Source organism: Bradyrhizobium sp. CCBAU 45394 (assembly GCF_028128655.1).
In the GTDB taxonomy this organism is placed as follows: domain Bacteria; phylum Pseudomonadota; class Alphaproteobacteria; order Rhizobiales; family Xanthobacteraceae; genus Bradyrhizobium; species Bradyrhizobium diazoefficiens.
Window position 1 is genome coordinate 1 of the sequence record NZ_LBIX01000168.1, and the last position, 54,898, is coordinate 54,898.

General features: G+C 65.7%; 57 protein-coding genes, 1 tRNA gene and 1 pseudogene (1 of these 59 cut by a window edge). 28 read left to right on the forward strand and 31 right to left on the reverse strand.

Annotated features, from left to right (window positions below; all coding sequences use genetic code 11):
* The first annotated feature begins 943 nt into the window (after positions 1–943).
* Positions 944–1,195 (forward strand): hypothetical protein, encoded by a 252-nt coding sequence (locus WN73_RS24965; protein ID WP_028171482.1) that lies wholly within the window; start codon positions 944–946, stop codon positions 1,193–1,195.
* Between the two features lie 12 nt (positions 1,196–1,207).
* On the opposite strand, the gene WN73_RS24970 is transcribed toward WN73_RS24965, so the two are convergent.
* The 4 genes from WN73_RS24970 to mgtE all read right to left on the reverse strand — a co-directional run bounded on the left by WN73_RS24970 (position 1,208) and on the right by mgtE (position 5,195).
* Positions 1,208–2,188: a hypothetical protein gene (locus WN73_RS24970; protein ID WP_028171481.1), complete on the reverse strand. Its 981-nt coding sequence runs from the start codon at positions 2,186–2,188 to the stop codon at positions 1,208–1,210.
* 149 nt (positions 2,189–2,337) lie between these two features.
* Positions 2,338–3,156, reverse strand: coding sequence for an aldo/keto reductase (locus WN73_RS24975; RefSeq protein WP_271555290.1), 819 nt, complete (start codon positions 3,154–3,156; stop codon positions 2,338–2,340).
* A 130-nt stretch (positions 3,157–3,286) separates the two neighbouring features.
* The gene (locus tag WN73_RS24980) at positions 3,287–3,589 is read right to left on the reverse strand and encodes a helix-turn-helix domain-containing protein (protein WP_011088006.1); all 303 of its coding nucleotides are present in this window, start codon (positions 3,587–3,589) and stop codon (positions 3,287–3,289) included.
* A 184-nt stretch (positions 3,590–3,773) separates the two neighbouring features.
* Positions 3,774–5,195, reverse strand: a complete 1,422-nt coding sequence (gene mgtE / locus WN73_RS24985) for a magnesium transporter (RefSeq protein ID WP_028171479.1) — start codon at positions 5,193–5,195, stop codon at positions 3,774–3,776.
* Positions 5,196–5,272: 77 nt separating this feature from the next.
* Here mgtE and WN73_RS24990 point away from each other — a divergent pair, with 77 nt between their 5' ends.
* Together WN73_RS24990 and WN73_RS24995 are read left to right on the forward strand one after the other, a co-directional pair.
* Positions 5,273–6,079 carry a polysaccharide deacetylase family protein gene (locus WN73_RS24990; RefSeq protein ID WP_370198465.1) on the forward strand — a complete coding sequence of 269 codons (807 nt, stop codon included), beginning with the start codon at positions 5,273–5,275 and terminating at the stop codon, positions 6,077–6,079.
* 179 nt (positions 6,080–6,258) lie between these two features.
* Positions 6,259–7,569, forward strand: a complete 1,311-nt coding sequence (locus WN73_RS24995) for a polysaccharide deacetylase family protein (protein ID WP_028171477.1) — start codon at positions 6,259–6,261, stop codon at positions 7,567–7,569.
* Between the two features lie 3 nt (positions 7,570–7,572).
* Here WN73_RS24995 and WN73_RS25000 read toward each other — a convergent pair whose 3' ends face one another.
* Positions 7,573–7,947, reverse strand: coding sequence for a hypothetical protein (locus WN73_RS25000; protein ID WP_011088010.1), 375 nt, complete (start codon positions 7,945–7,947; stop codon positions 7,573–7,575).
* 293 nt (positions 7,948–8,240) lie between these two features.
* On the opposite strand from WN73_RS25000, the gene WN73_RS25005 reads away from it, so the two are divergent.
* Entirely contained in the window at positions 8,241–8,498 is a 258-nt protein-coding gene (locus tag WN73_RS25005) for a hypothetical protein (protein WP_063194972.1), read from the forward strand.
* Between the two features lie 29 nt (positions 8,499–8,527).
* Here WN73_RS25005 and WN73_RS25010 read toward each other — a convergent pair.
* The 3 genes and pseudogenes from WN73_RS25010 to WN73_RS25020 all read right to left on the reverse strand — a co-directional run.
* A pseudogene (locus WN73_RS25010) lies at positions 8,528–8,641 on the reverse strand (isochorismatase family protein); the annotation flags it as partial.
* 329 nt (positions 8,642–8,970) lie between these two features.
* A tRNA-Leu gene (locus WN73_RS25015) sits at positions 8,971–9,055 on the reverse strand.
* A 164-nt stretch (positions 9,056–9,219) separates the two neighbouring features.
* A complete protein-coding gene (locus WN73_RS25020; RefSeq protein ID WP_011088012.1) occupies positions 9,220–9,462 on the reverse strand; it encodes a FliM/FliN family flagellar motor switch protein in 243 nt (80 codons plus the stop codon).
* 67 nt (positions 9,463–9,529) lie between these two features.
* On the opposite strand from WN73_RS25020, the gene lipB reads away from it, so the two are divergent.
* Entirely contained in the window at positions 9,530–10,279 is a 750-nt protein-coding gene (gene lipB, locus WN73_RS25025) for a lipoyl(octanoyl) transferase LipB (protein ID WP_028171475.1), read from the forward strand.
* Positions 10,280–10,478: 199 nt separating this feature from the next.
* On the forward strand, positions 10,479–11,192 hold the full coding sequence (locus WN73_RS25030) for a DNA helicase (protein ID WP_028171474.1): 714 nt from the start codon (positions 10,479–10,481) through the stop codon (positions 11,190–11,192).
* A 45-nt stretch (positions 11,193–11,237) separates the two neighbouring features.
* Here WN73_RS25030 and WN73_RS25035 read toward each other — a convergent pair whose 3' ends face one another.
* Positions 11,238–11,660, reverse strand: a complete 423-nt coding sequence (locus WN73_RS25035) for a tautomerase family protein (protein ID WP_028171473.1) — start codon at positions 11,658–11,660, stop codon at positions 11,238–11,240.
* Between the two features lie 113 nt (positions 11,661–11,773).
* On the opposite strand from WN73_RS25035, the gene WN73_RS25040 reads away from it, so the two are divergent.
* A complete protein-coding gene (locus tag WN73_RS25040; RefSeq protein WP_028171472.1) occupies positions 11,774–12,625 on the forward strand; it encodes a LysR family transcriptional regulator in 852 nt (283 codons plus the stop codon).
* Between the two features lie 11 nt (positions 12,626–12,636).
* On the opposite strand, the gene WN73_RS25045 is transcribed toward WN73_RS25040, so the two are convergent.
* From WN73_RS25045 to WN73_RS25055, 3 genes are read right to left on the reverse strand one after another with little or no spacing between them, the layout of a single operon-like run.
* On the reverse strand, positions 12,637–14,073 hold the full coding sequence (locus WN73_RS25045; RefSeq protein WP_028171471.1) for a TIGR01777 family oxidoreductase: 1,437 nt from the start codon (positions 14,071–14,073) through the stop codon (positions 12,637–12,639).
* A complete protein-coding gene (locus WN73_RS25050) occupies positions 14,070–14,735 on the reverse strand; it encodes a DUF4166 domain-containing protein (RefSeq protein WP_011088018.1) in 666 nt (221 codons plus the stop codon). Before WN73_RS25050 ends, WN73_RS25045 begins: the two co-directional genes overlap by 4 nt.
* 16 nt (positions 14,736–14,751) lie before the next feature.
* Complete coding sequence (locus tag WN73_RS25055; protein ID WP_038967978.1) at positions 14,752–15,309, reverse strand: GbsR/MarR family transcriptional regulator; 558 nt, start codon at positions 15,307–15,309, stop codon at positions 14,752–14,754.
* A 155-nt stretch (positions 15,310–15,464) separates the two neighbouring features.
* On the opposite strand from WN73_RS25055, the gene WN73_RS25060 reads away from it, so the two are divergent.
* Entirely contained in the window at positions 15,465–16,985 is a 1,521-nt protein-coding gene (locus WN73_RS25060) for a PAS domain-containing sensor histidine kinase (RefSeq protein ID WP_028171469.1), read from the forward strand.
* 176 nt (positions 16,986–17,161) lie between these two features.
* Here the strand turns inward: WN73_RS25060 and WN73_RS25065 are convergent, their stop codons facing one another.
* From WN73_RS25065 to WN73_RS25080, 4 genes are all read right to left on the reverse strand, one after another.
* Positions 17,162–17,461, reverse strand: a complete 300-nt coding sequence (locus WN73_RS25065) for an acylphosphatase (RefSeq protein WP_011088021.1) — start codon at positions 17,459–17,461, stop codon at positions 17,162–17,164.
* Positions 17,458–18,324 carry an isocitrate lyase/PEP mutase family protein gene (locus WN73_RS25070; protein WP_011088022.1) on the reverse strand — a complete coding sequence of 289 codons (867 nt, stop codon included), beginning with the start codon at positions 18,322–18,324 and terminating at the stop codon, positions 17,458–17,460. The genes WN73_RS25065 and WN73_RS25070 overlap by 4 nt, the downstream gene beginning before the upstream one ends.
* 148 nt (positions 18,325–18,472) lie before the next feature.
* A complete protein-coding gene (locus WN73_RS25075) occupies positions 18,473–20,488 on the reverse strand; it encodes an acetyl-CoA carboxylase biotin carboxylase subunit (protein ID WP_060912540.1) in 2,016 nt (671 codons plus the stop codon).
* 188 nt (positions 20,489–20,676) lie between these two features.
* Complete coding sequence (locus WN73_RS25080) at positions 20,677–21,759, reverse strand: zinc-binding metallopeptidase family protein (protein ID WP_271555291.1); 1,083 nt, start codon at positions 21,757–21,759, stop codon at positions 20,677–20,679.
* A gap of 221 nt (positions 21,760–21,980) precedes the next feature.
* Between WN73_RS25080 and WN73_RS25085 the strand changes: the two genes are divergently transcribed.
* The 5 genes from WN73_RS25085 (at position 21,981) to WN73_RS25105 (ending at position 28,015) form a co-directional block, all read left to right on the forward strand.
* Positions 21,981–24,458, forward strand: a complete 2,478-nt coding sequence (locus WN73_RS25085; RefSeq protein ID WP_271555292.1) for a hybrid sensor histidine kinase/response regulator — start codon at positions 21,981–21,983, stop codon at positions 24,456–24,458.
* Positions 24,459–24,609: 151 nt separating this feature from the next.
* A complete protein-coding gene (locus tag WN73_RS25090) occupies positions 24,610–25,050 on the forward strand; it encodes an EamA family transporter (RefSeq protein ID WP_271555293.1) in 441 nt (146 codons plus the stop codon).
* Between the two features lie 64 nt (positions 25,051–25,114).
* Positions 25,115–26,383, forward strand: coding sequence for an MFS transporter (locus WN73_RS25095; protein ID WP_271555294.1), 1,269 nt, complete (start codon positions 25,115–25,117; stop codon positions 26,381–26,383).
* Between the two features lie 25 nt (positions 26,384–26,408).
* Positions 26,409–27,659 carry an arsenic transporter gene (locus WN73_RS25100; RefSeq protein WP_038967094.1) on the forward strand — a complete coding sequence of 417 codons (1,251 nt, stop codon included), beginning with the start codon at positions 26,409–26,411 and terminating at the stop codon, positions 27,657–27,659.
* A gap of 119 nt (positions 27,660–27,778) precedes the next feature.
* Entirely contained in the window at positions 27,779–28,015 is a 237-nt protein-coding gene (locus WN73_RS25105; RefSeq protein WP_271555295.1) for a hypothetical protein, read from the forward strand.
* A 50-nt stretch (positions 28,016–28,065) separates the two neighbouring features.
* Here the strand turns inward: WN73_RS25105 and WN73_RS25110 are convergent, their stop codons facing one another.
* Complete coding sequence (locus WN73_RS25110) at positions 28,066–29,430, reverse strand: MFS transporter (RefSeq protein ID WP_011088030.1); 1,365 nt, start codon at positions 29,428–29,430, stop codon at positions 28,066–28,068.
* Positions 29,431–29,454: 24 nt separating this feature from the next.
* Entirely contained in the window at positions 29,455–30,222 is a 768-nt protein-coding gene (locus WN73_RS25115; protein WP_011088031.1) for a GntR family transcriptional regulator, read from the reverse strand.
* A 173-nt stretch (positions 30,223–30,395) separates the two neighbouring features.
* Between WN73_RS25115 and WN73_RS25120 the strand changes: the two genes are divergently transcribed.
* From WN73_RS25120 to WN73_RS25130, 3 genes are read left to right on the forward strand one after another with little or no spacing between them, the layout of a single operon-like run.
* Positions 30,396–31,595 (forward strand): mandelate racemase/muconate lactonizing enzyme family protein, encoded by a 1,200-nt coding sequence (locus tag WN73_RS25120; RefSeq protein WP_271555296.1) that lies wholly within the window; start codon positions 30,396–30,398, stop codon positions 31,593–31,595.
* 12 nt (positions 31,596–31,607) lie between these two features.
* Positions 31,608–32,375 carry an SDR family oxidoreductase gene (locus WN73_RS25125; protein WP_271555297.1) on the forward strand — a complete coding sequence of 256 codons (768 nt, stop codon included), beginning with the start codon at positions 31,608–31,610 and terminating at the stop codon, positions 32,373–32,375.
* Positions 32,376–32,401: 26 nt separating this feature from the next.
* Positions 32,402–33,433, forward strand: a complete 1,032-nt coding sequence (locus WN73_RS25130) for an L-idonate 5-dehydrogenase (protein WP_271555298.1) — start codon at positions 32,402–32,404, stop codon at positions 33,431–33,433.
* On the opposite strand, the gene WN73_RS25135 is transcribed toward WN73_RS25130, so the two are convergent.
* Positions 33,430–34,305 carry a DUF3280 domain-containing protein gene (locus tag WN73_RS25135; protein ID WP_271555299.1) on the reverse strand — a complete coding sequence of 292 codons (876 nt, stop codon included), beginning with the start codon at positions 34,303–34,305 and terminating at the stop codon, positions 33,430–33,432. The two genes, WN73_RS25130 and WN73_RS25135, sit on opposite strands and share 4 nt — an antisense overlap.
* A gap of 191 nt (positions 34,306–34,496) precedes the next feature.
* On the opposite strand from WN73_RS25135, the gene WN73_RS25140 reads away from it, so the two are divergent.
* Together WN73_RS25140 and WN73_RS25145 are read left to right on the forward strand one after the other, a co-directional pair.
* Entirely contained in the window at positions 34,497–35,879 is a 1,383-nt protein-coding gene (locus WN73_RS25140) for a sensor histidine kinase (protein ID WP_011088036.1), read from the forward strand.
* Positions 35,876–36,538 (forward strand): response regulator, encoded by a 663-nt coding sequence (locus WN73_RS25145; protein WP_011088037.1) that lies wholly within the window; start codon positions 35,876–35,878, stop codon positions 36,536–36,538. Before WN73_RS25140 ends, WN73_RS25145 begins: the two co-directional genes overlap by 4 nt.
* Before the next feature lie 32 nt (positions 36,539–36,570).
* Here the strand turns inward: WN73_RS25145 and WN73_RS25150 are convergent, their stop codons facing one another.
* Positions 36,571–37,554, reverse strand: a complete 984-nt coding sequence (locus WN73_RS25150) for a VOC family protein (RefSeq protein ID WP_271555300.1) — start codon at positions 37,552–37,554, stop codon at positions 36,571–36,573.
* Positions 37,555–37,700: 146 nt separating this feature from the next.
* Between WN73_RS25150 and WN73_RS25155 the strand changes: the two genes are divergently transcribed.
* The 4 genes from WN73_RS25155 to WN73_RS25170 all read left to right on the forward strand — a co-directional run bounded on the left by WN73_RS25155 (position 37,701) and on the right by WN73_RS25170 (position 42,214).
* On the forward strand, positions 37,701–38,492 hold the full coding sequence (locus tag WN73_RS25155) for a DNA-binding transcriptional regulator (protein WP_271555301.1): 792 nt from the start codon (positions 37,701–37,703) through the stop codon (positions 38,490–38,492).
* Positions 38,493–38,568: 76 nt separating this feature from the next.
* Positions 38,569–40,077 carry a bifunctional 3-(3-hydroxy-phenyl)propionate/3-hydroxycinnamic acid hydroxylase MhpA gene (mhpA, locus tag WN73_RS25160; RefSeq protein WP_271555302.1) on the forward strand — a complete coding sequence of 503 codons (1,509 nt, stop codon included), beginning with the start codon at positions 38,569–38,571 and terminating at the stop codon, positions 40,075–40,077.
* Positions 40,078–40,104: 27 nt separating this feature from the next.
* Positions 40,105–40,956 carry a fumarylacetoacetate hydrolase family protein gene (locus WN73_RS25165; protein WP_271555303.1) on the forward strand — a complete coding sequence of 284 codons (852 nt, stop codon included), beginning with the start codon at positions 40,105–40,107 and terminating at the stop codon, positions 40,954–40,956.
* 46 nt (positions 40,957–41,002) lie between these two features.
* Entirely contained in the window at positions 41,003–42,214 is a 1,212-nt protein-coding gene (locus tag WN73_RS25170; protein WP_011088042.1) for an ABC transporter substrate-binding protein, read from the forward strand.
* 65 nt (positions 42,215–42,279) lie between these two features.
* On the opposite strand, the gene WN73_RS25175 is transcribed toward WN73_RS25170, so the two are convergent.
* Positions 42,280–43,122 carry a hypothetical protein gene (locus tag WN73_RS25175; protein WP_028171453.1) on the reverse strand — a complete coding sequence of 281 codons (843 nt, stop codon included), beginning with the start codon at positions 43,120–43,122 and terminating at the stop codon, positions 42,280–42,282.
* Between the two features lie 192 nt (positions 43,123–43,314).
* Here WN73_RS25175 and WN73_RS25180 point away from each other — a divergent pair, with 192 nt between their 5' ends.
* Together WN73_RS25180 and WN73_RS25185 are read left to right on the forward strand one after the other, a co-directional pair.
* Positions 43,315–44,196 carry an IclR family transcriptional regulator gene (locus WN73_RS25180; RefSeq protein WP_271555304.1) on the forward strand — a complete coding sequence of 294 codons (882 nt, stop codon included), beginning with the start codon at positions 43,315–43,317 and terminating at the stop codon, positions 44,194–44,196.
* Positions 44,197–44,232: 36 nt separating this feature from the next.
* Positions 44,233–45,207 (forward strand): Bug family tripartite tricarboxylate transporter substrate binding protein, encoded by a 975-nt coding sequence (locus tag WN73_RS25185; RefSeq protein WP_271555305.1) that lies wholly within the window; start codon positions 44,233–44,235, stop codon positions 45,205–45,207.
* Between the two features lie 179 nt (positions 45,208–45,386).
* Here the strand turns inward: WN73_RS25185 and WN73_RS25190 are convergent, their stop codons facing one another.
* Positions 45,387–45,878, reverse strand: coding sequence for an SRPBCC family protein (locus WN73_RS25190; RefSeq protein ID WP_060912555.1), 492 nt, complete (start codon positions 45,876–45,878; stop codon positions 45,387–45,389).
* On the reverse strand, positions 45,878–46,267 hold the full coding sequence (locus tag WN73_RS25195; protein ID WP_161534596.1) for an ArsR/SmtB family transcription factor: 390 nt from the start codon (positions 46,265–46,267) through the stop codon (positions 45,878–45,880). Before WN73_RS25195 ends, WN73_RS25190 begins: the two co-directional genes overlap by 1 nt.
* A gap of 207 nt (positions 46,268–46,474) precedes the next feature.
* Here WN73_RS25195 and WN73_RS25200 point away from each other — a divergent pair, with 207 nt between their 5' ends.
* Positions 46,475–47,650: a serine hydrolase gene (locus tag WN73_RS25200; protein WP_442870128.1), complete on the forward strand. Its 1,176-nt coding sequence runs from the start codon at positions 46,475–46,477 to the stop codon at positions 47,648–47,650.
* A gap of 71 nt (positions 47,651–47,721) precedes the next feature.
* Here the strand turns inward: WN73_RS25200 and WN73_RS25205 are convergent, their stop codons facing one another.
* Positions 47,722–48,555, reverse strand: a complete 834-nt coding sequence (locus WN73_RS25205; RefSeq protein WP_011088049.1) for an outer membrane protein — start codon at positions 48,553–48,555, stop codon at positions 47,722–47,724.
* Positions 48,556–48,826: 271 nt separating this feature from the next.
* The gene (locus WN73_RS25210; protein ID WP_271555306.1) at positions 48,827–49,531 is read right to left on the reverse strand and encodes an SDR family oxidoreductase; all 705 of its coding nucleotides are present in this window, start codon (positions 49,529–49,531) and stop codon (positions 48,827–48,829) included.
* A gap of 100 nt (positions 49,532–49,631) precedes the next feature.
* Between WN73_RS25210 and WN73_RS25215 the strand changes: the two genes are divergently transcribed.
* On the forward strand, positions 49,632–50,471 hold the full coding sequence (locus WN73_RS25215) for a GNAT family N-acetyltransferase (RefSeq protein WP_271555322.1): 840 nt from the start codon (positions 49,632–49,634) through the stop codon (positions 50,469–50,471).
* Here the strand turns inward: WN73_RS25215 and WN73_RS25220 are convergent.
* The 5 genes from WN73_RS25220 to WN73_RS25240 form a co-directional block, all read right to left on the reverse strand.
* Entirely contained in the window at positions 50,468–50,914 is a 447-nt protein-coding gene (locus WN73_RS25220) for a hypothetical protein (RefSeq protein WP_028171445.1), read from the reverse strand. The two genes, WN73_RS25215 and WN73_RS25220, sit on opposite strands and share 4 nt — an antisense overlap.
* Positions 50,915–51,145: 231 nt before the next feature.
* Entirely contained in the window at positions 51,146–51,430 is a 285-nt protein-coding gene (locus tag WN73_RS25225; RefSeq protein ID WP_028171444.1) for a hypothetical protein, read from the reverse strand.
* A 12-nt stretch (positions 51,431–51,442) separates the two neighbouring features.
* On the reverse strand, positions 51,443–51,904 hold the full coding sequence (locus tag WN73_RS25230) for a curlin (RefSeq protein WP_271555307.1): 462 nt from the start codon (positions 51,902–51,904) through the stop codon (positions 51,443–51,445).
* A gap of 44 nt (positions 51,905–51,948) precedes the next feature.
* Entirely contained in the window at positions 51,949–52,371 is a 423-nt protein-coding gene (locus WN73_RS25235; RefSeq protein ID WP_271555308.1) for a curlin, read from the reverse strand.
* 26 nt (positions 52,372–52,397) lie between these two features.
* Positions 52,398–52,790: a curlin gene (locus WN73_RS25240; protein WP_011088055.1), complete on the reverse strand. Its 393-nt coding sequence runs from the start codon at positions 52,788–52,790 to the stop codon at positions 52,398–52,400.
* A 35-nt stretch (positions 52,791–52,825) separates the two neighbouring features.
* Between WN73_RS25240 and WN73_RS25245 the strand changes: the two genes are divergently transcribed.
* The gene (locus WN73_RS25245; protein ID WP_171901290.1) at positions 52,826–53,326 is read left to right on the forward strand and encodes a hypothetical protein; all 501 of its coding nucleotides are present in this window, start codon (positions 52,826–52,828) and stop codon (positions 53,324–53,326) included.
* A gap of 90 nt (positions 53,327–53,416) precedes the next feature.
* Here the strand turns inward: WN73_RS25245 and WN73_RS25250 are convergent, their stop codons facing one another.
* The gene (locus tag WN73_RS25250) at positions 53,417–54,076 is read right to left on the reverse strand and encodes a response regulator transcription factor (RefSeq protein ID WP_271555309.1); all 660 of its coding nucleotides are present in this window, start codon (positions 54,074–54,076) and stop codon (positions 53,417–53,419) included.
* A 599-nt stretch (positions 54,077–54,675) separates the two neighbouring features.
* On the opposite strand from WN73_RS25250, the gene WN73_RS25255 reads away from it, so the two are divergent.
* Positions 54,676–54,898, forward strand: partial view of an efflux RND transporter periplasmic adaptor subunit gene (locus tag WN73_RS25255; protein ID WP_110116331.1) — the start only. It continues 1,208 nt past the right edge of the window; 223 of the gene's 1,431 nt are visible here — the first part of the coding sequence; it begins with the start codon at positions 54,676–54,678; the stop codon falls past the right edge of the window.

Here is a 54,898-nt window from a genome sequence, read left to right on the forward strand (position 1 = left end):
ATCTCCCCGAACAGGTGTAAGCTATGTGCCCGGGCTGAACACTGCGCTCGCAATGACGGAGCAAGGGGCGGCATCGCCATTCTCCAATCCGCATCTCAATTTGCAGACACGCCTTCACATCTTCGCGGCGTAATTCGCCCGAGCTTTGCTTCGTCGCTCTGCTCTCTTGAGCCAAGAGGGCGCAGGGAAGGCCGGGTGCCGGCCGGCACCCGCGGTCCGCTGCGCAAAAGGCACACGCAGAAAACCGCACAGCAGCATACAGGTGTAGCCAATCACTCGGCCTTCCCTGCGCAGTGGTTGGACGGCTTATGCCGTGCTCTCCCGGGAGCCGAGTTCCTGCTGGCCTCCCTCACTCCGGCGAAATTCACCAGCACCGCGCCGGTTGACGCGACTGCCGCATCCGCAAGAGCTTGACCGTAGCAACGACGGCCAGGACCACACGGTTTTGCCGTACGCACGGCCCGCCATTTCGCCGCAGTTTTCCCGGCCCTGTCGACGGAGCCGGAAACTTACGGGCGAGACGAACCTGACAGCGCCGCTCATCCAGCACGAAGTCCTGGGCTCACGGAGAGCAATCCGCCCTGCCCACGCCTCTCGCGCCCGACGCTGCCGCGTCCACCGCAAGCCCGGCTCGCGAAACATGACGACCACACGATCGCCCCTCAAGGATGAGCCGGGATGGGCGACAAATACGATAAATCCGAATTTCGGTAAAGTGGCATATTTTCGGGAAAGAGGCTTGACTGCATTCGCGGTGTCTTGCCCGTCGGGTAATGGCTTGTTCTGGATGCCATTGAGAAACACAACGACGAGATCGTCGCCAGTGAACAGTCAGTGCGCGCTTCCATAGCGCCGCCGGCACTTCACCCAAGGTTGCAGGCAGCAGTTCGATGCGCTATAGGCGCAGCATTGAGAATACTCAAAGCATAATTCCGGGGGCGAAATGAACAAGCTGATGATCGCGGTTGCCGTAACCATTCTCGGAGCATCAACGGCCAAGGCGGCTCCACTTTACGAATGCGGCGGCGACCCGGCCTGCCAGGCCAAGCGCGACAGCATGTCTCGCGCCACATATGAGCGAAACATCAACCAGTGCCTCGCCTCGGCGGGCGCGACGCGCGAGCAGTGGCGAGCTCACGCAGTGCCGAAGCCCGCCGCCGACAAGGTCCGCGCCTGTCTCGCCGCGCGCGGATAGCTGCGAGGCAACTTATCCCCCGCCGAAATCCTGCGGCGTGAACGGCAGGTCCAACACCTTCCATTCCTCGTATTTGTCGGCCGGCAGCATCTTGTACGGCTGGCATGCCTGGAGCGCGCTCGTCGCCGACTTCACGATGGCCACGCCCTTCGCGGATGGCGGGGCTTCGATCAGGATCGGCGGGCGCGCCAGCGTGCCGTCGGTGGCGAACACCGCGCGCAGCTTGATGCGCACCGGGTCGGTCGGCGCGACACCGGCCGGCAGTTTTGCGCAGCTCCTGAGGCGCCGACGAAGCTCGGCAATGACCTCGGGCGGCAGCTTGGCTCCGATGGAATCCTTGGCATCGCCGCCGTCATCCCTCGGCGCGTCTTTCGGCTCGACCGGCAGTTCCGGCGGCAGGCCCAGCATCACGCCGTATTTGACGGTGACGTCGGGCTCGGGGGCCTGATAGGCCGGAGGCGCGGCCTGCCGCTGCGGCACCGCTTGCGAGGGCTGCGGCGCGGGCTGAGGTTGCGACTGCGGCAGCGGCTGTTGCGGCGGCAACTGCGACGGCTGTGGTTGCGGTTGCTGAGGCTGCTGCGGCTGCGCGGTGGCCTCACGTTGCTTCGGCGTCTGTGAGGGTTGCGGCTGCGGCTGTTTCTGCTGCGTCGGCTGCTCCGGTTCGGGCGACGCTTTCTGCTGCGATGATTGCGAGGCGGCCTGCTGCTTGGCGTCCGGCTTCGCCGCTGCATCCGCCTTGTCGGTGACGTCCAGCTTCGGCAGTCTCAGCTCGGGGGTCGGGGTCGGCTCCGGCGCTTTCTCCTTTGCGGCCTCCTCCGCCTTCGTCTCCTGCTCCTTGACCTGCTCCGGCGTGACGATGTCGACCGCAACAGCTTCGGGCGGCGCGGCATGGAACGGATGGACCTCGCTGATCACGATGATCAGCGCCACCAGCGTCAGATGCGCGATCGCCGACGCCGCAATGTCCGTCCGTATGATCTTCCGCAGTTCCATCGCCCGATCTTGGGTTGCCGCCCTGCTCCTAAAGCGCGATGAGGTTAGGATCAACCGTCATCCCGCTTTAGGCTCTTGTTCGAGCATGATCTTATCGGAAAACCGCTTCGCACTTTTCCGGATCATGCTGGGCATACGGCAGCCCGCCCTCAATCCCATTTTGGCGCGAAGCCAAAGTCGGTCAGGCGGCCCTTGGGATTGGCCAGCGCGGCGATCCGGGCCATCTCGTCGTCGGAGAGCTCGAAATCGAAGATCTCGATGTTCTCCGACAGACGCTCGATGCGCGAGGTGCGCGGGATCGCTGCGACGTTCTGCTGCACGAGCCAGCGCAGGCAGACCTGCGCCGGCGTCTTGCGATGCGCCCGCCCGATCCCGGCGAGCGTCTGGTCGGTCTTGATGCGCCCCCTGGCGATCGGGCTGTAGGCGACCAGCGCGAGCCCATGCTGGTCGGAGGCCGCCCTCACCTTGGCCTGGTCCAGATAAGGGTGAAATTCGACCTGGTTGCAGACGAGCGGCTCCGGCGACAGCGCGACCGCCTGCTCGATCAGCGCCACCGTGAAATTGGAGACGCCGATGTGACGCGTCAGGCCCATTTGCCTGGCATGCGACAGCGCGCCCAGCGTCTCCGCCAGCGGCACGTGCGAATTGGGCCAGTGCAGCAGCAACAGATCGACGGAGGGAAGTCGCAGCCGCGCAAGGCTCTCCTTCACCGACCGTTCGAGATCGTGGGGCGCGAAATGGTTGGTCCAGACTTTGGTGGTGAGGAAGACGTCGTCGCGGCGCACGCCGGAGGCGCGCACGCCATCGCCGACCTCGCGCTCATTGTCGTAGACCTGTGCGGTGTCGATGTGGCGATAGCCGAGCCGCAGCGCCTGCTCGACCACGCGCGCGCATGGCCGCCCGCTCAACTCCCAGGTCCCGAGCCCGATCGCCGGGATCCTTGCGCCATTGGCCTCGACGAACAGCATGAGGAATCCTCTCTGTTGCGGTCGCCCCAAATACCATCAGGCATCATTATGGACCGGGTCCGAGAGGCTGCCAACGGAAGCCGCTGCAACCGGGCCGGTTATTCAGCGCAATGCTAATGGGAGGTTCGCGTCATGCTTTGGCAAGCGCCTGGAACACGGTGTCGGGCGCATGCGCGATCACGGCAAGCAGCGCGCGGGCCGGTCCCCGCGGGGCGCGCTTGCCCTGCTCCCAGTTGCGGATGGTCTCGACGGGAACGCCGAGCTTGGCGGCGAACTCCATCTGGGTCAGGCAGGCGCGGCGGCGCAGGTCGCGCACCGCGAGCGAGCCGGTGTCGGCCGGCGCGGCATTGGCCGTGGGCTGGACCGGAAATTCCTGCCCGTCCCGCAACTCGACGATCCGTCCGTCCGCCTTCAGCCGCAACCGCATGTTCATTCCCCCAGGCCCGGGCGATGATGCGTCAGGTCGCTTAAGTTCGGATTAAAGATGATGGCGGGCCGTCATTCCGGGGCGCGCGGAGCGCGAGCCGGGAATCCATCGTGCACCGGAGCACGCCGACAAATGGATTCCGGGCTCGCGCCAAGTGGCGCGCCCCGGAATGACGGAGCGGAGGCGACAGCTACCTCAACCCGAACCACAAGGTCGCAATCCCGAGGAAGGAGAAGAAGCCGACGACGTCGGTCACGGTGGTGACGAAGGTGCCGGAGGCCACCGCCGGATCGGCCCGGACACGTTCGAGCGCCATCGGGATCAGGATGCCGCCGAGCGCGCCGGCGACGAGGTTGCAGATGATCGCAAGCCCGATGACGATGCCGAGGCCGGGGATCTTGAACCAGGCCACCGCGGCAATGCCCGTGATCACGGCGAAGGCCAGGCCGTTGACGAGGCCTACCAGGCCTTCGCGCATCACCACGCGCCAGGCATTGGAGGAGCCGAGCTCGCGGGTCGCGAGCGCCCTCACCGCGACCGTCATGGTCTGGGTCGCGGCGTTGCCGCCCTGGCTCGCCACGATCGGTGCGAGCACCGCAAGCGCCACCATCTTTTCCAGCTGGCCCTCGAACAGGCCGAGCACGGAGGACGCCAGGAAGGCGGTGGCGAGATTGACCAGCAGCCAATTGAACCGCGCCCGGGCAATGGTGAACACGGTGTCCGACAGCTCTTCGTCGCTGGTGACGCCGCCGAGCGCCTTGAGGTCTTCGTCCGCCTCTTCCTCGATGACGTCGACGACGTCGTCCACGGTGATGACGCCGACCAGGCGATCCTGGGTGTCGAGCACGGGAGCTGCGACGAGATTGTACTTGCCGAACATGCGCGCCACCTCCTCCTGGTCCTCCAGGACGGAGACGCGACGGCGATTCTCGTCGGTCAGCTCGGCAAGCGCCACCGGGCGGCGGGCGCGGAGCAGCACGTCGAGCGAGATCGCGCCCTGCCAGTGCTGGTCCTTGTCGACGACATAGATCTCGTAGAAGCGGTCGGGCAGATCCGGCGTCTCGCGCATGTAGTCGATCGCCTGCCCCACGGTGAAATCCTGGGGCACGGCGATGAACTCGGTCTGCATCCGGCGGCCAGCGGAATTTTCCGGATACAGCAGGCTGCGCTCGAGCGCGACGCGCTCCCGCATGGGCAGCTTCTCGAGGATCTCCTCCTGCTCGGCCTCGTCGAGGGTCTCCAGCAGCTCGACCGCGTCGTCGGATTCGAGCTCGCGGACGCCTTCCGCGACCGTCTCCGGCGGCAGCTCATCGAGGATCTCCTCGCGGACGCTCTCGTCGACTTCGTTCAGCGCCGAAAAGTCGAAGTCGCGGCCCGTGAGCTCGACCAGGCGGACGCGGTCGTCGGGCTCCAATGCGCCGATGAGATCGCCGAGATCGGCCTCGTGCAGCTCGGCAACGCAGGCGCGCAGCGCGGCGCTGTCGCCGGCCTCGATCGCACGGGCAATTTCCTCGACGAATTCATGACGAATTTCGCCGTCTTCATTGCGCATCGGCACGTGGTCGAGTACCGAGGCCGCAGCGGATGGAGCACCGTCCATATGTTCATCCATGGTGCGCCTCGCCGTTTGACAGGTTGGTGGTCTGAGCTGATGGTTCAGGCAATACCCACAAGGCAACTCCGAGCGCAATGGCAAAGATGCTTCGGCTGAAATGGACCTCGATGTCGCTGGGCGCGGTGCTCGCGGCCCTCGCCGGCATCGCCTCGACCGAAGCCGCCGAGTGCCCGCGCAAGGATGCGCTCGGCACCTCGCGCATTCTGAGCGTCGACGCCAGGACCACGCCGCGCGTGGGCTTGAAGAGCTTTCCGCAGACGCTGCCGCTCGCCGATCACGAGGTCGTGCTGACCTTCGACGACGGCCCGTATCCGCCGACGACGTCAAAGGTGTTGGCGGCGCTGGCGCAGGAATGCGCGCGCGCGACCTTCTTCCTGATCGGCCTGCACGCCTCCGAACATCCCGAGATGGTCAAGCGCATCGCGCGCGAGGGCCACACCATCGGCCATCACACCTGGTCGCACCCGTTCATGGCGCGGATCCCGCTCGACAAGGCCAAGGCCGAGATCGACCGCGGCATCGCCGCCGACGAGATGGCGCTGCACGGGACCTCGACCACGACGCCCTCGACGCCGTTCTTCCGCTTCCCCTATTTCGAGGCGACGCAAGCCGAGCTCGACCTGCTCCAGTCGCGCGGCATCGTCGTGTTCGGGGCCGACCTCTGGGCCAGCGACTGGAACGAGATGACGCCGGAGCAGGAACTGAAGCTGATCACCGAGCGGCTCGCCGCGGCCGGCAAGGGTATCATCCTTTTCCACGATCCCAAGGCGCGCACGGCCGCGATCATGCCGGCCTTCCTGCGGTATCTGAGGGAGAACGGCTACCGGGTGGTTCACATCGTCCCGGCGGGCGCAGCGCAGAAGAATGCCGATACGCGCTGATGCCGGAATGTCACGCCGTCGCAAAATGGGGTGATTTAGGGCCTATTAACACTCTGTTCATGCTACGCCGTGCAAGTATCGAGGCGGACTCGTCGTGGGGAAGGTTCTTGTGCCTGAACCGTTTCCTGATGTCTCCGACCTACTTATGGCGACAATCGCGTATGAGGCAGACGGGATTCATGATCGGAAGTAGCGTTGTTGTTCGGACGCGATCGTGGATCGTCCTTTGTTTGGGCTTGCTGACCGTTGGAACACCGGCGGCCCTTGCATCCGACTGTCCCGGCCACCCGGACGCGCTCGGGACCTCCCGCACCCTCGTGGTCGATCCGCACGAGCATCCGCGCATCGGCACGATGCAGTACCGCGAGACGCTGCCGCTGAAGGATCACGAGGTCGTCCTGACCTTCGACGACGGTCCGCTGCCGAAATATTCCAACCAGGTGCTCCAGATCCTCGCCGACGAGTGCATCAAGGCGACCTTCTTCATCATCGGCGGCCAGGCCAAGGCGAATCCGGAAGGGGTGCGCAAGCTTGTCGCGGCGGGCCACACCGTCGGCACGCACAGCATGAACCATCCGCTGACGTTCGACCGGATGGGAATCGAAAAATTCGAGCCCGAGATCAACGGCGGCATCGAATGGACCTCGGCCGCGATGACCGATCCGTCCAAGCTCGCACCGTTCTTCCGCATTCCCGGCCTGATGCGCGCCGAGGGCGTCGAGAACTATCTGATCTCGCGCGGCATCCAGGTCTGGAGCGCCGATTTCCCCGCCGACGACTGGCGGCACGTGTCGTCCGACCGTGTCTACCAACTCGCGATCCAGCGGCTGGAGGCCAAGGGCAAGGGCATCCTGCTGCTGCACGACATCCAGGCCCGCACGGTGGCGGCGCTGCCCAAGATCATCCGCGATCTCAAGGCGCGCGGCTATCGCATCGTGCATGTGGTGCCCGCGACCGCGGACCGCCCGGCGACGCCGACCACGCCGGTAGAATGGCTGCTGCATCCGCCGACCGAGACCGTGCCGATCGCGCGCTGGCCGGCCGTGCCGAACTTCGTGTTCACGCAGACCCAGACGCTTCCGGCGCCCTCGCTTGCCGATCTCAATGCGCAGACCGGGCATCAGCCGCTGCTGCCGCGCCGGACCATGGCGCAGGCGAATGTCGCCGCCACCCTGCCCGTGCCCGACCGCGAGCTCTTCGCGATTCCCGAGGGCTCGATCGAGGTCTTGCTGTCCACGACGCTGTCGCGGCGGGCTGCGACACGGCTGGCGATGGCGGCCGAGACGCCCCGTGCAGCCACGAGCAAGGCTGCCAAGTCGCAGGCGCGCCGCACCGCCCACGCGGCGCACGGCGCACCGAAGCATGCCGCGCAGGCCAAGGGCACGGCCCCCAGGAGCGCTGCCCCCAAGAACGCTGCTCCAAAGAGCACTGCGCAGAACGCCGCGCCGCATCCAACCCGCGTGGCCAGCCTGAAGAAGCGCGCGCAGTAAGCTCTACTGCCGCATGATGTTGGCGACGCAGAGCAGCACGATCAGCGCCAGGAAGAACAGGTCCATATAGGACTTGAGCTCGCCGTCGCGGCGCAGCCGCGCTACGTCGGTCACGATCTGCTTACGCGTCGAGGTTCCGCCGGCGCCATCGTTGATCGGGGCCTGAAGGCGCTTGGTCTCGGCTTCCAGCTTCTCGATCTTCTGGAAGAAGTAGAACGCACGCAGCGTCGAGGCCGCGCGCATGCCGGTGTAGACCAGCACCAGGATCGCGACGATCGCCCGGTTTTGATATTTCTCCAGGAAGTTGAGGCTGAAATAGACCATCGCCATGAACGCGAAATTGGTCACGAAGCGGTAGACGAAGCTTAGAAAGACCATGCTGGCTCCAGCCCAGAGAAGATGCGCGCAACCGGATCGTGCTGCGCGTTCAGCGATTATGGGACACAGGCCGGAACAGCCGGCCCGAATGCCGCGCGGGCCCGTCTACGCCAACTTCGTTTCAACAAAGATACCATCGCCCTCAACTCGCCGCCTTTTAGCCACGCGCGGCCATAATGCAAGCCGGGCCACGACGGCCGGTCCGTTCCGCACACGGGTGTCCGCAACGCTTAATGGCGATCTGGCGGAAGTCGCGATAGACTGGGACTCGCCGCCACATGTGGGGTCTGCCGATGCCGAAGAAGGGAATCACGGGCCACGACGACTGGGTTCTGACCGAAGCTCTCGCGACGGCGCTGGTCGCGCTGGAGCAGCTTGAGCCGAAGCACCAGCCGAACGCGCATATGGACGACATCCGCAAGATGCTTGCGAACGGCAAGGAGCCGGCGGCGGTGAGCCTGCACCTCGCCCAGGCCAAATGCCGCCTGTTTCCCGATCTCGACCCGCTGGAGATCTACCGCGAATACGGCATCGGCGAGGAATATGGCTGAGGGGGGCGGATCATCACCCTACTCCCGCCCGCATCGTGCGCGACATCGGACGAACTGCACAGCGCGTCCTCGACGATGACGACCCTGAAGCCGAGATCGACAGCGCTCAGGACCGTCGACAGGACGCAGACGCCCGTCTCCGCCCTGGATGTCGGCAACTTCCGACGCGCTGTCCCTCGTCGTCCTCCACCTTCAAACGCATGGCCGCGCGACGGCACGCGGCGAGCACATCGGCTGTCATGCGCGTCCGACAGCCGTCGTTCCGCGGTCATCCGCGGTGGGCGAAGCCCCGCGCCATCAGCGCGCTCCATCACGCCGGCGAATCGCGGGATCGATTGACGGTGTCAGCGATCGGACCGGTCACGCGACGGCCCGACCGACGCAAGCGGCGCGCGGAAGAGGACCGGCGTGATGCCAGTCCCGGGTCTACATCAGAAAAACTTCAGGGATTTCAAAGCCAAGTTCGGCCTTGTGGTGCGCTCGGAGGGACTCGAACCCCCACGATTTTACTCACTGCCACCTCAAGGCAGCGCGTCTACCAGTTCCGCCACGAGCGCTTTGGGGATGCCGGCCTGAGGCTTGAGGGCCGGCCGGATCAACGGCGCCGATCTAACAAATCCATCAGAGGGGTACAAGCCTGCAAAGGCCCAGAATTCCACAAGCTTGGCAGGAAAGTTCCGGCCCTCCCCGCAGGATCGGCATTTACCGCATGCCCAGGCCGCTACCGCGTGCCCGGCGTGCGTGGCAGCATCTGCTTGACCTCGACCGCGATCCGGTTGCGGTCGACCAGCACGACGCCGGAGGCGACCGGCAGGTTGTTGGCCAAAACCTTGACCTCGTCGGCCTCGGTTGCATCCAGCTCGATGATGGCGCCGCGGGAAAGACGTAATACCTGATGGATCGGCATGGTGGTCGTCCCGAGGACGACCATGAGATCCACGGTGACTTTATCGAGAGTGGGCACTGTCGGGACCGCCGCAACTTGAGACTGGCATTTGCGCCTGCAATCATCACCACGTTATGGTTAGCCAATGGTTAATTCGCCTCAAAACCCCCGCCAAGATCAGCGTCAAGACCTCGATTTGACGTCGTTTTCCGCCTCTGCGGGCCCCCCCGTGGAATGGCGGATCTCGGACGCGCCGGTGCCCTATCCGGAGGCCGTGGCCGCCATGGAGGCGCGGGTTGCCGCGATCGCGGCCGGCGAGGCCCCCGAGCTGGTCTGGCTGCTCGAACACCCCCCGCTCTACACCTCCGGCACCTCGGGCAAGGATTCGGACCTGCTCGATCCCCGATTCCCGACCTTCGCCACCGGGCGCGGCGGGCAGCTCACCTATCACGGGCCCGGCCAGCGGGTGGCCTACATCATGCTCGACCTCAAGCGCCGCCGGCCTGATGTCCGGGCCTATGTCGCGAGCCTGGAGGAGCTGATCCTGAAGACGCTCGCCGCCTTCAACGTCCGCGGCGAACGGCGCGAGGACCGGGTCGGCGTCTGGGTGAAACGGCCCGACAAGGGGTCGGAACACGAGGACAAGATCGCCGCGATCGGCGTGCGGCTGAAGCGCTGGGTCGCGTTCCACGGCATCGCCATCAATGTCGAGCCGGAGCTGTCGCATTTCGCAGGGATCGTGCCCTGCGGCGTCGCCGATCCCCGCTACGGCGTCACCTCGCTGGTCGATCTCGGCCAGCTCGTGACGATGGCCGATGTCGACGTCGCGCTTCGGCAGGCGTTCGAAGAGCTGTTCGGACCGACCCGCGCGCTGGTGCCGGAAGCGGCCGCCTGACATTTTCCTGTTCGAGCCTGACCGCGCGAGTTCTCCGCTCGTAATGGAATCGGCTATGCTTGTTTCAGGTGCCGCCCACGCCTCCCCCCTCCGCCGGGAAAGCAGACCTCATGCCGGGCGAGTTGATCATCGGCCGACTGTTCGAGCGCCAGGCATAAGGAGGGGTTGCGATCCATGCTCGCAATGGGAGGTTTTGACGATGAGACTCTCTGCACCCATCTATCATCTGAAGCGCAAGGCGAAGCGCCTGTCCCGCGAGGAAGGCATTCCGCTCCACCACGCGCTTGACCGCATCGCCACGACGGAAGGGTTTTCCGCCTGGAGCATGCTTGCGGCAAAAGCCGCCGCGATGACGCCGGCCAATCGGCTGTTCCCGCAATTCCGGCCGGGTGACCTGGTGCTGGTCGGGGCGCGCCCCGGTCAGGGCAAGACGCTGATGAGCCTCGAGCTTGCCGTGGAGGCGATGAAGTCGGGCCATCGCGCCGCGTTCTTCTCGCTCGAATATACCGAGAAAGACGTGTTGGAACGCCTTCGGGCGATCGGCGTGGACCCCGCGCAATTCGCTGACATGTTCGAGGTCGATTGCTCCGACGCGATCAGCGCCGATTACGTCGTCCAGCAGATGGCCGCAGCCCCCCGCGGCACGGTCGTGGTGATCGACTATCTGCAACTGCTCGACCAGCGACGGGAAAACCCCGACCTGACCGTTCAGGTGCGCGCACTGAAATCGTTCGCGCGCGACAAGGGGCTGATCGTCGTCTTCATCTCGCAGATCGACCGGTCCTATGATCCCTCACTCAAGCCATGCCCCGACCTCGACGATGTCCGCTTGCCGAACCCGCTGGACCTCAAGCTGTTCGACAAGACGTGCTTCATCAACAACGCCGAAGTGCAGTTCCGCGCGGCGAGCTGATGGCTTCGGGCCGCGGGTGAGATGGTTCACCCGCGGCCCGCAACGTCATGCCGCCTTCAGCGCAACCTCGAGCTTGCCGGCGATGTAGCGCCGCTCCTGCGTCAGTCCGCCAAAGCCGTAGGCGTCGCCCTTGACCTCGTCGACATGCAGATAGGTCTCGGGATGAAGCGGGCCCAAAATCTCGGCCATGCGCTTGAACATCGCGGCGAGATAGGCCGCCTTCTCGTCCTTGGTGTTGGTGCCTTCGGTGACATGGATGTCGATCCAGTAGCTGGCGAGCCTCTGCTCGGCGAGTGACTTGCCGCCTGCGAACCAGTCGCCGGCATCGACGGACTTCACGATGATGGCGGTGACCTTGGGATCCTTGTGCAGGATTTTTGCCGTGAGTTCGGACACGGCGCTGGCGATGTCGGCCTTCAGCGAAGGCGATTGGCGCGAGGCGGTGTAGGACACGGTGATCAGGGGCATGGTCGTTCTCCTCAAGATGCCGCACTGGCGTTGCGCGGTGGTGATGAAAAGCTAGACCTCCCCTCGTCATTTTGGTATCTTATCTCTGTTGATACCAGTGATAACCGACTATAATGACAGCCACACTCGACATCGCCACCATCAAGGCCTTCCTGCTGGTCGCCGATCTCCAGAGCTTTACCCGCGCCGCCGAAGCGCTCGGCACCACCCAGGCCGCCGTCAGCCTCAAGCTACAGCGGCTGGAGACGTTGCTCGGCAAACGCCTCGTCGAGCGCTCGCCGCGCGCGGTCCGGCTCACCGCCGACGGCGCCGCATTCCTCGATCGCGCCCGTGCGCTGATGGAAGCGCATGACCGCGCGCTGTCCGGCGATACATCGACTGCACAATCCCTCTCGCTCGGCATCTCCGACCATGCCGCGGGCCCCGAACTGGTGCCACTGCTCGAACGGCTGCACGCGATGTCCGCGAACCTCACGCTCGCCGTCACCATCGGCTTCTCGCGCGAGATGCAGGACGCCTATGACGCGGGCGAGCTGGATGCGGTGATCGTCCGCCAGGAAGGCAGCCGCCGCGGCGGCGAGAAGCTCGCCGAGGACGAGTTTTGCTGGTTCGCGTCACGACGCTTCACGCTGCCGAAGGGTGAGCCGCTGCCGCTCGCGACGCTCGCCCCGCCCTGCGGCGTTCGCGCCATTGCGGTCCGCGCGCTCGACAGGGCCGGCCTCGCCTGGCGCGAACGTTTTGTCGGAGGCGGCGTCACCGCAGTGGTCGCTGCCGCGCTTGCCGGACTTGCCATCGCGCCGCTGGCGCGGCGGATCGCGCCTCCCGGGCTGATCGACATCGGGCCCGCGCACAAGCTGCCGAAACTCGGCAGCTCGAAGGTGATGCTGCATTCGAAGGTCAGCGATCCCGCGAAGCTGGCGGCGCTGCGGGCGGTGGCGGCGACGTTCAAGAGCGTTGCCGCCTGACGTCCATCACCTCACAAGATCGCCTCGAACGCGCTGCGCAGCGTCTCGTGCCGGAACACAAAACCGCGGCTCAGCGCCTTGTTCGGCAGCACGCGCTGGCCACCGAGCAGAAGCTCGTCGGCAAAGCCGCCGCCGATCCGGCGCAGTAGGCCGCCGGGGATGCGGAACACGGCGGGCCGATGCAGGCGGCGGCCGAGCTCCTCGGTGAACTTTGCGTTGGTGACCGGGATCGGCGCGGTGGCGTTGACGGGCCCAGTGAGATCGGGCGTCGCGATCACATAGGCGATCAGCCGGATCAGATCGTCGCGCTCGATCCAGGACATCCACTGCCGCCCGGTGCCGAGCGGCCCGCCAAGGCCGAACTCGAACGGCGTCAGCATGCGCGTGATGAAGCCTCCTTCCGTGCCGAGCACGAGGCCGATGCGCAGATAGACCACGCGCACGCCAAGCTCCTCCGCCGGCCGCGCCGCCTGCTCCCACGCCGCGCACAGTTCGTGGCTGAAGCAGGCATGCGACTTCGCCGACTCCGTCAGCACCTGGTCGGCCCACAGGCCGTACCAGCCGATCGCGGAGCCGCTGACGAGCACGTCGGGCTTGTGGTCGAGCCGCGCGATCAGCTTGACGACCTCGCCGGTCATGTCGATGCGAGACTTCAGTATCTCTGCGCGTTTCGCCTCGGTCCAAAGGCCGTTGCCGATCGGCTCGCCGGCGAGATTGACGATGGCGTCGATACGCATGTCCGAGGCGAGCTGATCGAGGCTGGTGATCAGCGTCACCGGCGGCGGCAGCAGCTCGGCCTTCGCCGGGTTGCGAATGAGCGCGACGACGTGATGCCCTGCCGCGCTGAGGCTCGCCGCGAGGCGGCTGCCGATGAAGCCGGTGGCACCTGTGATCAGCACGGTCTTGCGCCCGGGGAGCTTTTCGACGAGCCCGTACGCCGGCACGCTCGTCATGCGGCCGAGCCGGCGCACCGCCGCAAAATCCCTGATCCCGCAGAGCGCTGCGCCGACCGCACAGGCGGTCGCTGCGATGCTGAGCAGACCTTGATACACGACGGTCACGCCGAACGGCCGCATCGCCCAGTCGATCAGGACCGGCAGCAGCAGGACGAGAATGGCGCCGTAGTTGATCGCAAGCAGCGTGTGATTGATGCGCTCGCTCGGCGGCAATTTCCGGCTCAGATCCTCCTCGACGAAATCCATCAGCGTGATGACGACCTCGGCGACCAGCACCGCGACGATCGAGAGCGCCAGCAGGCCATGAACCTCGAGCCAGCCGAGCACGAGGAACAACAGCGCGTAGAGCATGTTGCGGACGCCGTGCAGCTTCAGCTCGAAGCGCTGCGACGGACGCCAGGCCAGGCGCTCGGTGAATTCGTGGTGATAGAAGGTGTCGAACACGCCCATCGCGATCTGGACGGCGATGAGGATCCACAACAGCGGCGTCATGATACGGCCTCCCTGAAGGTGGCGGACTGGTGGATCAGCGCACCGTAACGCGGGTGACTGAGATCGAGGGTGAAGCGGAAGGCGCCCTCGCCGAGATCGCGATGCGTCACCGTGAGGTCGCCCGGCGTCAGCCATCGCGGCAACGGAATCCACAGGCTTCCGAGCTGGAGCCCGTAAGCGGCGCTGCGGAAGGTCAGCACCTGGTCCTCGACCGCGATGCGCAGCGCCATCGAGAGGCCGAAGCCGACATATTCCTCGAGCCCGGTCGGACCGGCGAAGCGCTTTGCGGAATGGATCACCTGCGGAAAGCCGCGCTTGCGCGCGCAGATGCGCGTCCAGGTCTGGCCGCCGCTGGCGCCGTCCTCGGTGACGGTGACGATCATCGGCACGCCGGTGTCGCGGCCGGTCGGCAATGGCCCGCCGATCAGGCGTACGAGCTGCGCGAGCCACCAGCCGATGTCGCTGAAAGCGACCTCGTCGACGACGCCGACATAAACGACGCTGTCGCCGTCAGCGACGCGCTTGGAAAAGCGCCGCCAGGTCGCGAGCGGCAGGCGGCCCCAATCCTCGTCCGACAGCAACGCACGGAAGCGGCGGTCGTCGAGCAATTTGGCGTGAGTGGGAAGAGATGCGCTGGAACCTGATAATCGAGCCGACGTCATCGCACCCTCCCCGACGCTATTTGACCTTGCCCAGCGGCAGCAGGTTGACGACCTTCTCGCCAAGCCGCATCAGGGCGACCAGCCGCGGCCGCGGCACCTTCAGCATCTGCATGAACCAGTGGTCGGCGAGCTCGGTGAAGGCGAGCATCTCCTTCAGCCGTTTGCTCGCGACCGGATTGATGGTCGGATCGTCGGCGGCATCGGACACGCAGGCCCGGAGCGCTACGATCGCTGGATCGAGCTCCCGCTCCTTGCGCCGCGCCGCGATCCGGGCCGCAACCTCCCAGATGTCGGTCTCGGCTTCGAAATGATCGCGGCGGTCGCCGAGGATCGGCACCCGCCGGATCAGGCTCCAGGCCAGCAGCTCCTTGATCGAGTTGGAGACGTTGGAGCGCGCCATGCCGAGCGTGTCGGCGATGTCCTCGGCGGTCATCGGCGCTTCCGCCAGATAGAGCAGCCCGTGGATCTGGCTGACCGAGCGGTTGACGCCCCATTCGTCGCCCATGTCGCCCCAATGCAGGATGAAGCGCTCGACGGCGGCAGGGAGTTTCTTCTTTCCGGTTGCTTCTGTCATAACAGAAATATCTGACGGATGAGATTGACTGTCAAGTGCTCCCCGGCGGCCTGTCCCCCTGCATACCGTCCGCTGCATTTGCCTAAAAACTTCCCAGAGGCCAGGAACCAAACGACTTATTCAGCGTTTGCACGGGTCGAGGCAGGGTGTCCGAAATGGTTAGAAAGTCCAATCAGCAGAGAGACTTGTTCGAGAGCGAACGCAGTTTCCGGCTGTTGGTCGAAGGGGTTGCCGACTACGCCCTGTACATGCTCGATCCCAAGGGGATCATCACGAGCTGGAATATCGGTGGCGAGCGCATCAAGGGCTATTCGCCCCAGGAGATCGTCGGCCAGCATTTTTCGCGTTTCTACACCGAGACCGACCGGGCCAACGGCAAGCCCGCCCGCGCCCTCGGCATCGCCCGCGACAAGGGCCGCTACGAGGAGGAAGGCTGGCGCGTCCGCAAGGACGGTACCTTCTTCTGGGCGAGCGTCGTGATCGACCCGATCTACGAGGACGGCGAGCTCATCGGCTTCGCGAAGATCACGCGCGACATCACCGAGCGACGCAACACGGAGCTCAAGCTCGAGGCGATGCAGAAGCAGCTTGCCGAATCCCAGAAGTTCGACGCGCTCGGCCAGCTCACCGGCGGCGTCGCCCACGATTTCAACAATCTCCTGATGATCATCAGCGGCAGCCTTCACACCCTGAAGCGGGGCGCCGACGACGGTGCCAAGCTCCAGCGCGCGATCTCGGCGATCGAGACTGCGACCCGGCGCGGCGCCGCGCTGACCAACCAGCTCCTCACCTTCGCGCGGCGACAGAGCGTCAACCCGCAGGCGATCGATCTTGCCGAGCGCATCGGGGCGATCCGCGAGGTGCTCGAGGCCGGCGTCGGCAGCGCCGTGCGCCTCGCCTTCGACATCGCCCGCGAGGTCTGGCCGATCAGAACCGACGTCTCGGAGTTCGAGACCGCGCTGCTCAATCTCGTCATCAATGCCCGCGATGCGATGCCCGACGGCGGCACGGTGACGATCCGCGCCCGCAACGTCGTGCTGGACGAAGCTCCGCTCGCCGGCGAGTTCGTGGCGATCGACGTCGCCGACACCGGGCTCGGCATTCCCGCCGACGTCGTCGACAAGATTTTCGAGCCGTTCTTCACCACCAAGCCGATCGGCAAGGGCACCGGTCTCGGCCTGTCCCAGGTGCACGGCTTTGCGCACCAGGCCGACGGCACGGTGAAGGTCGCAAGCGAGCTCGGCAAGGGCACGACTTTCAGCATCCTGCTGCCGCGCGGACGGGATGTGCCGGCGCGGGAAACGGCGGAAGCGGTGCCGTTCCGCGGCGCCGGCACGGTGCTGCTGGTCGAGGACAATCCGGATGTCGCCATCGTCAGCATCGGTCTGCTGGAGCAGCTCGGCTACCGCGTTCGCCGCGTCCCCGACGCGGAATCCGCGCTGCGCGAGCTCGAGCAAAACGGCGTCGATTTCGTCTTTTCGGACATCGTGATGCCCGGCAAGATGGACGGCCTCACCCTCGCCCATCATCTGCGCCTGATCCGCCCCGGCCTGCCGATCCTGCTCGCCACCGGCTACAGCGAGGCCGCCGCCGACGTGCGCGGCGATTTCCCGATCCTGCGCAAGCCCTACGAGATCCACGAGCTGAGCGAAGCAATCGCGAAGCTGCCGAGGTGATCTTCACCTCTCCCCGCTTGCGGGGAGAGGTCGAATTCGATCGCAGATCGAATTCGGGTGAGGGGGTACAGGTCACTCGACGACCACTCGTGTTGAGAGAGGCTCCTCACCCCAACCCTCTCCCCGTAAGAACGGGGTGAGGGAGCACACCATCTGTGTGGAACGAGGTGTAGCTCTCAAACCGTCGGCAACACCGAGAACTTCTCCCCTGCCCTGCGCAGGTTCAGCTCATCCGCACCGGCCGTCTCGCTGGTGACACTGTCGACGCGCGAGGATGGCGGACCATGGCGGCATAGCGCGACCATGTCGGCGACGTGGTTCGGCGCGCCCGCGAACAACGCTTCGACGCTGCCGTCGCGGCGGTTGCGGACCCAGCCTTCGAGGCCGCTCGCGGTGGCCTGGTATTCGACCCAGGCACGATAGCCGACGCCCTGCACGCGGCCGCGGATCATGACCTGGAGGATCGCCCGGCTCATTTCTTGAATCCGAGCACATCGGCGCCGCGCGCCTTCGTCTCGGCCTCGCGCATGACACGGCTGGTCAATTCCGCGGACGCCAATCCCTTGAGCGCTTTGGGCGGCGCGCCTTCGCGCAGCGCCTTCAGCGTATCGTGGACGGCCTGCGTCGCGGCCGCGATCGGCGCATGGCCCTGGAGCGCGATGCGCACGCGCTGGCCGGCGAGATAATCGGGCGCATTCAATTCTTCCGGCGCGCCGCCGAGCACGATCGGCAGATGCGTCGCGGCTGCGACTGCTTCAAGCTCGGCACGCGACTTGATGCCGGTGAAGAACAGCGCATCCACGCCGGTCGCCTCGTACGCCTGCGCGCGGCGGATCGTATCGTCGAGCGAGGTGATCGCGGCAGCTCCAGTGCGGCCCATGATGACGAGCGTGGGATCGCTGCGGCCACTGAGCGCCGCCTTCATCTTGCCGACGCCCTCCTCCAGCGAGATCAATTGCGTCTTCGCTTCACCGAAGGCGGCCGGCAGCAGCGTGTCCTCGATGGTGAGACCGGCCGCACCCGCCGTCTCCAGCTCCTGCACGGTGCGGCGCACGTTGAGCGCATTGCCATAGCCGTGATCGGCATCGACCAGCACCGGCAGCGCGGACGCGCGCGACATCCGCCGCATCTGCTCGGCGAGCTCGGTGAGCGTGATCAGCGTGATATCGGGGTCGCCGAGCACGGCGAGCGAGGCCACCGAACCGCCGAACATGCCGAGCGGAAAGCCGAGATCCTCGGCGATGCGGATCGAGATGGCGTCGTAGACCGAGCCGGGATGGATGCAGCCCGGACCCGACAGGATCGATCGCAGTTTTTCGCGGCGGGAACGAAAGGCCATGGTCGCCTCACTCTCAATTCCTCATCCTGAGGAGCGCGCTCTTGCGCGCGTCTCGAAGGATGAAGGCCCGGCTGGTGGCCTCGCCCTTCGAGACGCCGCGCAAGCGCGGCTCCTCAGGGTGAGGGTCGACTGTTGTGCTCCGGAGTGCTTACGCAAACTCCAAAATCAGTGCGTCCACCGCGAGCGTCGCACCGGCGCTGGCGTGGATCTTCTTCACGGTGCCGTCCTGCTCGGCGCGGAGCACGTTCTGCATCTTCATGGCTTCGACCACCGCGAGCGTCTCGCCGGCCTTGACCTCCTGCCCTTCCGTCACCGCGATCGAGACGATGAGCCCGGGCATCGGGCAGAGCAGCTTCTTGCCGGTGTCGGAGGCCGTATTCACAGGCATCAGCCGCGCCGAGGCGGCCTCCGCCTCGGTCCAGACATAGACCGGCACCTCGACGCCCTGATGCGCGAGGCGGATGCCGTTGGCGATCGGCCGGGCCTGCACCGCGACGAAATGGCCGTCGATGGTGCCCTGCCAGACCGGATCGCCCGGCTTCCACGGCGACTGCAATAGATGCACGTGGCCGGCCTTGCCCTCGGCATCGACGAAGCGCACCGCGATCGCCTCGCCCTCGCGACCGACCTCGAGCGAAATCTCCTGGCGGTCGAGCCAGACCGCGCGGCGGCGCTCACGCTGCACGACGCGGCCACCAAGCTGACCGGAAATCTGACGCTTGCGTTCACCCAGCACGTGGTCGATGGCGGCGCCGACCGCGGCGATCCGCCGGGCGACCTCGCCTTCGGGCACGCGCACCGCAAAGCCCTTGGGGAATTCCTCGGCGATGAAGCCGGTCGAGAGCCGGCCCTCGCGCCAGCGCGGATGATGCATCAGCGCCGACAGGAACGGGATGTTGTGACGGATGCCGTCGACATAGAACGAGTCCAGCGCGGTCGCCTGTGCCTCGATCGCGGCCGCGCGCGACGGCGCGTGGGTGACGAGCTTGGCGATCATCGGATCGTAATGGATCGAGATCTCGCCGCCTTCCTGCACGCCGGTGTCGTTGCGGATGGTGATGCCGTCCTGGCTCGCTTCCGCCGGCGGACGATATTTCACCAGGCGCCCGATCGAGGGCAGGAAGTTGCGGAACGGGTCTTCGGCGTAGAGGCGGGATTCCACGGCCCACCCGGTCAGCGTGACGTCCTTCTGCGCAAGGCCGAGCTTCTCGCCTGCGGCGACGCGGATCATCTGCTCGACGAGGTCGATGCCGGTGACGAGCTCGGTGACGGGATGCTCGACCTGGAGGCGCGTGTTCATCTCCAGGAAGTAGAAGCTCTTGTCCTGGCCTGCGACGAACTCGACGGTGCCGGCGGAATCATAGTTCACGGCCTTGGCCAGCGCGACCGCCTGCTCGCCCATCTTGCGGCGGGTGGCCTCGTCGAGCAGCGGCGACGGCGCTTCCTCGATGACCTTCTGGTTGCGGCGCTGGATCGAGCATTCGCGCTCGCCGAGATAGATGACGTTGCCGTGCTTGTCGCCCAGCACCTGGATCTCGATGTGGCGGGGATCGACGATGAACTTCTCGACGAAGACGCGGTCGTCGCCGAACGAGGCCTTGGCCTCGGCCTTGGCGAGGTTGAAGCCTTCGGCGACCTCGCTCTTCGAATTCGCGATGCGCATGCCCTTGCCGCCGCCGCCGGCGGAGGCCTTGATCATCACGGGGTAGCCGATCTCGTCGGCGATGCGGACCGCGTGCTTGTCGTCCTCGATGACGCCGAGATGGCCCGGCACGGTCGAGACCTTGGCCTTGGCGGCCGCCTTCTTGGATTCGATCTTGTCGCCCATCGCGGCGATCGCGCCCGGGTTCGGGCCGATGAAGACGAGGCCGGCCGCCTCCAGTGCGCGTGGGAACGCCTCGCGCTCGGACAGGAAGCCGTAGCCGGGATGCACGGCCTGTGCGCCCGTCTTGCGGCAGGCCTCCACGATCTTCTCGATCACCAGATAGCTCTCGGCCGCAGCCGGCGGGCCGATCAGCACGGCCTCGTCGGCCATCTCGACATGGAGGGCATCGCGGTCGGCCTCGGAATAGACCGCGACCGTTTCAATTCCCATCCGGCGGGCAGTCTTGATGACCCGGCAGGCGATTTCGCCGCGATTGGCGATCAGGATGCGTTTGAACATGCTTTTCTTGAGTCTCGACCTTGGGCGGGACCCTTCCCCGACCGTTGGGGCCTCTGGGATGGGCCGTGTGACCCCCGTGGTACATTAAAATAGGCCGGAGGCAACGGTCTAAATCCGGCCCCTCTGGTGTACCAGCGCAAGACCGAAACGGGCTTGGGCAACGGGCTTGGCGCGCCCCCGGGATGGGCCTACGGCTTCCCGGCCCTGGCCGCGTCCCGCAACAGGGCGTGAATGAAGTCGAGTTTGGCGACCACCGCCTGCGACAGGATGAACGGATAGAGGTCGCGCATGCCCATGGCGCGGTTGACGCTGTTCATGGCGAAGGTGAAGGGCAGCCATGCGTCGACCAGCGTCTGGACGCCACGTGCCTCGTAGGGGTTGAACCGGAGCCGCGTCGACAACTCTCCGTCACGATCGACCCGCGGCCGCACCTCCATACCGAACTCGGAGGCCATCTCCAGGGTGTCGACGATGTGGAGGTAGTGCGCCCAGGTTTCGGCGAAATCCTCCCAAGGATGCGTCGTGGCGTAGGTCGAGACATAGCTCTGCTGCCAGTCCGGCGGCGCGCCTTCGGCATAATGGCGCTGCAAGGCCTGGCCGTAATCGGCCGAATCGTCGCCGAAGACGGCGCGGCATGCGTCGAGCTTGCCACCCTCGCGGACCAGCACATCCCAGAAATAATGTCCGACCTCGTGGCGGAAATGCCCTAGCAGCGTCCGATAGGGCTCGCCCATCTCCAGCCTGCGCCGCTCGCGCTCGATGCCGTCGGTTTCGGTGAGCGCGATCGTGATGAGGCCGTTGTCATGGCCGGTCATGATCCTCTGTCCGCTGTTCGGATCGTCGGCGAGGAAGTTGAAGATCAGGCCGCGCTCGGGATTGTCCTGCCGGTTCTGGAGCGGCAGCTTCCAGCGGATCAGGGAATAGAACAGCCGGTGTTTCGCCACCTCCAGCTCGCGCCAGCCGGCGAGCTGAGCCGGATCGGAGAGATCGGGCACCATGCCGTTGTGACGGCAGGCGCGACAATATCCGTTGGTATCGCCCGGATCCGTCAGCCAGTTGCAGGCATCGTACTCGGCATTGCGGCACAGCATCCGTCCCCTGCCCTTGTCGGCCAGCGTCGTCCAGGACACCGCCTGAGCCTCGCCGTCCGGCTCGAGCGCCGACATCGTCTCCTTCTCCGGGAGGAAGGCGACGCGGTGACCGCAACGTCCGCAGGCGCGGTTCTCGAAATAGAGGACGTTGCCGCAGGACTGGCAGACAAAGAGCTTCAAGATTTAGCCTCTTCGAAAACGGAGTTTTATGAATGAGCGTTATGGCGCCTCGCAAAGACGCGTCCGCAGACGCATCGTTCCAATCTTCGGAACAAATAGCCAGCCCCGCCGTTAGCTGACCGGACTTTTCCGCGTTCAGGCTGGCCGCGGGCCTTTCCGACAATCTATCCCCTTTGAGCAATGGCTATCACGCTTTGTCTGTGTGAATATTGGTCCGGCACGTGCGCACACGCATCACAACGGCCGACGCCTTGAACGATCCTTTGCCAGAGACAATCGCCGCCGAAAGGCTGCGCCAGCACCTCGAAGATGTCGCGCGCGAGCGCGACAATGCCTATCGCGCGCTCCAGGAGCGCGAGGCCGAGCTCGCGCGCATCCAGCGCATCGGCAAGGTCGGCGGCCTCGAGGTCGACTTCCGCGAGGGCTTCAAGAACCGCCGCTCGCCGGAATATCTGATGATCCACGGCCTGCCCCCCGAAGCCGCCGACGAATCGCACGAGGACTGGGTCAACCGCATCCATCCCGATGATCGCGACGCCGCGGTGAAACACTTCTTCGATGTGCTGGCTGAGACCAGCGAGGATTATACCGCCGAATACCGCATCATCCGTCCGAGCGACGGCGAGACCCGCTGGATCCGCGTCGTCGCCAAGATCGAGCGTGACAGCAACGGGCGCGCCATCCGTCTCGTCGGCGCCCATATCGACATCACCGACCAGATGCTCGCTCGTGAGACGCTGCGCGAAAGCGAGGACCGGTTTCGGCTGATCGCCGACAGCGCGCCAGTGCCGATCTGGGTCACAAAACTCGACCGCAAGCGCTCCTTCGCCAACCAGGCCTATGTCGACTTCGTCGGCCTGCCCTACGAGGAGGCCATCGATTTCGACTGGCGCAAGGTGCTGCATCCGGACGACCTGCCGCATGTGCTCCAGCAATCCGTCCAGGGTGAAGCGTCGCTAAAACCCTTCGTGCTGGAAGCGCGTTACAAGAACGCCAGCGGCGAATGGCGCTGGCTGCGCTCCGAATCCCAGCCGCGCTGGGATCCGACCGGCAAGCATATCGGCTTCATCGGCGTCGCCCACGATATCACCGCCGCCAAACAGGCCGAGATCGAGCTGCGGCGGCTCAACGAGACGCTGGAAGAGCGCATCGTCGAGCGTACCGCCGAGCTCGAATCCAACGAGGCCCGCCTGCGCGCAATCCTGGAGACCAGCAACCAGTATCAGGGGCTGGTCAACCTCGAGGGCGAATTGCTCTACGCCAACAAGACCGCGCTCGCCGGCATTCACACCGAGGCGCGGGATGTCATCGGCCAGCCGTTCTGGGACACGCCGTGGTTCACGGAGACGCCGGGCATGAGCGACGTCGCGCGCGAGGCCTTCGAGACCGTGCTGAGGGGCGAAGCGGTGCGGATGGAGATGCGGCTGCGCCTGCCGATCGGCGAGCGCGATTTCGAGTTCGGCATGCGCCCCGTGCTCGACCGCCATGGCAACATCACGGGCGCGGTGCCGGAACTGGTCGACATCACCGAGCGCCGCCGCGGCGAAGAAGCGCTGCGGCAGTCGCAGAAGATGGAGGCGATCGGCCAGCTCACCGGCGGCGTCGCCCACGACTTCAACAACCTCCTGACCATCATCCGCTCGGCGACCGACTTCCTGCGCCGGCGCGAACTGCCGGAGGAGCGGCGCCGCCGCTATGTCGACGCCATCTCCGACACCGTCGAGCGCGCCTCGAAGCTGACCGCGCAGCTTCTGGCCTTCGCGCGACGGCAGCCGCTGAAGCCGCAGATCTTCAATGTCGGCAGCCAGGTCGAGGGCGTGGCGCAACTGGTCCGCCCGCTGGTCGGCGGCCGCATCGAGATCAGCGTCGAGGTTCAGGATACGGATTGCTTCACCGTCGCCGACGTCGCGCAGTTCGAGGCCGCTTTGATCAACCTCGCCATCAACGCCCGCGACGCCATGGACGACGAGGGCCGCCTCACCATCGCGGTGCGCAAGGTGCAGGGCATCCCGAGCCTGCGCGCGCAATCGGCGCGTGGCGGCGACTATGTCGCGATCTCGGTCGCGGATACCGGCAGCGGCATCGCGCCGGAAAACATCGACGCCATCTTCGAGCCGTTCTTCACGACCAAGGAGGTCGGCAAGGGCACCGGCCTCGGCCTCAGCCAGGCGTTCGGCTTCGCCAAGCAGTCCGAAGGCGACATCGCGGTGATGAGCACGCCTGGCAAAGGCGCGACCTTCACGATCTACCTTCCGCAGGCGCAGAGCCCGGCCGCCGACGACGAAGCCGCAGCGCGGACCAGCGAGGCCGCGACCACCGGGCGCGGCTACCGCGTGCTCGTGGTCGAGGACAATGACGACGTCGGCCAGTTCTCGACCGAGCTGCTGGAGGATCTCGGCTATGTCGTCCGCCGTGTTGCCAACGCCAGTGCGGCGCTCGCGATCCTCGGCGAGAACGAATTCGCCGTCGACCTCGTCTTCTCCGACGTCATCATGCCCGGCATGAACGGCGTCGAGCTCGCCGGCATCATCCGCGAGCGCTATCCGGGCCTGCCCGTCGTGCTCACCAGCGGCTACAGCAACGTGCTCGCCGAAAACGCTCATCGCGGCTTCGAACTGATCCAGAAACCATATTCGGTGGAATCGCTGTCGCGCATCCTGCGCAAGGCGATCACCGAAAGGCTGTCGGTGGCGCGGTGAATGTTATAGTTGCACAAAGCTCCCACAGACTCCGTCGTTGCGAGCGCAGCGAAGCAATCCAGGCTGCCTCCGCGGAAAGACGCTGGATTGCTTCGCTGCGCTCGCAATGACGGCGCTGGCGCCCCGTCCTAAAGCAACGGAACTTGACGACATGAAACCCGCCCTCCTCTCCGCCTGGCAGACCTGGGCGCTGCTGTCCGCTTGCTTCGCCGCACTGACCGCGATCTTCGCCAAGGTCGGCGTCGAGAACATCAATCCGGATCTGGCGACCTTCATCCGCACCATCGTGGTGCTGCTCGCCTTTTCGGTACTGCTGTTCTTCACCGGGCAATTCGCCGTGCCCTCGGCGATCTCGTCCAGGACCTGGCTGTTCCTGGTGCTGTCGGGGCTCGCGACCGGCGCATCCTGGCTGTGCTATTTTCGCGCGCTGAAGCTTGGCCCCGCCACGCTGGTGGCGCCGATCGACAAGCTCAGCGTCGTTCTGGTTGCTCTCTTCGCGTTCGCCTTCCTCGGCGAGCGTCCGGCAGCGCAGGGCTGGACCGGCATCGCCATGATCGGCGCCGGCGCGGTGCTGCTCGCGGTGAAGTTTTGAGGCGGAACAAAAGTGCCGTGACATCCGTTCCTGCCGGGGCGCTCTCGCCTCGATCGAGAGACCGATGTCGAGCCAAGACCCCGATCGGGCAAGGCGCGCCGGCCGTGCGCTGGATGCGGCCAACTTCTTTCTCGCCGACGTCCGCGACGGGCTTGGGCCCTATCTTGCCGTCTATCTCCTCACCGAGCAGCACTGGGACGAGGCGCGCATCGGCCTCGTGATGTCGATTGCCACAGTCGCGGGTATCGTGGCGCAGACACCGGCCGGCGCGCTGGTCGATGCGACCCGGGCGAAGCGGCTGGTGATGGTTGTCGCCGCCATCATGGTGACGCTTGCATCGCTTTCGCTGCCGTTGTTCCCCGGCTTCGTGCCGGTCGCAATCTCGCAAGGCATCGCGCAGGCCGCCGCCGTGGTCTTTCCACCGGCGATCGCCGCCGTCTCGCTCGGCATCTTCGGCCATGCCGCTTTCACCCGGCGGATCGGCCGCAACGAAACTTTCAATCATGCCGGCAACGCGGTCGCGGCGGGTCTTGCCGGCCTCTCCGCCTATTGGTTTGGCCCGACCGTGGTGTTCTACCTTCTCAGCGCCATGGCGATCGCAAGCCTTGTCAGCATCCTTGCGATCCCCGAACGGGCCATCGACCACGACCTCGCCCGCGGGCTGCACGACGCCGATACACGGAGCGAACGGCCGTCAGGCCTCGCGGTGCTCCTCACCTGTCGCCCTTTGCTCGTCTTCGCGATCTGTGTCCTGCTCTTCCATCTCTCCAACGCGGCAATGCTGCCGCTGGTCGGCCAGAAGCTCGCGCTCCAGGACAAGAACATGGGCACCAGCCTGATGTCGGCCTGCATCGTCGCAGCCCAAGTGGTGATGGTGCCGTTCGCGATGCTGGTCGGCGCCAGGGCCGACCGCTGGGGCCACAAGCGCTTCTTCCTCGCTGCGCTGCTGATACTGCCCATTCGAGGAGCGCTCTACACGCTCTCCGACAATCCGTTCTGGCTGGTCGGCGTGCAGCTTCTCGACGGCGTCGGCGCCGGCATCTTCGGGGCGATCTTCCCCGTCATTGTCGCCGACCTCATGCGCAACACCGGACGTTTCAACGTCGCGCAGGGCGCGGTCATCACCGCCCAGAGCATCGGCGCGGCGCTGTCGACGACGCTTGCGGGCCTCGTCGTGGTCGGTGCGGGCTACAGCGCGGCGTTCATCACGCTCGGCGCGGTCGCTGCGATCGGCGCGATCGTCTGCCTTGTCGCCTTGCCCGAGACGCGGCATGGAACCTTGCCGCCGCAGGGGAAGACAGCGCCGCCGACATCAGCTATCGCAGCCGAATGAGCCGACCAAACCTCAAGGACTGAACGTGCCGTCTGACGCCATCTGGGCCTGGAGCATCATCGTCGCCGCGACCGCCGGCGTCATCATCCGTCCCTTCCGCCTCCCCGAAGCGATCTGGGCCGTGATCGGCGCTGGCGCCCTCGTGCTGCTCGGCTTGCTGCCGTGGCAGGATGCGCTTCTCGGCATCGGGAAGGGCGTCGATGTCTATCTCTTCCTGATCGGCATGATGCTGATCGCCGAACTGGCGCGGCTCGAGGGCCTGTTCGACTATCTCGCCGCGCTCGCGGTGGAATATGCAGACGGATCGCCGCAGCGGCTGTTTTTGCTGATCTATCTCGTCGGCACCCTTGTCACCGTGCTGCTCTCCAACGATGCCACCGCGATCGTGCTGACACCCGCCGTCTATGCCGCGACCCGCGCGGCCGGCGCCAAGCCGCTGCCCTATCTGTTCGTCTGCGCCTTCATCGCGAATGCCGCAAGCTTCGTGCTACCGATCTCCAACCCGGCCAACCTCGTCGTGTTCGGCGCACGCATGCCGCATTTGACCGAATGGCTGCGCCTGTTCGCCCTGCCCTCGGCAGCCTCGATCCTGCTCACCTATGTCGTGCTGCGCCTGACCCAGCACCGCGCGCTGAAGGAAGAGACCATCGCGCGCAGCGTGCCGCATCCGAAGCTCAGCCGCGGCGGCAAGCTCACAGCCGTGGGCATCATCGCGATCGGAATCGTGCTGGTCACGGCCTCCGCGCTCGACAGGCAACTCGGCTTGCCGACCTTCATCTGCGGCGTGGCGACGTCCGCGATCGTGCTGCTGATCAGCCAGCAGTCACCTTTGCCTGTGCTGCGCGGCGTGTCCTGGAGCGTGCTGCCGCTGGTCGGCGGGCTCTTCGTCCTGGTGGAAGCGCTGGTGAAGACCGGCGTGATCGGGCAGCTCAGCGCGCTGCTGCACCAAGCGGTCGCGCAATCGATCCCGAAAGCTGCCTGGAGCGTCGGCATCGCGACCGCATTCGCCACCAATGTCGCCAACAATCTTCCGGTCGGCCTCGTCGCCGGCTCGGTCGCCGCTAGCGATCATTTGCCCGCGCCCGTCGTCAGCGCCATCCTGATCGGCGTCGACCTCGGCCCCAATCTGTCGGTAACAGGGTCGCTCGCCACCATCCTCTGGCTGGTCGCGCTGCGGCGGGAGAAGATCGAGGTTGGCGCCTGGCCGTTCCTCAAGCTGGGTCTGCTGGTGACGCCGCCCGCTTTGGTCGCCGCGCTGGCTGCCGCGATCAGGTAGTCGCGGCCGAACCGCCGACCAATCAAGTGCAATTGTTTGCGGTGCATCAATGCCGGCGGGGCTACCGCGGCTAGAGTTCACTTGTCGCGCAAGACATGCCGCGGCAAGGAAGGTTCATCATGCAGATTCAATCAAAGGCGCTGCCGCAGAGCTTTTCCCTGCGTCGCGAAATCCGGAGCTTCATTGCGCCCGCTGAAGGCCGAGGGGAGACATCCCATCCCCTGCTCGTCTTCTCCGTCGTGGCGCTGCTGGCCGTGTTCGCCATCGTGGAAATCGACCTGCACGCCGCCCAGCTTCAGGCGATCGGCCTGCTCAGCCATGGGACCGGGATCGATCCCGTCTTCCTGAGCCCGTAGCTGGAAAAGCCCGATCGCGGCCATAACGGCCGCGACCGGGCAGCGCATCCTCAGTCGTTCTCGTAGCCGTACACTTCCGGCAGGATGAAGATTGCGGCGAGCAATCCGATCAGCGGAAAGATCGCGACCATCAGCGTGGCATTCGCCTGCCCGATCGCAGCGAATACCGTCGGGAACAGGAAGATCGCCAGGAACGACGGCAGCTTCACGAACATGTAGGCGAAGCCGCTGGCGGTGCCGCGGTACTTCGGCTTGGCGACCATGGTCGGGATCGTCATGCAGTTCGACGCATCCCAATAATGGCCCCACAGCATCGCGGCGGCCGCGAACGGCAGCAGGATCTTGTTGTCGGTGTAAAGCGCGAAGGCCGCGACCAGCAACGAGGCCATCACGATCGAGAAGCCGGCGATTGCGATGCCGCGGTGGCCGATCTTCGGCGTCAACAGCGGCCCGACCCACCCGGACAGAGCGGCGAAGGAGAACAGCGCCATCGTCACCAGATTGATGCCGAGCACACTCGACACACCGACCATCACGAACAGCACGGGCAGGTAGAATGCAAAGGTCGAGAACTCGCTCGCCTGGGTGAAACAAGCGATCCAGCCGTAGACCGTGGCGCGCCAGCGGATCGGATCCTTCTTGAGGTCGGCGAGGAACGCACGCGTGCTGGTCTTCGGAACCACCACATCCTGGTCCGGCAGCATGTCGAGATTGTCGTTGAACATCTCGCGCGCGACCTGCTTGGCCTCGCGGTAGCGTCCCTTCTGCACCAGCCACACCGCCGTCTCCGGCACGTCATGACGCATGATCAGGATGATCAGCGCCGGCACCGCGCCAAGGCCGAGCGTCACGCGCCACAGCATCTCGTGCTGCATGTCGATCAGCAGGAAGATCACGATGACGCCGATGGTGAGCACTTCACCGACTGCGAACATGAACTGCCAGCGGTTGCCCATGACCTCGCGCTCACCCTTGGCCATGGATTCCATGATGTAGGTGTAGCCGGTCGAGATATCGGAGCCGAGCGGAATGCCGAGCAGGAAGCGAATCACGACGAGCCAACCGACGGTCGGCACGAAAGCCTGCGCCAGCGCCAGCACGATGAACAGCACCATCGTCACCAGGAACATGACGCGGCGGCCGATCTTGTCGGAGAGCCAGCCGCCGAGCAGCGCGCCGATCAACGCGCCGCCCTGCGTACCGGCGGCGGCAAGACCCAGCATCAGCGGATCTGGATTGTACTGCTCCTTGATGAAGATCAGCACGAAGGCGATCGAATAGAGATCCCAGGCCTCGACGAGGATCGAGGCCATCATCAGCCAGCCGACCTTGTTACCCTTGGGACTGTAGTTCGTGATCAGGTAGCGGACCGCGGCTTCGCTCGCGGTCGGTTGTGGCATGGCCATCGTCGACATTCTTCTTCCTTTCTCCAGAACTCTTTACGCGCCGAGCAGCGGCTCGATGCTGCAGTCGAGCAGGCGCGGGTCGATCCCCGCCTCCATGCCCGTGAACATCTCGCCCATGTAGTCGATCAGCGCATCGCTCGCCTTCACGGCGTCATCGACGCGGCGGCTGGCGACGGCTGCGAGAATGGCGAGATGATGGTCGATCGTGCCGGAAAGATCGGCCTGGCCCGGCATGAAGCGGTGGTGGATGTAGCCGATGCGGCGGTACAGCGTGTGCAGCGGCCGCAGCGTGTGCACCAGGAACGGCTCGCCGGCCGCCTCCAGCACCAGCGCATCGATGCGGCGGTCGATGTGATTGAATTCGTCGAGGGTCAGGGTGGCGCGGCGCTCGCGCAGCAGGCGCTCGATGTGCAGCGCCTGATTACGGTGCGACAGGCTGGCGCGATCGGCCGCGAGCCGGACGACAAAGCGCTCCATGTCACGGCGCAAGGCGAGCAGCATCCGCTCGCGCGCAAGATCGATCGGCGCGATGTGCAGGCCGTGGCGCGGACGGATGATGATGAGCGTGTCGGCGGACAGACGATTGACGGCGTGATGCACCGGTGTGCGACCGAAGCCGGTGATGTGCTGCAATTCCAGCATCGTCATGAATTGTCCGGGCTTGAGCTCGCAGTGGACGAGGAGCTCTTCGATCCTCTGGTAAGCCAGCTCGAAGAAGTTGAGCCGGTTGCGCCGGGAGGGCTTGCCCTCGCCGTCGTCCTCGTTTCTCACCACCTCGAGCGCGCGCTTGCGCCGTGCCATGTCGTCCTCCTGTCAGCCGCGCTCTCATTGCTGGGTGGCGCCTATTTGTGGCACCCTTAAAACATGTTGTGATATATTACAAGCAGGCGTAAGACTTCGGCGCGACCTGCAGCATGTTGCAGCGCGAAATGAGACTTCAGGCGCGAGGCGCCTGTGATGGGAGGATTGTTGCCGTGAAGATCACGTCGATCGAGACGCTGCGCACCGAGGAATTTTCCAACGTCATCTGGGTGCGCGTCCACACCGACACGGGCATGATCGGTCTCGGCGAAACCTTCTATGGCGCGGGCGCGGTCGAAGCGCAGATCCACGATACGTTTGCCGGCCGCCTGCTCGGCCGCAATCCCCTGCACATCGAAGCGATCCACCGCGACATGCTGAACCTGCCGATGGCGCAATCCTCGACCGGTGTCGAGTATCGCGCCGCTTCAGCGATCGACATCGCGCTGTGGGACCTGTTCGGCAAGGTCTGCAATCAGCCGGTACACCAGATGCTCGGCGGCCTCTGCCGCGACAAGCAGCGCATCTACAACACCTGCGCCGGCACGCAATATGTCCGCTCCACCAATATCAGCCCGGTCGCGAACTGGAATCTCGGTGCCTCCAAGGGTCCCTATGAGGACCTCGACGGCTTCATGCACCACGCCGACGCGCTCGCCGAAAGCCTTCTGGAGAACGGCATCTCCGCAATGAAGATCTGGCCGTTCGATCCGGCGGCCCAGGAGAACAAGGGGCTCTACATCACCGCTGCGCAGATGAAACGGGCGATCGAGCCGTTCGAGAAGATCCGCAAGGCGGTCGGCGACAGGATGGAGATCATGGTCGAGCTCCATTCGCTGTGGAACCTGCCGACCGCCAAGCAGATCGCGCGCGCGCTTGAGCCCTACAAGCCGACCTGGTACGAAGACCCGATCCGCATGAACTCGCCGCAGGCGCTCGCCGAATATGCGCGTTCGACCGACGTCTGGGTCTGCGCCAGCGAGACGCTGGGCTCGCGCTTCCCCTACAAGGACATGCTCGACCGCGACGCCATGCATGTGGTGATGGCGGATCTGTGCTGGACCGGCGGCCTCACCGAAGGCCGCAAGATCGCCGCGATGGCCGAGACCTATCACCGGCCTTTTGCTCCTCATGATTGCATCGGCCCGATCGGCTTCATCGCCGCCATCCACATGTCGTTCAGCCAGCCCAACACACTGATCCAGGAATCGGTGCGCGCCTTCTACAAGGGCTGGTACAACGAGCTCGTCACCACGATGCCTGTTATCAAGGACGGCTATGTCTTCCCGATGGAAGGCCCCGGCCTTGGCGTCGACCTGCTGCCTTCGGTATTCGACCGCAGCGATCTCACCGTGCGCCGCTCCAACGTTTGAGGATTTCTTGAGATGAGCACCGCCCTTTTCGACCTTTCCGGCCGCACCGCACTCGTGACCGGCTCCTCCCGCGGCCTCGGCCGCGCCATCGCCGAGGGCATGGCCAAGGCCGGCGCCAAGATCATTATCAACGGCGTCGATCCCAAGCGCGTCGAGCAGGCCGTCGCCGAATTTCGTACCGCCGGCCACCAGGCGGAAGGTGCTGCGTTCAACGTCACCGACGAGCCGGCGATCGTCGCGGCGTTCAATGACTTCGACAAGAAGGGCATCGCCGTCGATATCCTCGTCAACAATGCCGGCATCCAGCATCGCAAGCCGCTGGTCGAGTTCACCACCGACGAATGGCGCAAGGTGATCGAGACTGACCTGACCAGCGCCTTCGTGATCGGCCGCGAGGCCGGCAAGCGCATGATCCCGCGCAAGCACGGCAAGATCATCAATATCGGCTCGCTCGGCAGCGAGCTCGCACGTCCCACCATCGCGCCCTACACGGCAGCGAAGGGCGGCATCAAGAACCTGACCCGCTCGATGGCGGTGGAATGGGCCCAGCACGGCATCCAGGCCAATGCGATCGGCCCCGGCTACATGCTGACCGACATGAACGAGGCGCTGGTCAACAACACCGATTTCAACAACTGGCTGATGGGCCGCATCCCCTCCAAGCGCTGGGGCAGACCGGACGAGCTGGTCGGCGCGGCGATCTTCCTGGCGTCGGACGCCTCCACTTACGTCAACGGCCAGATCATCTATGTCGATGGCGGCATGATCGCCGCGATGTGATCGCGAAACGCTAAGGGAAAGAGACCATGCGCGCCGTCGTCATTCACGCCCCGAAAGACCTGCGGATCGACAGCTATCCCGATCCGGCACCCGGCTCGGGCGAGGTCCGCGTCAAGATCGCCAATGGCGGCATCTGCGGCTCGGACCTGCACTACTACCACCACGGCGGCTTCGGCGTCGTGCGCATCCAGCAGCCGATGGCACTGGGACATGAGATCGCCGGTGTCGTCGCCGCCGTCGGTGACGGCGTCACCAGCGTGAAGCCGGGCACGCGCGTCGCCGTCAATCCGAGCAAGCCGTGCGGCCAGTGCCTGCATTGCCAGGAGGGGATGCGCAACCAGTGCCTCGACATGCGCTTCCTCGGCAGCGCGATGCGCTTTCCCCATGTGCAGGGCGGCTTTCGCGAGTTCCTCACGATCGATGCGACGCAGGCCGTGCCGATCGCGGATAAGCTGTCGCTGGCCGAGGCCGCGGTCGCCGAGCCGCTCGCGGTTTGCCTGCATGCCGGCAAGCAGGCCGGCCCCCTCCTCGGCAAGCGCGTGCTGATCACCGGCTGCGGCCCGATCGGTGCACTGATGATCCTGGTCTCGCGTTTCGGCGGGGCGTCCGAGATCGTGGTGACCGATGTCGCCGACGCGCCGCTGGCGGTCGCCAGAAAGCTCGGCGCCACTCACGCCATCAACGTCGCGACCAATGCCACCGCGCTCGATCCCTGGCGCGCCGGCAAGGGCGTGTTCGACACGCTGTTCGAGGCCTCCGGCAACCAGGCTGCGCTCCGCACCGCGCTCGACGTGCTCAGGCCCGGCGCCACGCTGGTGCAGCTCGGCCTCGGCGGCGAGATGACGCTGCCGATCAACGCCATCGTCGCCAAGGAATTGCAGCTCCGCGGCACCTTCCGCTTCGATCCCGAGTTCGAGCTCGCGGTGCGCCTGATGGGCGAAGGCCTGATCGACGTCAAGCCGCTGATCACGGCCACCATGCCGTTCGAGAACGCGGTCGCCGCCTTCGAGCTTGCCAGCGACCGCGCGCAGTCGATGAAAGTGCAGTTGACGTTCTAGGGCTTTGCGTGGCCCTCGATCAGCCGGTCGCTGACCAGCCGTACGGCGCCGCGCTTCCAGGAATAGTCCGCGCCCATGCGCAGGCCGCTGTCGCCGCGCGCCAGCACCGCCCCGGTCCTGGCATCGCGGACCTGGAAGCCGAGCGTGTATTCGGTGCGGCTGACCCGCCGCACCACGCCGATTAGCGATTGGTCCGCGCCGAGCTTTTGCGCAATCGCGGCCTCGCAGCCGCCACAGTCCCGCAAGGCACGCGCCTTCACCGCCTCGCCGCTGATATCGACGATACGGTAGCGGCCGGACTGGCCCAGGGCCTCACGCACGCTGCCGGTGACCTCGGCCAGGTATGACGCATCCGAAGCGGCCGAGGCGCCCGCCGAAGCTGCGGTCGTGTCCTCGAGCTCGAACTCGAACACCGCCAGCGCGACCGGCGCTTGTGTGCCGAGCGCGGCGATGACCTCACGCGACACGAAGACCTCGGCGCGCTCCCAGGATTCATCATTGTCGCCGCGGAAGGTGTAGAGCTTGTCCATCACGAGCCTCTTCGCGCCGACGTCGATCACGGCGACCTTGGCCCATTGCACCAGCGTGCTCGTCTTCTGGATGCCGCCGATGACCTTGAAGGCCGCGCCGTCCTGCGCCGACGGCACTGGCCGGTAACGGCCGTCCGCACTGATGTCCCGCCTGAGCGCGGCCATGAACGCCGACAGCCGCCGCTCATGGGCGGCGGTCTGGTTGGCCGGCTCGGCCGACGTATCGGTATAGCTGAAATCGTCCATGGCAACGCCGATGGCCGCCCCGGCACCGGCTGGCGAATAGGCCGCCGGGAGGACGACAAGGAGAAAAGCAGAGCAGATCAACCGGGACAGGTGCATGAGCGGGCCTCGTGTGACGGAGCGGCGCGAAAATCTGGATGGCCGCCTCTCGCCATGCAACCGTGCCCGTCCCGGCGAACGCCGGGAAATTTTCACGACGTTGCACTGCGGTAGAGCACAGCGCTTTCCGCCGCTTGCGTTCTGCCGTTTAATGCGGTGGCGACAAACCCGTTCGCGCCAGGTGCCTGCCGATGTGGAACCGCCCGAGATTCGATCTCAAGGTCCGTCTGACGTTGCGCGTGGCCGCAATATCGGCCGCCTGCTTCGCCGCGATCTCCGCCTATTTCCTTGTAACGGCTGATCGCGAGGCGCATGCGCGCATCGACGGTATCGCCGCCATCGTGGCGAAGTCGCTGGAGCTGCAACAGGGCAAGGTCCAGTGGGTGGCGAACCCGCGCTCGGACTTCCCCAACCTTGACCCCGTATCGGCCTATGTGATGACGCCCGGCCTGTGCCTGGCATTCCGTGGCGCGAACGGCGAGATACTCCAGCGGTTCTGCAGTGGCGCGCCTACTCCGGCAAACCCGCCGCCGCAGGTCTTCGCGGCCTTCTATCGCAGCCTGTTCGACCCCGGCCGTGAGGCAGCGCGGCCAGTGATCGTGCGCGGAGCGAAGCTCGGCGAGACCGTGGTCTCGGTCGATCCGGCCGTGCAGACGGCGGAGGCATGGCACGAGGCCGGCCGCCTGATGATTGCGCTTGCGATCGCACTGCCGCTGCTCTGCGCACTGGTCTATGCGGCACTGGCGCGGGCGCTGCGCCCCACCCGCATGATCCGCACCGGCCTCGAACGAATCGCCGCCAATGACCTCACCGCGCGGCTGCCGCCGTTCGACCTCGCCGAGCTCTCCGCCATCCGCGACGTCTTCAACCATCTCGCCGAGAGCCTCGACACCGCGCTTGCCGAGCGCAGCGAGCTGACGCGAAAGCTGATCGCGCTCCAGGACGAGGAGCGCCGCCATCTCGCGCGCGAGCTGCACGACGAGTTCGGCCAGTCACTGGCCGCCATCCGCGCGCTCGCCGCATCCGCCCGCCAGACCGCCGTGCAGGACTGCCCTTCCCTGCTGTCCGAGTGCGACGGCATCGCACGGACCGCAACCGGCATGATGGAGATGCTGCGCGGCACGCTGTTCAGACTGCGTCCGCCCGATGTCGAAGAGCTCGGGCTGGTCGCCAGCCTCGAAGGCCTGGTCGCCGGCTGGAACGGTCGCAGCCGCGGCGAGACGCGGTTTGCGATCCGCTTCGACGGCGCCTTCGAGACCCTGCCGGCCGCGATCAGCGCCAGCCTCTATCGCATCGTGCAGGAGGCTCTCACCAACGCCGCCAAGCATGCCGGCGCAACCAAGGTGAGTCTGGAACTGACGATGCGTGCCGACGAGATCGCGCTTGCGATCGACGACGACGGACGGTCGAGCGATCCCGCCGCGAAATCCGGAATGGGCCTGCTCGGCATGCGCGAGCGCGTCGCGGCCCTGCGTGGCAAATTGAGCTTCGAGGCCGGACCGCATGGCGGCACTGCGCTGCGCGTCACCATCCCTGTCGCGGCCGATCGGCCGGTGCTGGAGCGGGCGGCATGAGCGCGGGCGATGCGACCATCCTGTTGGTCGACGACCATTCCGTCGTCCGCGAAGGCTATCGCTCGGTGCTCCAGAAGCAGCCGGGCCTGCGCGTCGTCGCCGAAGCCGCCGACGGCGCGGAGGCCTACCGTCTCTTCAAATCCGTGGCGCCCGACCTCGTCATCATGGATCTGAGCATGCCCGGCATCGGCGGCATCGAGGCTGTCAGGCGGATCAGGCAGTGGGACAAGGGCGCGAGAATCCTCGTCTTCACAATGCACCAGAATGCGGGCTTTGCCGTGCAGGCGATCCGCGCCGGCGCGAGGGGCTATGTCACCAAGACCAGTCCGCCCGAAACGCTGGTGCGCGCGGTGATGGACGTGCTCGCGGGCCGGATCGCCATCAGCCCCGACATCGACCACGAACTCGCACTGAGCCGCATCAGCGGCGAGAGCTCGGCTGCCGACGTCCTCACGCCGCGCGAGTTCGAGGTGCTGCGGCTGCTGCTGGCCGAGGAGTCGACGGAGGAGATCGCCGAGACGCTCCACGTCAGCCCGAAGACGGTGGCAAACCTGCATTCGCTGATCAAGGACAAGCTCGGCGTCGACTCCGACATCGAGCTGGTCCGCCTGGCGCTGCGTCAGGGACTGTTGACCCAGGTCGATCTCGGCAAGGCCTGATCGCCGCTTGCGCTCTCCCGCCTGGCGGCGGATCATTCGCGCGCGACCACCGCGTCCAGCCATGCGCAGTTCAGCGGCGGCACACGCGGGTCGGCGACGCGCACGCCACGGGCCGCGGCGTCCAGCCTCATGTCGCGCAGGCGCTTGCGCTGCTCCTCCGGCATGTTGAGCCGCTCGTGGCCCCATAGCGACGGGCCGTCAAAGGTCTCGTGCGGCTGCCAGGTCTCGGGATCGATGACGCGGCCGCCCCAGCCATATTCGATGAAGAAGCCCGAGGGCGTATTCACGTAGAACGAGGTCATGTGGTCGTTGGTGTGCCGCCCCAGCGTATAGGCAATACGGCCGTCATCCAGCTGCGCGAGGTCGTAGCCCTGCCCGACATCGTCGAGGCTGCCGAGCTCGACCATGAAATGATGCAGCGCCTTCCGTCCGGAGCCTACCATCGCAAAGCTGTGGTGGCGGCCGTTGACGTGGAAGAAATAGAGCCCATAGGGCTTGAGCCCGAAATCGGAGACGTGGAAGCCGAGCACGTCGCGGTAGAACGGCAACAGCGGCTCGACGTCCTCGACGTTCAGCACCACGTGCCCCATGCCGAGCGCGCCGGTGCGAAAGCCCGAGATCGGCCGCCCCGGCTTGAACGGCTCGGTTGCAAGCTCCGGCTTGCAGAAGGCCTCAAGCCGGTTGCCGGTGGGATCGGCGAACGTGATCAGCTCGGCCACATGGCGTTCGTCGGCGAGCGCGCGCGAGCCGCGCGTCACCTTCACGCTGTGGCTTTCCAGCCGCCCGGCTAACTGATCGAGCTCGGCGGTTGAGGGAACTTCCCATCCCATCACCGCCAGCCCGGCATCGCTGCTGCCGTCGACGATCAGCCGCTGTTTGCGATCGTCCATGCGGAAGGCGCGCATCTTGCCGCCGCGATCGACCTGCTGCATGCCGAGCAGCCGGGTTGCCATTTGGCCCCACTGATCGAGCTGGGATGAATTGATCCGGACATAGCCGAGCGCGGTGATTTCCATCGACGTCCTCCCGAGGGCATCGCACCCGCCGCACTGCGGCGAACTTGATACCGGCCGCGCACGCTCCTACGGTGGCGTCCGCAATCGCTTCTCGTTTGCGATGACGATAGTCGCGGAGCGAAACGGCACAAGGGAGGAAATGCGAAGTGTCCAAGGAGCGGACGCGGACCGGAGCGCCGCGGCAGTCGGAGGGCGTCCGCGCCTTCAAGCGTGGGCTGGACGTGCTGCACGAGATCAACCGGTCCGGCGGCATCCGCGCGGGCGACGTCGCCCGCGCACTCGACCTGCCTCGCCCGACCGTCTATCGCCTGCTCGAGACGTTGGAGGAACTTGGCTATGTCGCCCGCAGCGCCAGCGACGACCGCTTTCGCGTGACCCGGCGCGCGCTCAGTCTCGGCGACGGCTACGATCCCGGCGTGGTGATCTGCCAGGCGGCGGCGCCTTATCTCGCCGAGCTCAGCAAGAACCTCGTCTGGCCGGTCGATCTCTCGACTTACGAGAACGCCGCGATGGTGGTGCAGGAAACCACGCACTCCCGCAGCCCGCTCTCGATCGACCGCGGCATGATCGGCAAGCGCCTGCCGATGTTGCGGACGTCCGCGGGCCGCGCTTATCTCGCCGCTTGTCCTGCGCGCGAGCGCAACCTGATCGTCAATCATCTGCGACGCATCGACGAGGCCGACGATCGCCCCTTCCTCGACGAAGGCCGCCTCGACCGCATGATCGCCGAGACGCAAGCCCGCGGCTACGCCATCCGCAGCGAGGGCGAGTACAATCCCAAGACGGCCTCGATCGCGGTCCCCATCGTGCGCAACGGCGCCGTGTTCGGCTGCATCTCCATCATCTGGATCCGCTCGGCCCTCGGAATTGAAGAAGCGGTGGCGCAATTTGCAGGACAGCTTCAGGAAACGGCATCGGCCATCCCGGTCGAGGTCTAGCGGCGTCCGTCCGCTGGGCGGACACTTGGCGCGACGGCATTGATGCTGCGGCGCGGCTTGGGGAAGAGATAGCCCCATGCAACATAAGTCCACCCCCGAAGAGTTTGATGTCGTGATCGTCGGCCGCGGCCCGGTTGGCGCCACGTTGGCCAATCTGCTCGGACTGTGCGGCGTGCGGACGCTGGTACTGGAGCGCGAGGCGCGGACCTATCACCTGCCGCGCGCGGTGCATTTCGACGACGAATGCATGCGCGTGTTCCAGACCATCGGCCTCGCCGACGCGATCCTGCCGCATGTCATCCTCAGCCCCGGGATGCTCTTTCTCGACGCCGGCGGCCGGATGCTGCTGGACTGGTCGCGCCCGCAGACGCTCACGCCGATGGGATGGAATCTCAGCTATCGCTTCCACCAGCCCGATCTGGAGGACGTGCTGATCCATGGCCTTGCGCGCTGGCCGCATGTCACCCTGCGCAACCGCTGCGACGTGTTCGCGCTGGATCAGGACGAGACCGGCGTGCGCGTCCGCTACGAGGACCTTTCCAATGGGACGCTTGGTGAAGTCCGTGCCGGCTATGTGGTCGGCTGCGACGGTGCCCGCTCTCTGGTGCGCCGCTTCATCGGCTCCGGCATGGACGATCTCGGCTTTCACGAGCGCTGGCTGGTGATCGACGTGCTGCTCAAGCGCGACCGCGATGACCTCGGCGACTACAGCATCCAGCACTGCGACCCCCGGCGGCCGGCGACCTATGTGCGCGGCGCCGGCACCCGGCGGCGCTGGGAGATCACGGTGTTGCCGGACGAGGATTCGCAAGATGTGGCGCAGCCGGCCAAGGTCTGGGAGCTGCTGTCGCGCTGGATCACGCCCGACGACGCCGAGATCGAGCGCGCCGCTGTCTATACTTTTCATTCCGTGATCGCGCAGCAATGGCGGGGCGGACGGCTGCTGCTCGCGGGCGACTCCGGACACCAGACCCCACCCTTCCTCGGACAGGGCATGTGCGCCGGCATCCGCGATGCCGCCAACCTTGCCTGGAAACTCGGCGCGATCATCCGCGACGCCGCCGCGCCTGATCTGCTGGAGACCTATCAGAGCGAGCGCCAGCCGCATGTGCGGGAGTTCATCGAGCTCGCCATTCGCCTTGGCGGCATCATCAACACCAAGGCGATCGAGGCCGGCCTTGCCGCCGGCGAAGCGCGCGACAACGCGCCCGTGAAACTCGAGGTGAAAAAGCCCCTGCTCGGCCCCGGGCTCGCGCTCGGCGGCCTGCCGCTGGCCGGGCATCTCGCACCGCAGTTCGAGCTGAACGACGGTCGCCGCAGCGATGACCGGACCGGCTACAGCCATGTGCTGCTTGTCGAGAGCGCGGCCGCGCTGCCATCGCGTCTTGTCTCGTCGCCGGCCGGGATCGCAATCCTGACCGGCGACGAAGCCCAGGGCGTCGGGCACTGGCTGCGTGAGCACGGCATCATCGCCGCGCTGGTCCGTCCCGACCGCTATGTGCGTGGCACGGCCCGCAACGATTCCGAGTTCGAACGACTCGTCGCCGCCGTTACTCCCCCAACCCGCGTGCCGTCCGCGGCCTGACCGAACCCGCTTTCCAAGGACACTCTCATGAAGCTGCTCTCTTTCATCGTCGACAGCCGCGCCTCTTTCGGGGCCGTCAAGGACAACGGCGTCGTCGATCTCGGCGCGCGCATGGCAGGCTGCACGACACTGCGGCAGCTGCTCGAAGCCGGTCGCGTCGCCGAGGCGGCAAAGCTCGTCGCGTCCGCCCCGCCCGATCATGCCCTCGACAAGGTCAGCTTCGCGCCCGTTATCCCCGATCCCGGCAAGATCATCTGCGTCGGCCTGAACTATCGCGACCATGTCGCTGAAACCGGACGTATCGTAACCGAGAAGCCCGCACTCTTCGTTCGCTTTCCCTGCAGCCAGGTCGGCCATCTCCAGCCGATCGTGAAGCCGAAAGTCAGCGACGATTTCGACTATGAGGGCGAGCTTGCGCTCGTCATCGGCAAGGAAGGCCGGCACATCCCCGCGAACCGCGCGCTCGACCACATCGCCGGCTATTCCTGCTACAACGAAGGCAGCGTCCGCGACTGGCAGCGCCACACCAGCCAGTTCCTCTCCGGCAAGACCTTCGCCGAAAGCGGCAGCTTCGGCCCATGGCTGGTGACGGCGGACGAAATTCCCGATCCGTCAAAGCTGACCTTGCAGACCCGGCTCAACGGCACGGTGGTGCAGGACACCACCACCGATCTCCTGATCACCGCCATCCCCGGGCTGATCGCCTACATCTCCACGATCTGCCCGCTGGTCCCCGGCGACGTCATCGTCACCGGCACGCCCGGCGGCGTCGGCGCAAAGCGCACGCCGCCGTTGTGGATGCGCCCCGGCGACACCGTCGAGGTCGAGATCTCCGGCATCGGAACCTTGCGCAACAAGGTCATCGCCGAACCGGAGTGACCGCCAACGTCGCTCAATCAAAACGACAACAAAATCAGGAAACGCCATGGCCACTCACCGCACGACCTCCGCCGCTATCCTGCTGATCACGCTGGCGCTCGCAGGCACCGCCGCACGCGCCGAGATCAAAGGCGACGCCATCCGGATCGGCGTCCTCACCGACATGAACGGGATCTTCGCCACCGCCATGGGTCCGGGCTCGGTCGAGGCGGCGCGAATGGCGGCGGAGGAGTTCGGCGGCAAGATCAACGGCAAGCCCATCGAGATTTTGCAGGCCGATCACCAGAACAAGCCGGACCTTGCAGGCTCACTCGCGCGAAAATGGTTCAGCGACGGCGTGCAGGCGATCGCGGACGGTGGCAGTTCGGGCGCGGCGCTCGCGGTGCAGGAGCTGGTGCGCGGCAACGGCAGGATCTTCCTCGTCTCCGGCGCCGGCGCCAACCAGCTCACGGATGAGGCCTGCGCGCCGACCAGCGTGCAATGGACCCAGGACGCCTACTCCACCGCGACTGCCGTGGTCTCCGGCATCATGCAGACCAGCAAGGAGCCATGGTTCTTCATCACCGGCGACTACGCCTTCGGCCATTCGATCGAGGCGACCGCGCGCGCCCGCATCACCGAGCTTGGCGGCAAGGTTGCTGGCGGCGTTAAAGCCCAGCTCGGCACGCCCGACTACAGCTCGTTCCTACTCCAGGCGCAGTCCTCGGGCGCAAAGGTCCTGGCGATCAACGTCGCCGGCGACAACGCCACCGCGATCAAGCAGGCCGAAGAATTCGGGCTCGCCGCGCAGGGCATGAAGATCGTGCCGATGTCGTTCCAGAATGTCGACATCGAAGCGGTCGGCCTGAAGGCCACGCGCGGCGACCTTATCGTGACCTCGTTCTTCGAGGATATCTCGCCGGCGGCGCGGAAATTTTCCGATGCGTTCTATGCGCGCCGCAAGGCGATGCCCTCACAGATCCAGGCCGGGGTCTATTCCGCCGTACGCCACTATCTGCAGGCCATCAAGGACACCGATACGGACGACAGCGCGATCGTGATGGCCAAGATGAAGGCGACGCCAGTGTCGGATGCCTACACCACCAACGGCCGCATCCGCGAGGACCAGCGCATGGTGCACGATCTCTATCTGGTCCAGGTCAAGACGCCGGAAGAGTCGAAAGGCCCGTGGGATTTCGTCAAGCTGGTCGCGACGATCCCGCCCGACCAGGCCTTCCGCCCGCTCGACCGCAGCAAGTGCAGCCTGGTCGGCAAGTAAAGCGTTTTCAAGCGAAGTGGATACCGGTTCGCGTTAAGAAAACGCGTCAAAATAGGAATCAACCCTCAGGCGAGATAGCGCGTCAGATAGCCTTCCATCGCGTAGAGCGCGCAGAGCGCCAGGCTCGACCACACCGCGGCGCTGAAATACAGGAACATCCAGGTCAGCTCGCCCTTCCAGTGCGCGATGTCGTGGGTCACCACCCAGCGGGTCGAGACGTCATGCAGGCCTTCGAGGAAGCCCAGGAACCTGCCGCCCTCGGCATGCCCTGCCCGCCAGCGGCTGAGATACATCGGCACGTCGACGGTGACGAGGAAGGCGAGGAAGCAGGCGATGCCGACGATGCCGGCGATCAGAGCCCAGCGCACCACGCCCTGGAATTCCGGCATCAGGCGGCACAGCGCGATGCCGGCGAGGAAGAAGGTCACCGCCCACAGCGAATTCTCGATCGCGTTGTAGAGATAGTTGGTGGTCACGACCGCGTACCACGAGAAACACTCCGCGATGATGATCACGGGCACGATCACCCACGCGATGTTCACGGCCGTCTCGGCACCCGTCATGGTGCCGAGCTGATGCAGGATCACCGCCCATTGCGCGGCGAAGCAGACTTCGGCCACCGTCGCGACCGAGCGGCCGACAAAGACGCTCGAGAGCCAGGTGTCGAACAGGCAGATGCGCTGCACGTCGGCGCGCGGCAGGAACGAGCGGAAGGCGCAGCCGAACACATACCCCGCGCAGAGCAGGAACATCAGCCCGATGTCGGAGCCGCCGCCGACGCTGCCCGCAACCGTCGGGTAGAACTCGCGATACAGCATGAACCAGACGAGGATGTTGGCGCTGCTGACGAGCGTGAGCGACCCCCACCACCACGCGAGGGGATTTGACCGCGCCTGCCACTGCAACATGAATCGCTCCGCTGTAATCGATGTGACATCTATTCGTAATAATCCTGTCACAGGAAATCTGTGTGCGGCTCGGCTCGCGCTCGTCTTTTTTGCCCGCGGTAACGACGGAGAGCGTGTCCACATATTGGACGGAAGAGGCAAAATTGTCGAATCTATTGGACAAGCCAGCGGAGCGGGTCCATTAAAACTCCCATGGCTCGAACCGCGTCCAAACCGCCTCCCGCCTCCTCATCCGCGGCCGCAGTGCTGGCTTCGAGCGCGGATGACGCCGCGTTCGCGACGACGCTGGCAAAGGGCCTCGTGGTGCTCGAGGCGTTCAAGGCCGGAACGACGCAGCTCGGCAACATGGAGCTGTCGACGCTGACGGGGATTCCGCGGCCGACGGTGGCACGGCTGACGCATACGCTCGCCGAGCTCGGCTACCTCCGCTACGACGTCGAACGTACGAAATACCGCGTCGGGGCACGCGCCCTGCGGATGGCGCATCCGCTGCTTGCCGACATGCAGTTCCGCCAGGTCGCGCGCCCGATGATGATGGAGCTGGCGCAGAGCGTGCGCGGCACGGTCTCGATCGGCCTGCTCGACGCCACGTCGATGATCTATGTCGAGACCGCGCGCTCCGGCGATGTCGGCCCGCACGTCCCCGACATCGGCATGCCCATTCCCGTAGTGATGACGGCAATGGGCCGCGCCGCGGCGGCGACGTTGCCGCCGGCCGATGCAGTGCTGCTCGAACAGCAGATCGCAAGCGAGGATGCCGAGCTGTGGTCGGCCTTTCGCGACAGATATCGCGCCGGCCTTGCACAATGCGCCAGCCGCGGATTTTGCACCTGCTGGGGCGAGTACATGGCCTCGATCCACGCCGTCGCCGCGCCGCTGTTTCATGCAGATGAGACGAGGCGGTCGTTCTCAATCAATTGCGGCATTCCCGCGTTCCGGCTCCAGCCCGGCCAATTGGAGGCCGAGATCGGCCCGCGCATCGCCGCCCTCGCCGACAGCATCCGCGCCATCGTCGGCGCGGCAGGGCCGGCGGCCGAGACACAAAAGCAAAACAAGAAGAGGGCCAGGAAATGAACAAGACAACTGGCGCTCCACCACCGGGAGGCCAACATGACTGTCACACGCCGAACATTGCTGGGCACCCTCGCCCTTGCCCTGTCCGGGCTTCCAGTCTCCGCGCGCGCTGAGGACCTTTGGCCGTCGCACATGGTGCGGCTGATCTCGCCCTACGGGCCCGGCGGCTCCAACGACATCTCGCTGCGTCTGCTCGCCGAAGAGTTCGGCCGCAGCCTGCACCGGCAATTCATCGTCGAGAACAAGCCGGGCGCCGGCACGCGCATTGCGAACGATCTCGTCGCGCATGCGCCGGGCGACGGCTACACCATTCTCTATGTCGCGGCCCCCTATGCCACCGCCGAGGCGCTGTTCGGCAAGCTGACCTATGATCGCAAGGATCCTCGGCCGGTCGCGATGGCGGTGATCGCGCCGCTGTTCCTGATCATCAGCGCGGAAGCGCCGTTCAAGACGCTGCCGGACCTGATCGCCTACGGCAAATCGAAGCCGGACGGACTGACCTTCGCCTCACCCGGCGCCGGCTCGCAGCCGCATCTTGCCGGCGAGCTCCTGTTCAGTGATGCCGGCGTCAAGGGTCTCAACATCCCGTTCCGCGGTGACGCGGCGTCCTACACCGAGCTGCTCGCCGGCCGCGTCGATGCCACGCTGACCGCACTCCCGACGGCGCTGCCCTACATCCAGAGCGGCAAGTTCGCCGTGCTCGGCGTCGCCTCAAGCGAGCGCAGCCCGCTCTATCCGCAGGCTCCGACGCTGCGCGAGCAAGGCTTTCCCAACGTGATCGCCGCCGGCTGGTTCGGCTTCATGGCGCCGGCCACAACGCCGCAGCCGATCGTCGACAAGCTGCAGACCGAAGTCTCGCGCGTGCTCGCCGACCCCGCCGTGAAGGACAAGCTCACCGCCCAGGGCCTGGAAGTGCGCACCGGCACCGCCGCCGAATTCGGCCAGTTCATCGACAGCGAGACCCAGAGGTGGGCCGGATTGATCCGCGAGGCCGGGCTGAAGGGGGAGTGACAGCCGAGGTGGACGAGTGAGGGGCGCCATCGACCTCCTCTCGTCATGGCCGGGCTTGTCCCGGCCATCCACGCCTGACCGCGCGGCACGTAGAACGTGGATGCCCGGGCCTTCGCCTCGCCGGAGCGGCTTCGGCCGCGCAGGCGGGACAAGCCCGGGCATGACGACTGACGGTGCAGCTACCTCTTCAACGCGCCCACATAAGCCGCGAGCTTGTCCAGCGTCTGGTAGCCGTATTCGACGGCGCCGAAGCTGATCATGCCATCGCGCTGCTCCGTGCTCGAGGCCAGTTGCCGCATCATCAGCACGGTCTTGCCGTTGCTCTGCTCGGCGAAGGTGACGGTGAAGCGAAACATGCCGGGATCGTCGTCCCCGTCGACGCCATGGTCCATCTCCATCAAGGACGGCCGCTCGATGCGCCGAAAGCGCATGCGGTTCGGATAGACGGTGCCGTCGGGGCCGATCATGTTGAAGCGCCAGACGCCGCCCACCCGCACGTCGATCTCGAAGGTCTCGATCTTGAAACCCTTGGGCCCGAACCATTGCGGCAGGTGCTTCGGATCGGACCACGCCTCGAACACCAGATCGCGCGGCGCGTCGATCACGCGCGACATCACGATCTCGCGGTCGAGCGACCATTGCGACAAAGCGGGATTGGCAGAATTCGTCATCACTCAGAACCTTTCCGTTTGGTTGTTCGGGACGGCCGCTTGACGGCCGCCCTCTCCTTCTCTTTCTTGAGCTTCATCACGTAAGCCTCGAACCGGTCGAGGCGCGCCTCCCAGATCGCGCGCTGCTGCTGGAACCAGTCCTCCGCGCCGACGAGCGCGTCCGGGCTGAGGCGGCAGGTGCGCACGCGGCCGGATTTCTCCGACAGGACGAGCCCGCTCGTCTCCAGCACATGGACGTGCTTCATGAAGCTCGGCAGCGCCATCTCGAACGGCTCGGCGAGCTCGCCGACCGAGGCCTCGCCGGCGCATAGCCGCATCACGATCGCCCGCCGTGTCGGGTCGGCGAGCGCGGAAAAAATCTGGTCCAGTCGAGACAATTGGTTAGCCATGAAGCTAACTATAGGCCCGTCGCGAACCCGCGTCAATATTTGTTAGCCGACAAGCTAAGTAAAATCCGTCGTCGACGCGGCCGTGCGCTGGATAGGCGGCTAGAAGGTTCGCTACGGAACTTCCAACGCGCGATTGTGAATTGAGGCGGGACGCGGTTTGCAGGTACGACTGGCGCCGGGGGCGTCGGCAATCTGTTCATCAAGCGCGTGTCCTCTCTTGTCACCTTACGATCTCTTTCGATCAGCCGGCGCGGCTTCGCCAGGGCGGCCCTGCTTCCGCTCGCAATCGGCCTCATCAGGCCGCGCGAGGCGGCTGCGGATTCCGACATGATCGCGCAGATGCGCGACATCGTCGCCAATGAGCTGGCGCCGACCGCGACGCCGGACCAACCGGGCGGCCTCGCCGCCGCGCTCTATGCCGGCCGCCATGTCGAGTTCTTCAACTACGGCTTTGCCGACGACACCATGCGACGGCCGGTCACGTCGGACACGTTGTTCAACCTCGGCTCGCTGCGCAAGCCGTTCGAGGCGACGCTGGTCGCGCTCGGCACGCTCCGGGGCGAGCTGCGGCTCGACGACCGCCTGCCGAAATACCTGCCCGAGCTCACCGGCGACTCTATCCGCCGCGTCACCGTCGGCGAACTCGTCACGCACACGTCGGGACTGCTGCTGCCGACCGACCACCCGCCCTGGCCGAACGAGGAGTTCTCGCGCGCACAGTTCATCGAGATGCTCAACGCCTGGAGACCGCAGTCTGGCGAGGCGCCCGGCAAGCAGCGCATCTACAGCCATGCCGGCTATGTGCTGCTCCAGCTCGTGCTCGAACGCTGTTACGGCACGCCGATCGCAACCCAGCTCGAACAGCGCATCTTCAAGCCGCTCGGTATGACCGCGACCTCGGTGCCCGAACGCGGCGAGGACAACCGTGCCGTCATGGATGCAGCGTGGATGCAGCGGGTCGTCCAGGGCTATTCGGATCAGGGCATGGCGATCGGCCCGCCCGGCAACCAGCAGAGCTATTTCGATTTCCCCGGCACCGGCCAGATATTCTCTTCGCCGCGGGATCTTTCGACCTTCGTTGCGGCCTGCGTCGATGGCCACTCGGTCGACCCGCATTTGCGCGAGGCGCTGAGGATGACGCAGCACGAGACCTTCCGCGTCGACGAGAAATTCGGGCAAGGCATGGCGTGGGAGACGGTGCATCTTCCCGAGGCCACCGTCGTCGACAAGCCGGGCGGCCTCAACAACGCCTCCGGCTATCTCGGCCTCGTGCCGGCGCGGCGGATCGGCATCGTGCTGCTGGCCAATCGCGGCGAATATCCGCACGAGATCGCGCGCTACAGGATCCTGCCCGCGCTGGCGAAGCTCGTGGCCTCGCACTGAAGCCGGCCCTCGAAACAGAAAGCCCCGGCTGAGCCGGGGCTTTCCACGCCAGATTCGGAACGGGATGAAGCTCAGTATCTGGCGACGACTGGTCCGCCGAACTTGTAGTTCACGCCGACGCGCACGATGTTCGACTTGAGATCGACCGAGTGGGTGTAGACGTTGCTCGGAAATGCGATGGCCGGCACGAAGGCAGCAAGGTTCGTGCTGGTCGCGCTGGCGCGTCCGAGATCGACATAGAGATATTCGGCCTTGAGCGACCAGCCGCCGCCGAACGCATATTCGGTGCCCACGCCCGCGGTCCAGCCGAGACGCGTGTCGCGGATCGCGCTCGACTCGGTTGCTCCCGCAAACGTGTCGGTGAAGTTGAAATTGCCCTTGACCTCCGCGATCGCGGCGCCGCCCGTGGCGTAGAGCAGCCAGGTCGGAGCGGCCAGGAAGCCGATACGGCCGCGGATGGTCGCGAGCCAGTCGGCCGAGACCGACGACGACACCGTAAAGCCGGTCGGCGCGCAGCAGGGATAAAGCGCCGAACCGGTCGCACTGCCCTTGAAGCCGAAATAGTTGATGTCGCCTTCGAGGCCGAGCACGGCATGGTTGACCTGCCAGTTGTAGCCGGCGGTGAAGCCGCCGGTCACGCTGGAGCTGTTGATGCCCTGGGCGCCGACCGTGTTGATGGCGGGAACGCTGCTGGCCGCGAAATAGCCCGTCGGAGAAAACACGGTCGAGGTGCTGGGATCGGAGCTGCCCCACTGCCCGCCGACATTGCCGCCGACGTAAAATCCGGTCCAGTTGTAAGCCGGCGCCATCATCGGCGCCTTGGTGTAATGCGCCGCGAGGTCGGCCGCCTGCACCGATGCGGTGCCCAAAACAACCGAAGCGACCGCCAGCAAAAACTTCTTCATTCTAGTCTCCTTGCCCACGCGATCAGCTCGCGTTTCGAATGCGCGCGGGCGGAAGGCATCCGGCGCAGATCGGGCATAGGCCGCCGGCCCCATGCCGTCTTGGGCTGCGGCGAAGTTCATAGGGACTGTGACGTAGTGTGCGCCCCACGTCGTGCGAACGGACGAGGAGTGTGACCCAAGAGCCACGCCTCGCCCTTCATCCGTGGCGCGCTACGCGCGCCGGTGTCGCATCACGACAAGGCGGCGCGAGCGCGATTCGAATCTGTCGGCGTCAGACCGAGCGCGTCAGCCCACCATCCACACGGATGTTCTGGCCGGTGATGTAGGCTGCGCCGTCGGACGCCAGGAACGCGATCGTCGCCGCGATCTCCTCGACCTTGCCGTAGCGCTTCATCGGCACGCTGTCGCGGCGCGCATCTAGCTGCGGCAGGCTGTCGATCCAGCCCGGCAGAACGTTGTTCATGCGGATGTTGTCGGCGGCATGGGTGTCGGTGAAGATCTTGGTGAAGGCGGCAAGGCCTGCGCGGAACACCGCCGATGTCGGAAACATCGCGCTCGGCTCGAATGCCCAGGCGGTCGAGATATTGATGATGGCGCCAGCCTTCTGTGCCTGCATCACCGGCGTCACCAACCGGGTCGGCCGGATCACGTTGAGCAGATATGTATCGAGGCCGGTGTGCCACTGCTCGTCGGTAATCTCCGTGATCGGCGCGCGCGGCCCGTGGCCCGCACTGTTGACGAGCACGTCGATACGCCCCCACTTCGCCATCGCGCCGTCGACGAGGCGCTTCAGATCTTCATTCGACTTGTTGGAGCCGGTGACGCCAAGCCCGCCGAGCTCGGCCGCCAGCGCCTCGCCCTTGCCGGAGGACGACAGGATCGCGACGCGGAAGCCGTCGGCCGCAAGCCGCCACGCAGCCCCTGCCCCCATGCCGCTGCCGCCGGCGGTGACGAGTGCGACTTTCTCTGCTGCCATGACTGATCATCCCTGTCTTGAGGCGAGCCGCGGGCCCGGCCTATCATGAGGCCTTCTACCGCCAGACTTGCCGGCAGGTCCACCGTCGAAGGCATCCATGATGAGCGATTTGCAGATTCGCAATTTGCGCCCCGAGGAGATCTCGATCGCCGTCGACTGGGCCGCTGCCGAGGGCTGGAATCCGGGCCTCTCCGACGCCGCCTGCTTCGCGATATCAGACGCGCAAGGCTTCTTCGTCGGCGAGATCGACGGCGAGCCGGTCGCGACCGTCTCCTGTGTCAATTACGACGACCGCTTCGCCTTTCTCGGCTTCTACATCGTGCGTGAAAGTTTTCGCGGTTCCGGCCACGGCCTGCGCATCTGGAACGCGGCGATCGCGCATGCGCGCCCCCGCGTGATCGGCCTCGACGGCGTCGTGGCGCAGCAGGACAACTACAGAAAGTCCGGTTTCCAGCTTGCCTACGCCAATATCCGCTATGGCGGCAGCCTCACCGCGCCGCCGGCGCCTGCCGATATCATCGCGCTCGACAGAATTCCGTTCGCGCTCGTCGAAGCCGACGACGCCACGGTGTTCCCAGCGCCGCGCAGCGCCTTCCTGCGCGCCTGGATCAACACATCAGGACATGTCGGCCGCGCGCTGCTGCGTGATGGCAAGCTTGCCGCATGGGGCGTGATCCGCCGGTGCCGGAGCGGCCACAAGATCGGCCCGCTCGTCGCCGATGATCGCGCCGCCGCGGAGAAGGTCGTGCAGGCGTTGCTGGCGAGTGCGGGCGGCGGCGAAGTCTTCCTCGATGTCCCCGCCGTCAATCGCGAGGCCATCGCGCTCGCGGAACAGCTCGGCCTCAAGCCGGTGTTCGAGACGGCGCGGATGTACACGGGGCCGATCGCGCCGCTGCGGATCGACCGCGTCTTCGGCGTGACCAGCTTTGAGCTGGGCTAGTAGCAGCGCATGATGTTGACGGTGTGCTCGCCGCCGCCGCGGCCGGGCACCGTCACCTGCTCCGTCGGGCAGCTCGGCACGTAGGGCCGGTCGGACGGCACCACGTTCGGCGGGAAGCGATGCGTCCAGTCCCAGGGAACGTCATAGGTATAGGTGTAGCGCACGTCGTTGGAGAGCGGCTGCCCGGCGTCGGCGAAGGGCTGGCCGTAGCCTGCGCCATCGTAGAAGAACCCGCCGCCGCCCGGCCAATAGACCCACGGCGTGTTGCGGCCGCGGAACCGGGCACCCGGCGCGATCGGCGGACGCATTGCCGCAGTCGGCGGCGCCGCAGCCAGCCCATGCGCAGCAACGCCGCCGGGCCTTGAAAAACTGTCGCTGGAAGAAAGGAGCAGCGCGGCTGCGCTGAGCGAGGCGAGCAGCGCCCCATATGATCTGGACATCATGATACGCACCAACTCGTTTGGCTTCGGCGGCTCCCCACCACACGCTAGGCCGGGCTGTCGCCCACCCGCAAACGTATAATTAATTGTTGGTTAAGACACGGGATTAACGGGGAACAAGGTGCGGCAGAACGCCCGGAAGTCCCGGCCTGTTTCAGCGACGTCGTTCCGGCCAACGCGGGTGGCCCGTCGTCCTTTCAGGGACGATGGGCCTCTCTGCGTCAGCAGGACGTGTCAGTGGTCTTGCTGGTGCTTGCGCAGCCAATCGAGCGTGTCCTGCGCATTTCCGGTGCCCTGCGTCACGATCGCGGTGTTTCCGCCGCTGCGCCGGTACACCGTGGTGCGCCCGGGCTCTTTCTCGATCCTGACCTCGGCCTGCGCGGGATCGCCGCTTTGCGTGATCGCCGCCGTCCCGTTTTCGTCCTGGACCACCGTGGTGTGACCGTCGCCGGCCCCGGCCGGCGCCATCGCAACCACGCTCATGAATCCTATTCCGGATGCGAGCAGAAGCAACCTCATGTCATCCCTCCATCATCGGCCGAACTGGAAGATCGCCAGCCAGTTGAAACGTCCGAACTGCCTCACCGCTCCCGAGTTCATGTCGCCGATCTGAAGCAGGAGCGCATTGGTGGAATTGCCGATCTGGGTGATGTCGGCGGTGTTGCTGAGGCCGGACTGACCGACCGCCGCGTTGGTGGTGCCGCCCATCTGGATCACGTTGGCATAGTTGCGCGTGCCGTTCTGGATGATGGTCGCATCCACCGTTCCCGATCCGCCGATCTGGATCACCCGCGCGATATTGACGCGGCTGTTCTCCTCGATCGTGACAGGCTGAACGTCGTTGCCGAATTGCACGATCGTCTCGATGCTCACGTTCGGGTTCGTCACGCTGCGCTGGATGGATCCGGCCGACGCCTGCGTCGCCGCGCCGATGGCGGCAAGCAACGCCGCCACGGCCAGAACCCGCTTCAAGACCTCTCTGCCGCTCCGCATCGCGCTTCCCCGCTGGTTCCCGACGCCGATGAGCTCGCGCGTCTTTACGGACCGGTCTGGACGATCGTCGACGTATTGACCGTGCTGAACTGCGCCACCGTGCCCGTGTTCATGGCCCCGAGCTGCGACACGAGACTGGTCGCCGACTGGCCGGTCTGGCCGACGAAGGCGAAATTGTTCATCCCGGCCTGCCCGACCGACGCCGAATTCGTCCCGCCGAATTGCAGGACGCCCGTGGCATTGTTGGTGCCGTTCTGGACAACGGTCGCGCTGGTGCTGCCGCCGACCATGGACACACCCGCCATGTTGAGCTGACTGTTCTGGTTCAGCACGACCGGCGGGCCGCCGACCGACACGATGGTCTTGATGTCGGCGGTCTGGGCGCCGGCTGATCCGGCGCCGGCGCAGCACAAGGCGAACATTGCGGCGCAGCTGCTTGCCAAGAGGCGTTTCGAGAGACGTTTCATGACGTGCCTCACCACTTCAGAATTGCTCACGGGGTCTGCTGGAGAATCGTCGAGCCGTTCAGGATGCCGAGCTGCCCGACGCCTGCCGTGTTGTTCGCGCCGATCTGGCCGATCAGGCTCGAATTGGAGCCGCCGACCTGGCCGGTCAGCGCCGTGTTGGACGCCGTCGCGGTCGTGCCGCCCTGCCCGGTCACCGCGGTGTTGACGGTGAGGAGCGAGCCCGTCTGCAAGGTGGTCGCCGTATTGGTCGCACCGAACTGCAACGTCGTGGCGTTGTTGCTGGTCGAGCCCGTCTGCGAGATGAAGGAGCTGTTGGTCGTGCCGAACTGCAGCACGCTGGCCGAGTTGCCGGCCTGGGCATCGACGGTGGTCAGTGCACTGAGCGCGATGGCCGTCGCAACGAGATAGGTGATCCGCATGTCATGTTCCTCCGCGAGAATTGGCCGGACGCGCCGTGACGCATCCGGCCGACGAGATGGTTCAGTGCGCCGTCTGCGAGACGGTGCTCGTGTTGATGCCGAAGCTGAGCTGGCCGACGCTGGCGGAGTTGTTCTGGAGCGCGGGCGGCCCGAACGAATTCTGGGTGATCGCGCTGCCGTTGTTGCCGAAGGCCACCTGGCCGGTGGTCGCCGAGTTCTGCACGCCGGCCTGGTTCACAGTGCTGACGTTGTTGAGCGACGGCGAGCTGGTGCCCTGCATGGTGGACGCACCGTTCAGGATGCCGATCTGGGTCGTCGACGAACTGTCATTGGTGAGGCCGTTCTGCGTGACGCTCGAACCGTTCACCAAGCCGACCTGCACCGTGGTCGAAGTATTGGCGGCCTGGGCCGCGGAAGACAGAGCGAGCACGGCAACGGAAGCAAAAAACAATTTGCGCATGGAGTATCCCTTTCTGGCCAAGTTGTCTGACTGGTTTCGGATGCTGGTCCTGAATGCGACCGACATCGTGGGGTGACTCTGAACCGATCGCAGCGATCGCGACAGACTGCAGTTCATGCTAATCGGTACGGACTAGACGAAGCGCTGCATGTCGCCACGCGCAGCCTCAGATTTGCGGCTGTCCTGCACCGGTGCGCGTCGTCTCCGCTTCGCGTCCCATGCTGTCGATCAGCCGCGCCACCTCGATCGGCGAACGCAGCTTGAGCTTTCGCATCATCCGGGCGCGATGGACCTTCACCGTCACTTCGCTCACGCCAAGCCTCGCCGCGATCTGCTTGGCGACAAGCCCCTCGGCCATCAGCAGCATGATCTCGCGCTCCCTCGCCGTCAGCGTCTCGATGCGCAGCCGGGCCTCGCGCACGGCGTATTCGCGTTCCATCCGCCTGCGGTCGCGCTCGATGCCATGCCTGATCGCATCGAGGATCTCCTGCTCGCGAAAGGGTTTTGGTAGAAACTCGACCGCGCCGCGCTTCATCGCCTCGACCGAGACACGGACGTCTGAGTGGCCGCTGATGAAGACGATCGGAATCGGCACGCCCGTCTCGGCGAGCCGGCGCTGCAGCTCGAGACCGGTCGGCGAGGTCCCGGGAAAGCGAACGTCGAGCACGAGGCACGAAGGCCCGCCGGAAAGTCTCTCCGCGAGAAATTCGTCGGTCGACGCAAACAATCTCACCTGGTGTCCGGTCTCCTCGCAGAGACTTCCAATCGCAGTTCGAATCTGAACCTCGTCGTCAACGACGTAAACGGTGGCTTGACCTGAGCTCATGGCAGACGGACTCCCCGGCTTGGGGCTCGATGAGCAAGCAGCGAGCCATCCATTCTTCTTGCAAGCGAGAACAAGGTGCTTGGTTGAATTCGCGGGGATCGAACGAATGGCGTCGGTCCACCGGTTCGACGTCTTAGGGCCAACACTCCGTGAAGACGAGTGAAGGCGTTCACATATCGGGCTTCGTGATTGCAGAGATTCGATCTCGCCACCGGCGGCATCACGGCGAGGCGCGTTATCGCGAATGAAGCAATCCGACGTCGTCGCCGCGGTATCGCCGACTGCGTCATGGCGTCGCCACCCATACGCCGACTTGAACGCCGGCGACTGGCCGCATCGGCCAGATCATACGGGACGTTCAGTCAGCCTATCGAGTTCGATACCGCGCGCAACCTTTGGCATACGCCGGGTATACATTTCACGCAAATCACGAAAAGTCGCACCCCCGCACTTTACTTCTGGATCGCTCAGCGCACCCGACCGTCGCCCCGGCAACGACGACATACTGACGATCGATATTGCTTTTGACAATTTACAACCATAGCGCGATCTCGCTCCGCGCCGCCAACGAAGCCATTTCAAGCAGGCGAGTTTTTGATATGCGATTTGTGCCAATTATTGCCGTGCTTGGAACTGCATGCGGCCTTGCCGCGGTCTTCGCCGCGGAGCCGGCCGTCATCGCCGGCGCCGCCGGGAGCGCGGCAGACACGGCGGCTCACGCCTACGACTCGACGAAACGGCTGCTCGTGCCCGGCGGGCGCGAAGCTTCGGCCTTCGGGTCGGATGCGCCGATGTTCCGCTATGCCGCGATCCAGCGCGGCA

What these genes read in the sequence shown, in the direction of transcription:
- WN73_RS24965 (WP_028171482.1), top strand. Translation starts at nt 944, where the DNA reads ATGAACAAGCTGATGATCGCGGTTGCCGTAACCATTCTCGGAGCATCA.
- WN73_RS24970 (WP_028171481.1), bottom strand. Translation starts at nt 2,188, where the DNA reads ATGGAACTGCGGAAGATCATACGGACGGACATTGCGGCGTCGGCGATC.
- WN73_RS24975 (WP_271555290.1), bottom strand. Translation starts at nt 3,156, where the DNA reads ATGCTGTTCGTCGAGGCCAATGGCGCAAGGATCCCGGCGATCGGGCTC.
- WN73_RS24980 (WP_011088006.1), bottom strand. Translation starts at nt 3,589, where the DNA reads ATGAACATGCGGTTGCGGCTGAAGGCGGACGGACGGATCGTCGAGTTG.
- mgtE (WP_028171479.1), bottom strand. Translation starts at nt 5,195, where the DNA reads ATGGATGAACATATGGACGGTGCTCCATCCGCTGCGGCCTCGGTACTC.
- WN73_RS24990 (WP_370198465.1), top strand. Translation starts at nt 5,273, where the DNA reads ATGGCAAAGATGCTTCGGCTGAAATGGACCTCGATGTCGCTGGGCGCG.
- WN73_RS24995 (WP_028171477.1), top strand. Translation starts at nt 6,259, where the DNA reads ATGATCGGAAGTAGCGTTGTTGTTCGGACGCGATCGTGGATCGTCCTT.
- WN73_RS25000 (WP_011088010.1), bottom strand. Translation starts at nt 7,947, where the DNA reads ATGGTCTTTCTAAGCTTCGTCTACCGCTTCGTGACCAATTTCGCGTTC.
- WN73_RS25005 (WP_063194972.1), top strand. Translation starts at nt 8,241, where the DNA reads ATGCCGAAGAAGGGAATCACGGGCCACGACGACTGGGTTCTGACCGAA.
- lipB (WP_028171475.1), top strand. Translation starts at nt 9,530, where the DNA reads ATGGTTAATTCGCCTCAAAACCCCCGCCAAGATCAGCGTCAAGACCTC.
- WN73_RS25030 (WP_028171474.1), top strand. Translation starts at nt 10,479, where the DNA reads ATGAGACTCTCTGCACCCATCTATCATCTGAAGCGCAAGGCGAAGCGC.
- WN73_RS25035 (WP_028171473.1), bottom strand. Translation starts at nt 11,660, where the DNA reads ATGCCCCTGATCACCGTGTCCTACACCGCCTCGCGCCAATCGCCTTCG.
- WN73_RS25040 (WP_028171472.1), top strand. Translation starts at nt 11,774, where the DNA reads ATGACAGCCACACTCGACATCGCCACCATCAAGGCCTTCCTGCTGGTC.
- WN73_RS25045 (WP_028171471.1), bottom strand. Translation starts at nt 14,073, where the DNA reads ATGACGCCGCTGTTGTGGATCCTCATCGCCGTCCAGATCGCGATGGGC.
- WN73_RS25050 (WP_011088018.1), bottom strand. Translation starts at nt 14,735, where the DNA reads ATGACGTCGGCTCGATTATCAGGTTCCAGCGCATCTCTTCCCACTCAC.
- WN73_RS25055 (WP_038967978.1), bottom strand. Translation starts at nt 15,309, where the DNA reads ATGACAGAAGCAACCGGAAAGAAGAAACTCCCTGCCGCCGTCGAGCGC.
- WN73_RS25060 (WP_028171469.1), top strand. Translation starts at nt 15,465, where the DNA reads ATGGTTAGAAAGTCCAATCAGCAGAGAGACTTGTTCGAGAGCGAACGC.
- WN73_RS25065 (WP_011088021.1), bottom strand. Translation starts at nt 17,461, where the DNA reads ATGAGCCGGGCGATCCTCCAGGTCATGATCCGCGGCCGCGTGCAGGGC.
- WN73_RS25070 (WP_011088022.1), bottom strand. Translation starts at nt 18,324, where the DNA reads ATGGCCTTTCGTTCCCGCCGCGAAAAACTGCGATCGATCCTGTCGGGT.
- WN73_RS25075 (WP_060912540.1), bottom strand. Translation starts at nt 20,488, where the DNA reads ATGTTCAAACGCATCCTGATCGCCAATCGCGGCGAAATCGCCTGCCGG.
- WN73_RS25090 (WP_271555293.1), top strand. Translation starts at nt 24,610, where the DNA reads ATGAAACCCGCCCTCCTCTCCGCCTGGCAGACCTGGGCGCTGCTGTCC.
- WN73_RS25095 (WP_271555294.1), top strand. Translation starts at nt 25,115, where the DNA reads ATGTCGAGCCAAGACCCCGATCGGGCAAGGCGCGCCGGCCGTGCGCTG.
- WN73_RS25105 (WP_271555295.1), top strand. Translation starts at nt 27,779, where the DNA reads ATGCAGATTCAATCAAAGGCGCTGCCGCAGAGCTTTTCCCTGCGTCGC.
- WN73_RS25110 (WP_011088030.1), bottom strand. Translation starts at nt 29,430, where the DNA reads ATGTCGACGATGGCCATGCCACAACCGACCGCGAGCGAAGCCGCGGTC.
- WN73_RS25115 (WP_011088031.1), bottom strand. Translation starts at nt 30,222, where the DNA reads ATGGCACGGCGCAAGCGCGCGCTCGAGGTGGTGAGAAACGAGGACGAC.
- WN73_RS25125 (WP_271555297.1), top strand. Translation starts at nt 31,608, where the DNA reads ATGAGCACCGCCCTTTTCGACCTTTCCGGCCGCACCGCACTCGTGACC.
- WN73_RS25130 (WP_271555298.1), top strand. Translation starts at nt 32,402, where the DNA reads ATGCGCGCCGTCGTCATTCACGCCCCGAAAGACCTGCGGATCGACAGC.
- WN73_RS25135 (WP_271555299.1), bottom strand. Translation starts at nt 34,305, where the DNA reads ATGCACCTGTCCCGGTTGATCTGCTCTGCTTTTCTCCTTGTCGTCCTC.
- WN73_RS25140 (WP_011088036.1), top strand. Translation starts at nt 34,497, where the DNA reads ATGTGGAACCGCCCGAGATTCGATCTCAAGGTCCGTCTGACGTTGCGC.
- WN73_RS25145 (WP_011088037.1), top strand. Translation starts at nt 35,876, where the DNA reads ATGAGCGCGGGCGATGCGACCATCCTGTTGGTCGACGACCATTCCGTC.
- WN73_RS25150 (WP_271555300.1), bottom strand. Translation starts at nt 37,554, where the DNA reads ATGGAAATCACCGCGCTCGGCTATGTCCGGATCAATTCATCCCAGCTC.
- mhpA (WP_271555302.1), top strand. Translation starts at nt 38,569, where the DNA reads ATGCAACATAAGTCCACCCCCGAAGAGTTTGATGTCGTGATCGTCGGC.
- WN73_RS25165 (WP_271555303.1), top strand. Translation starts at nt 40,105, where the DNA reads ATGAAGCTGCTCTCTTTCATCGTCGACAGCCGCGCCTCTTTCGGGGCC.
- WN73_RS25170 (WP_011088042.1), top strand. Translation starts at nt 41,003, where the DNA reads ATGGCCACTCACCGCACGACCTCCGCCGCTATCCTGCTGATCACGCTG.
- WN73_RS25175 (WP_028171453.1), bottom strand. Translation starts at nt 43,122, where the DNA reads ATGTTGCAGTGGCAGGCGCGGTCAAATCCCCTCGCGTGGTGGTGGGGG.
- WN73_RS25180 (WP_271555304.1), top strand. Translation starts at nt 43,315, where the DNA reads ATGGCTCGAACCGCGTCCAAACCGCCTCCCGCCTCCTCATCCGCGGCC.
- WN73_RS25185 (WP_271555305.1), top strand. Translation starts at nt 44,233, where the DNA reads ATGACTGTCACACGCCGAACATTGCTGGGCACCCTCGCCCTTGCCCTG.
- WN73_RS25190 (WP_060912555.1), bottom strand. Translation starts at nt 45,878, where the DNA reads ATGACGAATTCTGCCAATCCCGCTTTGTCGCAATGGTCGCTCGACCGC.
- WN73_RS25195 (WP_161534596.1), bottom strand. Translation starts at nt 46,267, where the DNA reads ATGGCTAACCAATTGTCTCGACTGGACCAGATTTTTTCCGCGCTCGCC.
- WN73_RS25205 (WP_011088049.1), bottom strand. Translation starts at nt 48,555, where the DNA reads ATGAAGAAGTTTTTGCTGGCGGTCGCTTCGGTTGTTTTGGGCACCGCA.
- WN73_RS25210 (WP_271555306.1), bottom strand. Translation starts at nt 49,531, where the DNA reads ATGGCAGCAGAGAAAGTCGCACTCGTCACCGCCGGCGGCAGCGGCATG.
- WN73_RS25215 (WP_271555322.1), top strand. Translation starts at nt 49,632, where the DNA reads ATGAGCGATTTGCAGATTCGCAATTTGCGCCCCGAGGAGATCTCGATC.
- WN73_RS25220 (WP_028171445.1), bottom strand. Translation starts at nt 50,914, where the DNA reads ATGATGTCCAGATCATATGGGGCGCTGCTCGCCTCGCTCAGCGCAGCC.
- WN73_RS25225 (WP_028171444.1), bottom strand. Translation starts at nt 51,430, where the DNA reads ATGAGGTTGCTTCTGCTCGCATCCGGAATAGGATTCATGAGCGTGGTT.
- WN73_RS25230 (WP_271555307.1), bottom strand. Translation starts at nt 51,904, where the DNA reads ATGCGGAGCGGCAGAGAGGTCTTGAAGCGGGTTCTGGCCGTGGCGGCG.
- WN73_RS25235 (WP_271555308.1), bottom strand. Translation starts at nt 52,371, where the DNA reads ATGAAACGTCTCTCGAAACGCCTCTTGGCAAGCAGCTGCGCCGCAATG.
- WN73_RS25240 (WP_011088055.1), bottom strand. Translation starts at nt 52,790, where the DNA reads ATGCGGATCACCTATCTCGTTGCGACGGCCATCGCGCTCAGTGCACTG.
- WN73_RS25250 (WP_271555309.1), bottom strand. Translation starts at nt 54,076, where the DNA reads ATGAGCTCAGGTCAAGCCACCGTTTACGTCGTTGACGACGAGGTTCAG.